The 57,671-nt window shown below is 43.9% G+C and carries 49 protein-coding genes and 9 tRNA genes (1 of these 58 cut by a window edge); 50 read left to right on the top strand and 8 right to left on the bottom strand.

Going from position 1 to position 57,671, the window contains the following annotated elements; genetic code table 11:
- Positions 1–109 precede the first annotated feature (109 nt).
- The 13 genes from Vgang_RS09300 to luxS all read left to right on the top strand — a co-directional run bounded on the left by Vgang_RS09300 (position 110) and on the right by luxS (position 8,489).
- Positions 110–202: transfer RNA gene (locus tag Vgang_RS09300), tRNA-Ser, on the top strand.
- A gap of 83 nt (positions 203–285) precedes the next feature.
- Positions 286–362 (top strand) — tRNA-Arg (locus Vgang_RS09295).
- A gap of 24 nt (positions 363–386) precedes the next feature.
- Positions 387–479 (top strand) — tRNA-Ser (locus tag Vgang_RS09290).
- A 79-nt stretch (positions 480–558) separates the two neighbouring features.
- Positions 559–635, top strand: a tRNA-Arg gene (locus Vgang_RS09285).
- Between the two features lie 42 nt (positions 636–677).
- A tRNA-Arg gene (locus tag Vgang_RS09280) sits at positions 678–754 on the top strand.
- Positions 755–795: 41 nt separating this feature from the next.
- A tRNA-Arg gene (locus Vgang_RS09275) sits at positions 796–872 on the top strand.
- 34 nt (positions 873–906) lie between these two features.
- A tRNA-Arg gene (locus tag Vgang_RS09270) sits at positions 907–983 on the top strand.
- Positions 984–1,336: 353 nt separating this feature from the next.
- Positions 1,337–2,290, top strand: coding sequence for an NADP-dependent oxidoreductase (locus Vgang_RS09265; RefSeq protein ID WP_105900900.1), 954 nt, complete (start codon positions 1,337–1,339; stop codon positions 2,288–2,290).
- A 9-nt stretch (positions 2,291–2,299) separates the two neighbouring features.
- Positions 2,300–2,749, top strand: coding sequence for a YqaA family protein (locus tag Vgang_RS09260; RefSeq protein WP_105900901.1), 450 nt, complete (start codon positions 2,300–2,302; stop codon positions 2,747–2,749).
- Complete coding sequence (locus Vgang_RS09255; RefSeq protein ID WP_105900902.1) at positions 2,750–5,599, top strand: M16 family metallopeptidase; 2,850 nt, start codon at positions 2,750–2,752, stop codon at positions 5,597–5,599.
- A gap of 152 nt (positions 5,600–5,751) precedes the next feature.
- Complete coding sequence (gene gshA / locus Vgang_RS09250) at positions 5,752–7,323, top strand: glutamate--cysteine ligase (protein WP_105900903.1); 1,572 nt, start codon at positions 5,752–5,754, stop codon at positions 7,321–7,323.
- Position 7,324: 1 nt separating this feature from the next.
- Entirely contained in the window at positions 7,325–7,936 is a 612-nt protein-coding gene (locus tag Vgang_RS09245) for a transglycosylase SLT domain-containing protein (protein ID WP_105900904.1), read from the top strand.
- A 34-nt stretch (positions 7,937–7,970) separates the two neighbouring features.
- Positions 7,971–8,489, top strand: coding sequence for an S-ribosylhomocysteine lyase (gene luxS / locus Vgang_RS09240; protein ID WP_105900905.1), 519 nt, complete (start codon positions 7,971–7,973; stop codon positions 8,487–8,489).
- 273 nt (positions 8,490–8,762) lie between these two features.
- Here luxS and Vgang_RS09235 read toward each other — a convergent pair whose 3' ends face one another.
- Positions 8,763–10,046, bottom strand: coding sequence for an HlyC/CorC family transporter (locus tag Vgang_RS09235; RefSeq protein ID WP_105900906.1), 1,284 nt, complete (start codon positions 10,044–10,046; stop codon positions 8,763–8,765).
- A gap of 182 nt (positions 10,047–10,228) precedes the next feature.
- Positions 10,229–11,023: a cytochrome C assembly family protein gene (locus tag Vgang_RS09230; protein ID WP_105900907.1), complete on the bottom strand. Its 795-nt coding sequence runs from the start codon at positions 11,021–11,023 to the stop codon at positions 10,229–10,231.
- 418 nt (positions 11,024–11,441) lie between these two features.
- On the opposite strand from Vgang_RS09230, the gene ffh reads away from it, so the two are divergent.
- From ffh to carB, 8 genes are all read left to right on the top strand, one after another.
- Positions 11,442–12,821: a signal recognition particle protein gene (ffh, locus tag Vgang_RS09225; RefSeq protein WP_105900908.1), complete on the top strand. Its 1,380-nt coding sequence runs from the start codon at positions 11,442–11,444 to the stop codon at positions 12,819–12,821.
- Between the two features lie 258 nt (positions 12,822–13,079).
- Positions 13,080–13,328: a 30S ribosomal protein S16 gene (gene rpsP, locus Vgang_RS09220; protein WP_105900934.1), complete on the top strand. Its 249-nt coding sequence runs from the start codon at positions 13,080–13,082 to the stop codon at positions 13,326–13,328.
- 42 nt (positions 13,329–13,370) lie between these two features.
- The gene (gene rimM, locus Vgang_RS09215; protein WP_105900909.1) at positions 13,371–13,901 is read left to right on the top strand and encodes a ribosome maturation factor RimM; all 531 of its coding nucleotides are present in this window, start codon (positions 13,371–13,373) and stop codon (positions 13,899–13,901) included.
- A 28-nt stretch (positions 13,902–13,929) separates the two neighbouring features.
- The gene (trmD, locus tag Vgang_RS09210; protein ID WP_105900910.1) at positions 13,930–14,694 is read left to right on the top strand and encodes a tRNA (guanosine(37)-N1)-methyltransferase TrmD; all 765 of its coding nucleotides are present in this window, start codon (positions 13,930–13,932) and stop codon (positions 14,692–14,694) included.
- Positions 14,695–14,735: 41 nt separating this feature from the next.
- Positions 14,736–15,089: a 50S ribosomal protein L19 gene (gene rplS, locus Vgang_RS09205; protein ID WP_027697614.1), complete on the top strand. Its 354-nt coding sequence runs from the start codon at positions 14,736–14,738 to the stop codon at positions 15,087–15,089.
- A 524-nt stretch (positions 15,090–15,613) separates the two neighbouring features.
- Entirely contained in the window at positions 15,614–16,423 is an 810-nt protein-coding gene (dapB, locus tag Vgang_RS09200; RefSeq protein ID WP_105900911.1) for a 4-hydroxy-tetrahydrodipicolinate reductase, read from the top strand.
- 561 nt (positions 16,424–16,984) lie between these two features.
- Positions 16,985–18,124: a glutamine-hydrolyzing carbamoyl-phosphate synthase small subunit gene (gene carA, locus Vgang_RS09195; RefSeq protein ID WP_105900912.1), complete on the top strand. Its 1,140-nt coding sequence runs from the start codon at positions 16,985–16,987 to the stop codon at positions 18,122–18,124.
- Positions 18,125–18,139: 15 nt separating this feature from the next.
- Positions 18,140–21,370, top strand: coding sequence for a carbamoyl-phosphate synthase large subunit (gene carB / locus Vgang_RS09190; protein ID WP_105900913.1), 3,231 nt, complete (start codon positions 18,140–18,142; stop codon positions 21,368–21,370).
- A gap of 426 nt (positions 21,371–21,796) precedes the next feature.
- Here carB and dacB read toward each other — a convergent pair whose 3' ends face one another.
- Together dacB and Vgang_RS09180 are read right to left on the bottom strand one after the other, a co-directional pair.
- Positions 21,797–23,203 carry a serine-type D-Ala-D-Ala carboxypeptidase gene (dacB, locus tag Vgang_RS09185; protein ID WP_105900914.1) on the bottom strand — a complete coding sequence of 469 codons (1,407 nt, stop codon included), beginning with the start codon at positions 23,201–23,203 and terminating at the stop codon, positions 21,797–21,799.
- Positions 23,204–23,312: 109 nt separating this feature from the next.
- On the bottom strand, positions 23,313–24,365 hold the full coding sequence (locus Vgang_RS09180) for a porin (RefSeq protein WP_105900915.1): 1,053 nt from the start codon (positions 24,363–24,365) through the stop codon (positions 23,313–23,315).
- Between the two features lie 554 nt (positions 24,366–24,919).
- Between Vgang_RS09180 and greA the strand changes: the two genes are divergently transcribed.
- Positions 24,920–25,393, top strand: coding sequence for a transcription elongation factor GreA (gene greA / locus Vgang_RS09175; protein ID WP_105900916.1), 474 nt, complete (start codon positions 24,920–24,922; stop codon positions 25,391–25,393).
- Positions 25,394–25,620: 227 nt separating this feature from the next.
- Here the strand turns inward: greA and yhbY are convergent, their stop codons facing one another.
- Positions 25,621–25,917 (bottom strand): ribosome assembly RNA-binding protein YhbY, encoded by a 297-nt coding sequence (gene yhbY / locus Vgang_RS09170; RefSeq protein ID WP_105900917.1) that lies wholly within the window; start codon positions 25,915–25,917, stop codon positions 25,621–25,623.
- 122 nt (positions 25,918–26,039) lie between these two features.
- Here yhbY and rlmE point away from each other — a divergent pair, with 122 nt between their 5' ends.
- The 15 genes from rlmE (at position 26,040) to nlpI (ending at position 42,663) form a co-directional block, all read left to right on the top strand.
- A complete protein-coding gene (gene rlmE / locus Vgang_RS09165; RefSeq protein ID WP_105900918.1) occupies positions 26,040–26,669 on the top strand; it encodes a 23S rRNA (uridine(2552)-2'-O)-methyltransferase RlmE in 630 nt (209 codons plus the stop codon).
- A 49-nt stretch (positions 26,670–26,718) separates the two neighbouring features.
- Positions 26,719–28,650: an ATP-dependent zinc metalloprotease FtsH gene (gene ftsH / locus Vgang_RS09160; protein ID WP_105900919.1), complete on the top strand. Its 1,932-nt coding sequence runs from the start codon at positions 26,719–26,721 to the stop codon at positions 28,648–28,650.
- Positions 28,651–28,768: 118 nt separating this feature from the next.
- Positions 28,769–29,599 carry a dihydropteroate synthase gene (gene folP / locus Vgang_RS09155; RefSeq protein WP_105900920.1) on the top strand — a complete coding sequence of 277 codons (831 nt, stop codon included), beginning with the start codon at positions 28,769–28,771 and terminating at the stop codon, positions 29,597–29,599.
- A gap of 138 nt (positions 29,600–29,737) precedes the next feature.
- On the top strand, positions 29,738–31,075 hold the full coding sequence (gene glmM, locus Vgang_RS09150; RefSeq protein ID WP_105900921.1) for a phosphoglucosamine mutase: 1,338 nt from the start codon (positions 29,738–29,740) through the stop codon (positions 31,073–31,075).
- A 245-nt stretch (positions 31,076–31,320) separates the two neighbouring features.
- On the top strand, positions 31,321–31,668 hold the full coding sequence (gene secG / locus Vgang_RS09145; protein ID WP_105900922.1) for a preprotein translocase subunit SecG: 348 nt from the start codon (positions 31,321–31,323) through the stop codon (positions 31,666–31,668).
- A 30-nt stretch (positions 31,669–31,698) separates the two neighbouring features.
- Positions 31,699–31,783 (top strand) — tRNA-Leu (locus tag Vgang_RS09140).
- 71 nt (positions 31,784–31,854) lie between these two features.
- A tRNA-Met gene (locus Vgang_RS09135) sits at positions 31,855–31,931 on the top strand.
- A 323-nt stretch (positions 31,932–32,254) separates the two neighbouring features.
- Positions 32,255–32,710, top strand: coding sequence for a ribosome maturation factor RimP (gene rimP / locus Vgang_RS09130; RefSeq protein WP_105903257.1), 456 nt, complete (start codon positions 32,255–32,257; stop codon positions 32,708–32,710).
- Between the two features lie 18 nt (positions 32,711–32,728).
- Positions 32,729–34,216: a transcription termination factor NusA gene (gene nusA, locus Vgang_RS09125; protein ID WP_105903256.1), complete on the top strand. Its 1,488-nt coding sequence runs from the start codon at positions 32,729–32,731 to the stop codon at positions 34,214–34,216.
- Between the two features lie 22 nt (positions 34,217–34,238).
- Positions 34,239–36,929: a translation initiation factor IF-2 gene (gene infB / locus Vgang_RS09120; RefSeq protein WP_105903255.1), complete on the top strand. Its 2,691-nt coding sequence runs from the start codon at positions 34,239–34,241 to the stop codon at positions 36,927–36,929.
- A gap of 129 nt (positions 36,930–37,058) precedes the next feature.
- Positions 37,059–37,460, top strand: a complete 402-nt coding sequence (rbfA, locus tag Vgang_RS09115; RefSeq protein WP_105903266.1) for a 30S ribosome-binding factor RbfA — start codon at positions 37,059–37,061, stop codon at positions 37,458–37,460.
- Entirely contained in the window at positions 37,460–38,395 is a 936-nt protein-coding gene (truB, locus tag Vgang_RS09110; RefSeq protein WP_105903254.1) for a tRNA pseudouridine(55) synthase TruB, read from the top strand. The genes rbfA and truB overlap by 1 nt, the downstream gene beginning before the upstream one ends.
- Before the next feature lie 237 nt (positions 38,396–38,632).
- On the top strand, positions 38,633–38,902 hold the full coding sequence (gene rpsO, locus Vgang_RS09105; RefSeq protein ID WP_105903253.1) for a 30S ribosomal protein S15: 270 nt from the start codon (positions 38,633–38,635) through the stop codon (positions 38,900–38,902).
- A gap of 394 nt (positions 38,903–39,296) precedes the next feature.
- Positions 39,297–41,414 (top strand): polyribonucleotide nucleotidyltransferase, encoded by a 2,118-nt coding sequence (gene pnp / locus Vgang_RS09100; RefSeq protein ID WP_406708266.1) that lies wholly within the window; start codon positions 39,297–39,299, stop codon positions 41,412–41,414.
- A gap of 268 nt (positions 41,415–41,682) precedes the next feature.
- A complete protein-coding gene (gene nlpI / locus Vgang_RS09095) occupies positions 41,683–42,663 on the top strand; it encodes a lipoprotein NlpI (protein WP_105903252.1) in 981 nt (326 codons plus the stop codon).
- A gap of 341 nt (positions 42,664–43,004) precedes the next feature.
- Here nlpI and Vgang_RS09090 read toward each other — a convergent pair whose 3' ends face one another.
- Positions 43,005–43,895, bottom strand: a complete 891-nt coding sequence (locus Vgang_RS09090) for a U32 family peptidase (RefSeq protein ID WP_105903251.1) — start codon at positions 43,893–43,895, stop codon at positions 43,005–43,007.
- 13 nt (positions 43,896–43,908) lie between these two features.
- The gene (gene ubiU, locus Vgang_RS09085; protein WP_105903250.1) at positions 43,909–44,922 is read right to left on the bottom strand and encodes a ubiquinone anaerobic biosynthesis protein UbiU; all 1,014 of its coding nucleotides are present in this window, start codon (positions 44,920–44,922) and stop codon (positions 43,909–43,911) included.
- A gap of 217 nt (positions 44,923–45,139) precedes the next feature.
- On the opposite strand from ubiU, the gene ubiT reads away from it, so the two are divergent.
- The 12 genes from ubiT (at position 45,140) to deoD (ending at position 56,515) form a co-directional block, all read left to right on the top strand.
- The gene (ubiT, locus tag Vgang_RS09080) at positions 45,140–45,649 is read left to right on the top strand and encodes a ubiquinone anaerobic biosynthesis accessory factor UbiT (protein ID WP_105903264.1); all 510 of its coding nucleotides are present in this window, start codon (positions 45,140–45,142) and stop codon (positions 45,647–45,649) included.
- Positions 45,650–45,848: 199 nt separating this feature from the next.
- The gene (locus Vgang_RS09075; protein ID WP_105903249.1) at positions 45,849–46,358 is read left to right on the top strand and encodes a GNAT family N-acetyltransferase; all 510 of its coding nucleotides are present in this window, start codon (positions 45,849–45,851) and stop codon (positions 46,356–46,358) included.
- A 3-nt stretch (positions 46,359–46,361) separates the two neighbouring features.
- Positions 46,362–46,802, top strand: coding sequence for a DNA polymerase III subunit psi (locus Vgang_RS09070; RefSeq protein ID WP_245879964.1), 441 nt, complete (start codon positions 46,362–46,364; stop codon positions 46,800–46,802).
- Complete coding sequence (rimI, locus tag Vgang_RS09065; protein ID WP_105903248.1) at positions 46,795–47,286, top strand: ribosomal protein S18-alanine N-acetyltransferase; 492 nt, start codon at positions 46,795–46,797, stop codon at positions 47,284–47,286. The genes Vgang_RS09070 and rimI overlap by 8 nt, the downstream gene beginning before the upstream one ends.
- A gap of 187 nt (positions 47,287–47,473) precedes the next feature.
- A complete protein-coding gene (gene prfC, locus Vgang_RS09060) occupies positions 47,474–49,054 on the top strand; it encodes a peptide chain release factor 3 (RefSeq protein ID WP_105903247.1) in 1,581 nt (526 codons plus the stop codon).
- Between the two features lie 142 nt (positions 49,055–49,196).
- The gene (locus Vgang_RS09055; protein ID WP_170066855.1) at positions 49,197–49,355 is read left to right on the top strand and encodes a hypothetical protein; all 159 of its coding nucleotides are present in this window, start codon (positions 49,197–49,199) and stop codon (positions 49,353–49,355) included.
- 2 nt (positions 49,356–49,357) lie between these two features.
- Positions 49,358–50,155: a TatD family hydrolase gene (locus Vgang_RS09050; RefSeq protein WP_105903246.1), complete on the top strand. Its 798-nt coding sequence runs from the start codon at positions 49,358–49,360 to the stop codon at positions 50,153–50,155.
- A gap of 221 nt (positions 50,156–50,376) precedes the next feature.
- Entirely contained in the window at positions 50,377–51,630 is a 1,254-nt protein-coding gene (locus tag Vgang_RS09045) for a NupC/NupG family nucleoside CNT transporter (RefSeq protein WP_105903245.1), read from the top strand.
- Between the two features lie 549 nt (positions 51,631–52,179).
- Complete coding sequence (gene deoC, locus Vgang_RS09040) at positions 52,180–52,953, top strand: deoxyribose-phosphate aldolase (protein ID WP_105903244.1); 774 nt, start codon at positions 52,180–52,182, stop codon at positions 52,951–52,953.
- Positions 52,954–53,026: 73 nt separating this feature from the next.
- Entirely contained in the window at positions 53,027–54,379 is a 1,353-nt protein-coding gene (gene deoA, locus Vgang_RS09035; protein WP_105903243.1) for a thymidine phosphorylase, read from the top strand.
- A gap of 27 nt (positions 54,380–54,406) precedes the next feature.
- Positions 54,407–55,627: a phosphopentomutase gene (deoB, locus tag Vgang_RS09030; RefSeq protein ID WP_105903242.1), complete on the top strand. Its 1,221-nt coding sequence runs from the start codon at positions 54,407–54,409 to the stop codon at positions 55,625–55,627.
- A gap of 171 nt (positions 55,628–55,798) precedes the next feature.
- Positions 55,799–56,515 carry a purine-nucleoside phosphorylase gene (gene deoD / locus Vgang_RS09025; RefSeq protein WP_105903241.1) on the top strand — a complete coding sequence of 239 codons (717 nt, stop codon included), beginning with the start codon at positions 55,799–55,801 and terminating at the stop codon, positions 56,513–56,515.
- A gap of 286 nt (positions 56,516–56,801) precedes the next feature.
- Here the strand turns inward: deoD and Vgang_RS09020 are convergent, their stop codons facing one another.
- Positions 56,802–57,407, bottom strand: coding sequence for a YtjB family periplasmic protein (locus Vgang_RS09020; RefSeq protein ID WP_105903240.1), 606 nt, complete (start codon positions 57,405–57,407; stop codon positions 56,802–56,804).
- A 263-nt stretch (positions 57,408–57,670) separates the two neighbouring features.
- Here Vgang_RS09020 and serB point away from each other — a divergent pair, with 263 nt between their 5' ends.
- Position 57,671 carries a 1-nt sliver of a phosphoserine phosphatase gene (gene serB, locus Vgang_RS09015; RefSeq protein WP_105903239.1) on the top strand. It continues 983 nt past the right edge of the window, so only 1 of the gene's 984 nt is visible here; the start codon is cut by the window's right edge — 1 of its three bases falls inside, at position 57,671; its stop codon lies beyond the right edge, outside the window.

Raw genomic sequence — 57,671 nt, 5'->3', positions numbered from 1 at the left:
TTTTAACGAATTTGATTGAATACTATCCTGTTGAACGTTTTTTCCTAAATTTTGCCAAGAAAGTGTTTGACATATTTTGGGTAAAACGTAATATGTGCCTCCGCAAGACGGTGAGGTGGCCGAGAGGCCGAAGGCGCTCCCCTGCTAAGGGAGTATGCGGTTTGTAGCCGCATCGAGGGTTCGAATCCCTCCCTCACCGCCATTCTTGCATTGTTTCTTTTGAATAGGGTTTAGCAGCCATATTGAACTAAAGAAATGCTCTAATATAGAGAATCAGATTATTGCGCGCTCGTAGCTCAGCTGGATAGAGTACCTGGCTACGAACCAGGCGGTCGAAGGTTCGAATCCTTCCGAGCGCGCCATCTCTGAAACAGAACAAAATACGTGGTGAGGTGGCCGAGAGGCCGAAGGCGCTCCCCTGCTAAGGGAGTATGCGGTTTGTAGCCGCATCGAGGGTTCGAATCCCTCCCTCACCGCCATTTGTTTGGTAATGATATTGTTGGATTTGCACCTGACAATCACTCGCTACTGTTTCTATACTAGAGGTCAAATTATTGCGCGCTCGTAGCTCAGCTGGATAGAGTACCTGGCTACGAACCAGGCGGTCGAAGGTTCGAATCCTTCCGAGCGCGCCATCATTTGATACAACTGCCTTAGGGTAGAAAAGAATTCATTGCGCGCTCGTAGCTCAGCTGGATAGAGTACCTGGCTACGAACCAGGCGGTCGAAGGTTCGAATCCTTCCGAGCGCGCCATCATTCAAAATATTGAATGTTGTGAATATTGAAAATACTGCGCGCTCGTAGCTCAGCTGGATAGAGTACCTGGCTACGAACCAGGCGGTCGAAGGTTCGAATCCTTCCGAGCGCGCCATTTCAATCACAATGTTGAATATATAAAAATTTGCGCGCTCGTAGCTCAGCTGGATAGAGTACCTGGCTACGAACCAGGCGGTCGAAGGTTCGAATCCTTCCGAGCGCGCCATATTTTGAAGCCCTGCACAATTGTGTAGGGCTTTTTGCATTTTGTGGCCAGCGACGAATATGTTGCTTTTAGTCTGAGCCATTGTGCGATATTTTACTTCTTATACTAATCACACAGATTAGATGGTCAGAGGTTTCATAGGAAAAAGGCTTGATAACAAGGAAAAAATTTTCGATATGTAGTTATCCTACATTCAAAATTGTTAACGAAGTTATCGAGCCTTTTAACAAGCAAGAATGATCAGATAATTAGTACGATTGGTATTAAAATATTTACGTCTGTTTTTCATCTATTTTTATGACGTGATAGGAACAGTCAAATGCCTCAATGGCATAACGGAAAGGACAACATCTATGCCTTCTAATGCAAAAATTGTTATCTCTCAATTTGGAGAGGCTGAGTTACTTGAAATCTTAGACGCCGATATTCCAAGCCCGCAGTCGGGTGAGGTTTTGATTAAAGTATCTTATGCCGGTATTAACCCCATTGATGTTAAGACTCGAGCTGGTTTAGGTTGGGCTGCACAACATAATAAGAATAACCTACCTTGGACACCTGGCTATGACGTTTCCGGTGTGGTTGTTAAGCAAGGTGAAGGCAGCAAAAAATTCAACCTCAATGATATGGTTGCCGGTTTTATTGGTTTCCCGCTACGTGGTGGCGGTTACAGCCAATACGTTTGTGTTCCAGAAAATGAGCTAGCCTTAGTTCCTGAAGACATTTCTCTTAAACCAGCGGCAGCGATTCCATTAGCGGGCCAAACGGCGGCGCAAGCATTAGAAAAAGCGCAAATTCAATCTGGTGAAACGGTATTGATCTTAGCGGGTGCCGGTGGTGTCGGTCATATTGCAGTCCAAATAGCCGTAGCGGCAAAAACCAAAGTATTTGCCTCGTGTAGCGAAAGTAATCTGAGTTATGTCGAATCTTTAGGTGCGACAGCGCTGGATTATTCAAAACCAGATTACCTACAGCAATTGGGCTCAGTCGATGTGCTTATCGATCTCGTCGGTGGCCAAACCGCTATTGATGCGATGGCGTGTTTGCATCCAGGGAGTCGGCTAGTTACCGTTCCAACGATTACGGCTTCTCAAGTTTGTGAAGAAGCCTCTAAGCGCGGCATTATTGGTATGGGAATGCTGGTTGAGCCTGATGTTACTCAAATGGAAGAGTTATTGGGTTTGATTAGCTCAGGTATGATCAAGGTGCAAATTGAACAAGTTGTGTCATACCAAAATGTGGTTGATGCGCATAAGAAAGTCGAAACGGGCCGTGCTCGCGGGAAGATTTTACTTGATATGCAAGGATAAGCGCTCGTCTTGTCTGAATTCTATCTTGCTCTGCAATCTACCTTTGCAGGGCATCCCCTCTGGTTTTTATTCTTCTCAGGCTTTTTGAGCGCCACATTACTGCCGGGCAGCTCTGAGTTGAGCCTTTATGCCGCCTTAGGTTTGCCGGCCATTTCCGTATTTTGGGTGATCGTGGTAGCGACCTTAGGCAATACACTGGGCGGTATGACGAACTACTGGTTAGGTCAACTTCTGCCAAATCGAACCTTGCGTGAAAAACGTGGTCAACAATTGGAACGATGGATTGGTCGTTACGGTTATTGGGCATTGTTAATGAGTTGGATGCCGGTGATTGGTGATCCACTTTGCTTGGCCGCAGGATGGTTACGAATGAATCCGTGGGTTTGTACATTTATGATTATGCTGGGAAAAGGGTTAAGATACCTGTTTCTTGCAATGGTATTTAAAGGATTGATGTAGATGAAAAAATGGTTAGTGACACTCGGTGTCGTTATCTTGTCAGGCTGTTCGCTGTGGCAAGGCAAAAACGTTCAATCAAATCTCCCTGAGGGCGTCCATTTCATTGAGTCGCAAGATGCTAACCCGGATATTGCTTCCATTCCTTATTCCAAATATCAACTAGATAATGGCTTGACCGTTATTTTATCGCCCGATCATTCCGACCCGCTGGTGCACGTGGATGTGACTTATCACGTCGGGTCGGCGCGTGAAAAAGTTGGACGCTCTGGGTTTGCTCACTTTTTTGAACACATGATGTTTCAAGGCTCAGAGCATGTCGGCGATCAGCAGCATTTCAAAATTGTCACAGAAGCCGGTGGTACGCTCAATGGCACCACTAACCGTGATAGAACCAATTACTTTGAAACTGTGCCATCAAATCAGCTTGAAAAGATGTTATGGCTTGAGTCAGACCGTATGGGCTTTTTAGTGAATGCGGTTTCGCAACGCAAATTTGAAATACAACGTGATACCGTGAAAAATGAGCGTGGTCAAAACTACGATAACCGTCCTTACGGCTTAGTATACGAGAAAATTGGTGAAGCCCTGTATCCCAAAAATCATCCTTACTCATGGCAAACCATCGGGTATGTTGAAGATTTAGACCGTGTGGATGTGAATGATCTAAAAGCATTTTTCTTACGTTGGTATGGCCCAAATAATGCGGTGTTAACCATTGGTGGGGATATCGATACTGAGCAAACATTAGCTTGGGTGGCAAAATATTTCGGCTCGATTCCCAAAGGACCAGACGTTGATAATGCGCCTAAGCAACCGGTAACTTTGCCAGAAGATCGTTTCATCACACTGCAGGATCGTATTCGTCAACCTATGGTGATGATGGCATTTCCAACTGAATATCGTGGTGCTCAATCTGAAGCGTCTGTGGATGCACTAGCGGCTATTCTAGGGGATGGAAAAAATAGCCTTCTGTATCAGAACCTAGTGAAAACACAAAAGGCGATTGATGCCGGTGCCTTCCAAGATTGTGCTGAATTGTCTTGTACCTTGTATGTGTACGCGATGGGAGATGCGGGTGATAAAGGCAATTTAAAACCGATTTATCAAGCCGTAGTGGAAACGTTAGATCAGGTTAAAAAGGAAGGCGTTAAGCAAGAGCGATTGGATGCCATTACTGGACAAGCTGAAGCTGGTACAATTTACGCCTTACAAAGCGTGAGTGGTAAGGTTTCCCAATTGGCTGCCAATCAGACTTTTTATGGACAACCGGATCGCCTGCAATCTGAGTTGGAACAAATTCGAAATGTGACCCCACAAAGTGTGCAGCAAGCCTTCTCTGAGTTTGTCGATGGTAAGCACAAAGTCGTGTTGAGTGTGGTGCCGAAAAATCAAACGCAGCTTGCGGTCCAAAAAGCGAATTTTACGGCACCTAAACGCGATTTACCGCAATACCCTAAGATCAAAGATGAGCAACTGGATATTCGCGAGCCGCAAGATAACTTCGACCGTTCAGTTATGCCGCCAATTGGGGAGCCTGTTTCCGGCACTATGCCTGAGTTATATCGTTTTAATTTGGATAATGGCATCCAAGTGTTAGGTACTGAAACGACGGAGACGCCGACTGTCGCGATTCAAATTTCTTTCCCTGCTGGTAATCGTTATGTTCCTGCCGGTAAAGAAGGGTTGGCAGGGTTAACCGCGGATATGTTAGAAGAAGGCACACAGCTGCATTCGAGTGAAGAAGTTCAACAAGCATTAGATAAACTGGGTAGCAGCGTGAGCTTTTCTGCAGGAGGTTATCAATCGAGTTTAGTGATCACGTCGTTGACTAAAAATCTTGACGCCACATTAGCCTTAGCCGATGAAATGCTGTTTAAACCTGCATTCAATCAACAAGATTTTGAGCGAATTAAGAATCAAAGTATTCAAGGTTTGATTTATTCGCATCAACAACCGTCTTGGCTAGCTTCACAAGCAACCAAACAAGTGTTGTTCAAGAATAGCTTATTTAGCCGAGATAGTGACGGAAGTGTTGATTCATTGCAGGCGCTGACTTTGCAAGATGTGAAAGATTTTTATCAATCTCATTATACGCCTCAAGGTGCGAAGGCGGTGATCGTGGGAGCGATTGAGCAAACACAAGCTGAGCAAGCATTGAGTTTCTTACATAAGTGGCAAGGGCCATCCGTCATTATCCCAGATGCGGGACAATACCAAGCACCAACTAAGCAAAGCATTTATTTGGTAGATAAACCGAACTCACCGCAAAGTGTGGTTCGTTTAGCGCGTATTGCCATGCCGTACGATGCAACGGGAGAGATGTTTAAAACCCAATTAGCTAACTATAATTTAGGCGGTAACTTCAACAGTCGTATTAACCAAAATCTGCGAGAAGATAAAGGCTTTACCTATGGTGCAGGTGGCAGTGTGTTTGGCACCAAAGAAACGGGCATGGTGCTTTATAGCGCCCAAGTAAGAGCGGATGCCACCGCAGCTTCCATTCAAGAGTTAATCAATGAATTGCAGCGTTACAGTCAGCAAGGTATGACCGATGAAGAATTAGCTTTCATGCGTCAAGCGGTTGGGCAGCAAGATGCTTTAAAATATGAAACCCCGGGACAAAAAGCCGGGTTGTTGTATTCCATCTTAGATTACAACTTGAGTGATGATTTTATCGCTCAGAAAGCGCAGATTGTGAAAACGATTGATAAAGCGACATTAAATCAATTGGCTAGCAAATGGTTTAAGCCGCAAGATTATCAAATTATTGTTGTGGGTGACGCGACACGTTTAATGCCGGAATTGAAAAAATTGGGAATTCAAGTTCAGCCCCTTGAAGTTAAGCGTTAATGCCCATAAGTTAACAGAAGGTTAGCCTCGTAAGGGGCTAGCTTTGTTGCCAATTACTAGTTTGTTCGATTCATAATGAGATTCTTGATAGTAATTGTTGTCTAGAATGACTATCCTACCCGGATCGCCAACCACCATAAGTGAGTGCTATTTTGACCGACTTTTCTGCACGCCTTCAGCAAGTTGCTCGCAACCCTGAGACCTTTAAGCAATTTGGACGTGGAATCGAGCGTGAAGCGTTACGCTATGACGCAAATGATCAGCTAGCTTTGACACCGCACCCTCAAGCGCTTGGCTCTGCTTTAACCAATAAATGGATAACCACAGATTTCTCTGAATCTTTATTAGAATTCATTACTCCAGTATCGAACGATGTCGATGAGTTGTTGCAACAATTGAAAGATGTGCATCATTTCACCATGACCAAAATGGGTGAAGAAAAACTGTGGCCAATGTCTATGCCATGTTTTGTCAGTGATGAAACTCAGATCCCACTTGCTGAATATGGCACATCAAACTCGGGTCGTATGAAGAACTTGTACCGCCAAGGTTTGAAGCACCGCTATGGCAGCTTGATGCAAATTATCTCTGGCGTACATTTTAACTTTTCCTTTCCAGAGAGTTATTGGGATAGTCTGTACGGTGAACAAGATGAAGCGCAGCGAGCAGAAACCAAATCAGAAGGCTACTTTGCACTGATTCGTAATTATTATCGCTACGGTTGGATCATTCCATACTTATTCGGCGCTTCACCGGCGTTGTGCCCATCATTTGTCAAAGGCCGTGAGACAGGGCTACCATTCGAAAAGATTGGTAAAACCTTGTATTTACCTTATGCCACGGCATTACGCTTAAGTGATCTAGGTTATACCAACAGTGCGCAAAGCGATTTGCATATCGGATTTAACAGCCTGCCGGAATACTTGCAAGGCTTGAAAGCGGCTATGCATAAACCATCAGAACGTTTCGCGAAACTTGGCGTGAAAGTGGATGGTGAACATCGTCAATTAAATAGCAATGTGCTGCAAATTGAGAACGAACTGTACGCACCTATTCGTCCTAAGCGCGTAGCCAAAAATGGTGAAAAACCATCGGAAGCCTTAAAGCGCGGTGGGGTGGAGTACATTGAAGTCCGTTCGCTGGATGTGAATCCATTCAGCCCGATTGGCGTCTCCAAAGAGCAAGTGTTGTTTTTAGATTTATTTGTGACTTGGTGCGGCTTAAAAGATTCAGCACCAATGAAACCAGGTGACTTAGATTGCTGGCGCTCAAATTGGAACAATGTGATTTTAGAAGGTCGTAAGCCAGGTTTATCTTTTAAATTATGCTGCGATCAAGAGCCGAATTCTTTGGTGCATTGGGGTAAGTTGATTTTTGAGCAATTGACTGAAATTGCAATTGAAATGGATAAAGCCCACGGTGGTAATGAGTACCAAAGCGTTTGCCAAACATTAACCTCTTGGATTGATGATCCTGAGCTTACTATGTCAGGGCGTTTATTGAATGCAATTCGCGAAGCGGGTGGCATCGGTAAAGTTGGCTGTCAATTGGGTGAGCAATACCGTGCTGAATTGCTTGCGCATCAATACCAGATCTATAATCAATCCATGATGGAAGAAGAAGTGGTGCATTCGCGCCAACAACAGCAGCAGATTGAACAAGCGGATACATTGAGCTTTGATGATTTTCTCGCGGATTACTTTTCTTATCTCGTGAAAGAATAATATGGTGACATTACGGTTAATAACAGGATGGTTAGTCTTAGCATCAAGCCTGCTATTAGTCGGATGTGCAACGCCACCCCCAAGCAATCAGAGTAATTTGTGTGATATTTTCCGCCAATACCCTGATTGGTATGAAGATGCCTTAGATATGAATGATGAATACGGTGTACCGATTCAAATATCGATGGCATTTATGAAACAAGAAAGTGCGTTTGTCGGTGATGCTAAACCGCCTCGTTATTATTTTCTTGGTTTTATTCCTTGGGGACGAGTCAGTAGCGCTTATGGTTATGCTCAGGCGCAAGATCCAGTATGGTCTGAATATCAAGACGAAGTCAGCTCTTGGTCTTCACGTGATGATTTTGGTGATTCCATCATGTTTATCGGTTGGTATATTGATGGTTCACAAAAAGCGCTCGGTATTTCTAAGTGGGATACCTATAGCCAATATCTTGCCTACCACGATGGTCGTGGCGGATTTAAACGAAAAACGTATGCTCAAAAGCCGGCACTAATCAAAGTGGCGAGGCGTGTTGAGCAAACCGCAAAAGATTATGGTTGGCAACTCAAACAGTGCCAAGCCGAATTAGAAGATAACCGCAGTTGGTTTTAAGCCAGTTGCTCGAATAGATTTAGGAGAAACAGCAATGCCTCTATTAGATAGTTTTACCGTTGACCATACTCGTATGAATGCGCCAGCGGTGCGTGTTGCGAAAACAATGCAAACACCAAAAGGGGACACAATTACTGTTTTCGATTTACGTTTTTGTATTCCAAACAAAGATATTCTGTCAGAAAAAGGCATCCATACGCTTGAGCACCTGTATGCTGGCTTTATGCGTGCTCACCTTAATGGCTCAGATGTCGAAATCATTGATATCTCACCAATGGGTTGCCGCACGGGTTTTTACATGAGCTTAATTGGTACGCCAAGCGAGCAACAAGTGGCTGATGCATGGTTAGCGGCAATGGAAGATGTGCTAAAAGTTGAAGATCAGAACAAGATCCCTGAACTGAACGAATACCAATGTGGTACATATTCCATGCACTCACTCAATGAAGCGCAAGAGATCGCAAAGCAAATCATTGCAGCGGGTATTAGTGTGAACAAAAATGACGAGCTAGCGTTGCCGGAAACGATGCTGCAAGAGCTAAAAGTAGATTAAGAACTCGGTTTTCGAGGGACGGGCGCTACGCTGCTCGTTTCTAGAATAAGCATTTAAAAACAAAGGGCCCTCAGCTTATAACAAGCTAAGGGCCCTTTTTGATAAGATTACTTTCTGGTTAAGACCGAGCTACGATCAGCAGCGCGACTGAGACACGAGATCCATTAATCTTGCTTAAATAAAACAGCCCTCAGCTAAGGCAGTTGAGGGCTGTTTGTTGAAAGGCTTTTAATTCGAGCTACGAGCAGCGAAGCGCCCGAGTACCGAGAAACGTTAATGCACCTTCTTCGGCTTCTTCTTGGCTGGGTACACTTTCACTAACTTGATCTTATTCTCTGCAATCTCAATCAGCTCCATCTTGTGGTTAGCAATTTCGATGCTGAGGTAGCTTTCTGGGATGTCTTCTAAATGTTCAAGCACCAAACCATTTAAGGTGCGTGGGCCATCAGTAGGCAGTTTCCAGTTTAAGCCTTTGTTAATATCACGAATGTTGGCACTGCCTTCAATGAGGTAGCTACCGTCACTTTGTGGCGTGATTTCATCGGCCAAACTCGGTGACATTGAGGTAGTAAATTCACCGACGATTTCTTCCAGAATATCTTCAAGGGTGATGAGACCAATAATGTCGCCATATTCGTCTACGATCATGCCAATTCGTTCTTTATTGCGTTGGAACTTTAATAGCTGAACGTTGAGTGGTGTGGCTTCTGGAATGAAATACACTTCATCCGCTGCACGCAGTAGTGTCTCTTTATTAAATTCGTTTTTCTCTAACATTAATCGGTAGGCTTTACGCAGACGCAGCATGCCGACCACTTCATCGATTTGATCTCGGTATAACACAACACGACCATGCGCAGAGTGAGTTAATTGACGAACAATCGACTTCCAATCATCGTTGATATCAATGCCGGTAATCTCATTGCGCGGCACCATGATGTCATTCACGGTCACATGCTCAAGATCGAGGATAGAAATCAGCATGTCTTGGTGACGACGAGGGATCAGGCTGCCCGCTTCATTTACTACGGTACGTAACTCTTCTGAGCTTAGTGGATCGCCCGCAGAATCATTGGCTCGGACACCGAGTAAACGCAATAATCCGTTCGTGATTAAGTTCACCAAGAAGACTAATGGTGCCAGTAACTTCATTAGAATGCGCAGCAAAATACTGCTGGTGTACGACACTCGCTCAGGGTAAAGCGCGGCTAAGGTTTTTGGTGTGATTTCAGCAAAAACGAGAATCACCAGTGTCAATACACCTGTTGCAATGGCGACACCATAATCGCCATAAAGGCGCATACCAATGATGGTCGCAATAGCAGACGCTAAAATATTGACGAGGTTATTACCGATTAGGATCAAACCAATTAAGCGATCCGGGCGCTCTAATAAAGACTCAACGCGTTTAGCCCCCTTATGACCTTGGTTGGCTAAGTGTCGTAAACGATAGCGGTTTAGCGCCATCATGCCTGTTTCCGAACTGGAGAAATAGGCGGAAATGAGGATCAGAATTGCAAGTAGGGCAAACAGCAGCCCCGTTGATATTTCACCCAAACTTAGGTTTTCCTTCGATTATTATGTAATTAGTGTTGTTGGTATTCAGAGTTAGATTCAACAACCTTCAGTGATTTGAAGATATGCAGTTATGACGAAATCTGAGTACCCTGTCAATAGATAGGGGAATTCCAGCATAACTATTTCGTTTAAAATTATGTCTTAAATTAAAAAATTCTTTCTTAGCTTAAAATGATTTCGCGCACAAAGCGGCTACCAAAGTAGGCTAACGTCAGTAGCGTGGTTCCACTGATTGATAGCCATAGCACTCTTTTCCCTCGCCAACCTTGACGATAATGTCCCCACAGCAATATGCAGTATAGAACCCAAGCGATAAATGTTAAGACACTTTTATGTGCATTTTGCGTTGAGAACATACCTTCGGTATAGATAACGCCTGTAATTAATGTTGCGGTTAATAAGACTGTGCCAACCAAGATGATCTTGAAAAGGTGTCGCTCCACCATCATTAATGGAGGGAGGTTCGGGTTAATCACTAAGGACTTCTTACGCTTAAGTTGATGATCGAGCCAAGCCAATTGCAGTGCAAATAATGCGCCTATTGTCAGCGTTGAATAGGAGAATAGTGCAATTGTAATATGGGCTAATAATTCAATTTTTCCTTCAAAGTGAGTAATGAAGGTACTCGGTAAGAAGGTGGCCGCACATAAGTTGATGGCAGCAAAGCTGTAAACGACTGGAAGCAGAAACCAAAGTCGGGTTTTCCACATCGAAACCGTGAGCACAAAACAAATGATAAACCCAATTAAAGAGGCAACATTAAGAATACTCATATTTTGCCCATTTGGGTTTAATATGAGATCGCTGATTAACCAGCCATGAGTGGCCAGAGCTAAGGCTGCAAATGTAAAGACGAGTTTGATGCTAATGCCCGAGCGTTGAACCAAGCCCGGAACAATCGTGCATGTAGCAGCAAAATATAAAATGACGGCAATAATTGAGAGAATATTTTCCATATCAGCGATTGAATAAATCCATAGAGTGCAACAGTATAACTCGCAGCGAGCAAGCTATCTAAGGTTTTCTGCTTTAGCTAACCTCAGCTGTAGTGAGTGAGGTTAGGCTATTTTTAACGAGCTAAGGTTATCATACTAGCATTGAGTTGGAATGAATTGGCAGCGATCACAGAAGAAAAAATAGCCAAAGTTAGGAAAGTCAGTGAAACCAAGCGCCAGCATCGGTATACTGTGGCGCAATTGTATGCCAATAGGCTAACTCATCCCTACCTACTTGAAGCGGTTGCTTAATTGACGAGGTTCATTCGTCGGCGGCAACGTCAAATATTAGGGCTGTATAATTTATGTAAAGCTGAAATATCTTGAGTCTCAATACGGTTCAGCTTTCGATTTGATTTACTGTTATTTAGGCAAAATCATGTTTGATAATTTAACTGAAAGACTGTCCCAGACACTGAAAAACATCAGTGGTAAAGGGCGACTAACTGAAGACAACATCAAAGATACCCTGCGTGAAGTGCGCATGGCATTACTTGAAGCGGATGTTGCATTGCCAGTAGTACGCGACTTCGTTAAGCAAGTGAAAGAGCGTGCGGTTGGGATTGAAGTTTCAAAATCTTTAACGCCAGGGCAAGAATTTATTAAGATCGTTCAAGCTGAACTTGAATCGGTCATGGGCGAATCGAATGAAGCACTGAACCTAGCCGCTCAGCCGCCAGCCGTGATCTTAATGGCGGGTTTGCAGGGTGCAGGTAAAACCACCAGTGTCGGTAAACTGTCTAAATTATTAACCGAGCGTGATAAAAAGAAAGTTTTGGTTGTGTCTGCCGACGTATATCGTCCTGCGGCAATCAAGCAACTTGAAACGCTAGCCAATGAAGTTGGCACAGATTTCTTCCCATCAAGCGCTGATCAGAAGCCGATTGATATTGCCAATGCGGCAATTGATCATGCTAAAAAGAAATTTTATGACGTTGTAATTCTCGATACCGCGGGTCGTTTAGCGGTCGATGAAGAAATGATGGCAGAGATTCAAGCACTACACACCGCCATCAAGCCAGTTGAAACCTTGTTCGTGGTTGACGCCATGACAGGTCAAGATGCCGCCAACACAGCCAAAGCGTTTGGTGATGCACTGCCTCTCACCGGTGTGATCCTAACCAAAGTGGATGGTGATGCTCGTGGTGGTGCGGCGCTATCGGTTCGTCATATTACTGGTAAACCAATCAAATTCTTGGGTGTCGGTGAGAAAACCGATGCATTAGAAGCTTTCCACCCAGATCGCGTTGCTTCTCGTATTCTTGGTATGGGCGACGTTCTTTCTTTAATTGAAGATTTAGAACGTAACGTCGATAAAGAAAAAGCCGAGAAAATGGCGAAGAAGTTCAAGCAGAAGAAAGGGTTTGACCTTGAAGACTTCCGCGAACAACTTGGCCAAATGAAAAACATGGGCGGCATGGCAGGCATGATGAATAAGCTGCCAGGCATGGGAAATCTACCGGCTAATGTAAAAGATCAAGTGGATGACAAGATGTTCACTCAGATGGAAGCCATGATTAACTCTATGACCATGAAAGAACGTCAACACCCAGAATTAATCAAAGGTTCACGTAAGAAACGTATTGCAGCCGGTTCTGGTACTCAAGTGCAAGACGTAAACCGCATGCTAAAACAATTCACCCAAATGCAGAAAATGATGAAGAAAATGCAGAAAGGTGGCATGAAAGGCATGATGCGCAATATGCAAGGCATGATGGGTGGCATGGGCGGTGGTGGTTTTGGCGGCTTTGGTCGTTAATTCCACGAGTGTAATGACATTCAATGTGAAGTCTGTCACAATTCGCCATGAGCAAAAAATCATCATTAATTCGCTACTGTTGTAGTTGAATTGGTGACAAAAATATCTAAAGCCCTTGCATTGACTCGTAATAAGAGTAAAATTCGGGGGCTTTATTTTGGCACGAGGCCCCAAGTTAGTTTTTATCCTCATGTTTTGTGAGTGAGAAAAACCATGTTTGGGGCTAATTTAATTATTGAGAAAGCAAAAGAGGACGACATGGTAACCATTCGTTTGGCACGTCACGGCGCTAAGAAGCGTCCATTTTATCAAATCGTTGTAGCTGACAGCCGTTGTGCAGCAACTGGCCGCTACATTGAAAACGTAGGTTTCTTTAACCCTACAGCTAAAGGTCAAGAAGAAGGTCTACGTCTAGACCTAGATCGCGTTAACCACTGGGTTGGTCAAGGCGCATCTGTATCTGACCGTGTTGCTAAACTAGTTAAAGACGCTCAAAAAGCGGCTTAATTATTAGCACTTATCACGCTGTAACGGTTAAAGGTTAAAAACATGAGTGAACAAAACGAAAAAATTGTAGTAGGTAAGCTAGGTTCTTCTTACGGCATTCGTGGTTGGCTTAAAGTTTTTTCCTATACCGATAATGCTGAAAGTATTTTTGAATATGCCCCTTGGTTTATTAAACAAAAGGGTAAGCTGGTTGAATTTAAAGTTGAGAGCTGGAAACGCCATAACAATGGTTATGTTTGTAAGCTTGAAGGCGTTGATGTCCGTGAAGAAGCGCAATTATTCGCTAACGTGGAAATCTTGATTGATCCAGTCGCACTACCACCATTGTCAGAAGAAGAATTCTACTGGCGTGAATTGTTTGGTATGCAAGTTTACACAACACAGGGATATCACTTAGGTGAAGTCACTGATTTGATGGAAACAGGCTCAAATGATGTTTTGGTAGTGAAAGCAAATTTAAAAGATGCTTTTGGTCAAAAGGAACGTTTAATTCCGTTCCTTGAAGAGCAAGTGATCAAAAATGTTGATCGCCAAGCTCAACGGATCGAAGTTGACTGGGATCCTGGATTCTAATCGCACTAACAGATAAGCGAGTAACGCAATGTGGATTGGCATTATTAGCCTATTTCCCGACATGTTCCGAGCCGTATCTGAGTATGGTGTGACTGGTCAAGCGGTAAAAAAAGGTCTTTTATCATTAGAAACATGGAATCCTCGTGATTTCACTCATGATAAACATCGCACTGTTGATGATAGACCTTATGGTGGTGGCCCTGGCATGTTAATGATGGTTCAGCCTTTGAGCGATGCCATTAATACAGCTAAACAAGCCGCACCGAATAAGGCGAAAGTGATCTACTTATCTCCTCAAGGTCGTAAACTCGACCAACAAGGAGTCGAAGAATTGGCAACAAACGAGAACTTGATTCTGATTTGTGGCCGATATGAAGGAGTAGATGAGCGCATTATTCAATCATACGTTGACGAAGAATGGTCAATTGGTGATTTTGTAATGACGGGTGGGGAAATCCCAGCCATGACGTTAATTGATTCAGTGTCTCGGTTTGTACCGGGCGTACTTGGAGATTTTGCGTCGGCAGAAGAAGATTCTTTTGCTAATGGCTTATTAGATTGCCCACACTACACACGTCCTGAAGTGTTAAACGGTAAGCAAGTGCCTAGTGTGCTTACTTCCGGAAACCATGAGGACATTCGTCGCTGGCGATTAAAACAATCGCTGGGCCGTACTTGGCTTAGAAGACCAGAGCTTCTGGAAAACCTAGCTCTGACTGACGAACAGGAACAATTGCTGGCGCAGTTCATTACCGAACAGCGGTCTTTAGATAATAAAGATAGAAGCAACTAGCCTAATAAATTTAGTATCAGTTTAATCTAGGAAATAGAAACATGAGTAATATCATCAAAGCTCTTGAAGAAGAGCAAATGAAACAAGACATCCCTGCATTTGCACCAGGTGACACTGTTGTAGTTCAGGTTAAAGTTAAAGAAGGCGACCGTGAGCGTCTACAGGCATTCGAAGGCGTAGTTATCGCTAAGCGTAACCGTGGTCTTCACTCAGCATTCACAGTTCGTAAAATCTCGAACGGTGAAGGCGTTGAGCGTGCATTCCAAACTCACTCTCCAATGGTTGATAGCATTGAAGTTAAGCGTCGTGGTGCAGTACGTCGTGCCAAATTGTACTACCTACGTGAGCGTTCTGGTAAGTCAGCTCGTATCAAAGAGAAGTTGGCTAAAAAGTAACGCACGCTGCGTTCTCATAGATAAAACGGGTCCCATTGGGGCCCGTTTTTTTGTGTGTTTAAGAGCGGGGCGCTGCGCAGCTAGGCTCGCTTCGCTTCTCGTCACTCGTTGCTAGGAAAAGGTTATCAGCGATCGCTGTGTTTTTGTATGCACCTGATACGAGATCCGAGAGCGCTTCGCTTCGTGTTGCGAGTAAAAAGCACCACGTTGTGCATTATTTATAAAAAACAATAATTTTAATTTGTTGTCAGTTGCTTCAGCTAGTAATAATTTTCTTCACGCAACACGCAACACGCAACACGCAACACGCAACACGCAACACGCAACACGCAACACGCAACATTATTCTCGGCTCTCGAGCGCAGCGTCCTCGTAACCCCGCTCCGCTTTTACTGCTTTTGCTTTTCCGAGCCACGAGAAGCGAGGCGCTCTAGACACGAGCCACGAAAACGCTTTTCTCCTTCCCATTCTTTTCCAAAAAAGCTACATTCCTTGTAATAAAATCATCAAAGGAGAGAGACGCAATGGTACGTATTGCGATTGCAGGCGCAGCTGGCCGCATGGGCCGAAATCTAGTGAAAGCCGCTGACTTAAATTCAGACGCTCAAGTGGGCGCGGGGTCAGAAAGACCACAATCTTCATTAGTGGGTGTGGATCTCGGTGAATTAGTAGGTGAAGGGAAGTTTGACGTTACTCTGGTGGATGATTTAGCAAAAGTTATCGATCAATTTGACGTGATTGTCGATTTCACAGCACCAGTGAGCACGCTTGCCAATATTGAACTGTGTAAACAGTACGGTAAGAAAATCGTGATTGGTACCACGGGATTCTCTGAGCAAGAAAAGCAAATCATTGAGCAAGCAGCAACAGAAATTGCGATTGTCATGGCGCCGAATTATAGCGTAGGTGTGAACCTGATGTTCAAGCTGTTAGAGAAAGCAGCCAAAGTGATGGGGGACTATTGTGATATCGAAATCGTTGAAGCCCACCACCGTCATAAAGTGGATGCACCATCAGGCACGGCTTTAGGTATGGGGGAAGCGATCGCCGGTGCGATGGGCAATAAGCTCAGTGATGTTGCTGTCTATGCTCGCGAAGGTATTACCGGTGAGCGTACTAAGGATGAGATTGGTTTTGCGACCATTCGTGCTGGTGACATTATTGGTGAACATACCGCTATGTTTGCCGATATTGGTGAGCGTGTTGAGATTACTCATAAAGCCACGGATCGTATGACATTTGCCAATGGTGCAATCAAAGCAGCAGTATGGTTAAACGTCCAGCAAAGTGGCTTTTTTACTATGCAGGATGTGCTCGGTCTGAATGATTTATAACAATGAAGAACTTAACTGTGCTTATGCTTAGAAGAACTTAACTGTGCTTATGCTTAAAGTGCAGGAATATTCATTATCTCTGTTTTAGATAAACATTCAAAAAGATAAGTTCACTAAAGCTGCTCATATAATGAGCGGCTTTTTTGTTGTTTTTAACTTTTAAAAGAAACGATTACGTCAAAATTAAAAGTTGTTATTTTGTTTTCTTGGGGTTGGTTTTTGGGTTTGATGGTTAAAAGTGAGGTTTATCTCTGTTGTTTTTGGCTAAATGCTCTTATTTAATTTGTTGTCTGGTCAAAAAACTGTCTAAAGTGATGTGGTTAAGTAAACTTTATCTAAATGTGCTTTATTAGAAAAGAAGATTGTAGTTTTCGGGGGTTACAGTCGATAATTTATTTATGTATGGTTAAAAGTTAAATTTCTTTTTTGCCGCCTATTGACACAATTATTTAGCATCTCTAGAATAACGCCAATTTACCTAAATTCCATACTTATGGCGATTTAGTATGATGAGAGCGAGAGCTTATACGTTTATTTTGCATATTTATTCTGGAGGTTATCTTGAGTAATTCCGCACTGTTAGTCCTAGAAGATGGGACAGTGTTCCGCGGTCAATCCATTGGAGCTGATGGGTCCGCCGTTGGAGAAGTTGTTTTTAATACCTCGATGACGGGGTATCAAGAAATCCTCACTGATCCTTCTTATTCACAGCAAATCGTTACTCTAACTTATCCCCACATTGGCAATACCGGTACTAACTCAGAAGATGAAGAGTCCTCTTCAATCCACGCTCAAGGCTTAGTTATCCGTGATCTTCCTCTTATTGCTTCAAACTTCCGCAGTGAACAAACCCTTTCTGAATACTTAAAGTCTCAAAATATTGTTGGCATCGCTGATATCGATACTCGCAAATTAACACGTATCTTGCGTGAAAAAGGTGCGCAAAACGGTTGTATCGTCGCGGGCAGCAATTTAGATGAAGTACTAGCGCTTACTAAGGCGAAAGAATTTCCAGGTCTAAAAGGTATGGATCTTGCCAAAGTTGTATCGACGAAAGAGTCTTACGCTTGGAAACAAGGTTCTTGGACGTTAACTGGTGGCCTTCCTGAAGTGAAAGCGGATTCTGAGTTGCCATACCACGTTGTCGCTTACGACTTCGGTGCAAAACGTAACATCCTGCGTATGTTGGTTGACCGTGGCTGTCGTTTAACGGTTGTGCCTGCTGAAACCTCTGCTGAAGAAGTACTGGCGCTTAATCCGGATGGTGTTTTCCTATCCAATGGCCCAGGTGACCCAGAGCCATGTACTTATGCGATTGAGGCAACTCAAACTTTCCTTGAAAAAGGCTTACCAATTTTTGGTATCTGTTTAGGTCACCAAATTCTTGCTCTCGCGTCAGGTGCGAAAACGGTGAAAATGAAGTTTGGTCACCATGGTGCTAACCACCCAGTTAAAGATTTAGACCGCAATGTGGTGATGATTACTTCGCAAAACCATGGCTTTGCTGCGGATGAAGCGACATTACCAGACAACCTACGTGCGACACATAAGTCTCTATTTGATGGCTCGCTACAAGGTATCCACCGTACCGATAAGCCAGCATTTAGCTTCCAAGGTCACCCAGAAGCTAGCCCAGGTCCACATGATGCTGCGCCATTATTTGACCACTTCATCGAACTTATCAAACAACACAAAGCGTAACTTGGAGTAGTAAAAATGCCAAAACGTACTGACATAAAAAGCGTACTGATCCTAGGTGCAGGCCCAATTGTTATCGGCCAGGCTTGTGAGTTTGACTACTCTGGTGCTCAAGCATGTAAAGCGCTTCGTGAAGAAGGTTTCCGAGTTATTTTGGTTAACTCAAACCCAGCAACCATCATGACTGACCCTGAAATGGCCGATGCCACTTACATCGAGCCAATTCACTGGGAAGTGGTTCGCAACATCATTGCTAAAGAACGCCCAGATGCAGTATTGCCAACTATGGGTGGTCAAACCGCTCTAAACTGTGCACTTGACCTAGAAAAACACGGCGTACTTGCTGAGTTTGGCGTGGAAATGATTGGTGCAACTGCCGATGCAATTGATAAAGCGGAAGACCGTTCTCGCTTCGATAAAGCAATGAAATCTATCGGCCTTGAGTGTCCGCGTGCTGATACCGCTAAATCGATGGAAGAAGCTTACAAAGTTCTCGATATGGTTGGCTTCCCTTGTATAATCCGCCCTTCATTTACTATGGGTGGTACTGGTGGTGGCATCGCGTATAACAAAGAAGAGTTTGAAGAAATCTGTCGCCGTGGCTTAGATCTTTCTCCAACGAATGAACTACTGATTGATGAATCTTTGATCGGTTGGAAAGAATACGAAATGGAAGTGGTACGCGATAAAGCGGATAACTGTATCATCGTATGTTCTATCGAAAACTTTGACGCCATGGGTATTCACACTGGTGACTCAATCACAGTTGCGCCAGCTCAAACTCTAACGGATAAAGAATATCAATTGATGCGTAACGCTTCTCTAGCAGTATTGCGTGAGATTGGTGTAGAAACCGGTGGTTCAAACGTACAATTTGGTATCAACCCGAAAGATGGCCGTATGGTTATCATCGAAATGAACCCACGTGTATCTCGCTCTTCTGCATTGGCTTCTAAAGCAACAGGTTTCCCAATTGCGAAAATCGCAGCGAAACTGGCAGTAGGTTACACCCTTGATGAGTTGATGAACGACATTACTGGCGGCGCGACTCCAGCATCATTCGAACCAACTATCGACTACGTTGTGACTAAAATTCCTCGTTTTAACTTCGAAAAATTTGCCGGTGCGAATGACCGCCTAACCACGCAAATGAAGTCAGTGGGTGAGGTGATGGCAATTGGCCGTAACCAACAAGAATCATTGCAAAAAGCGCTTCGTGGCTTAGAAGTTGGCCGTAACGGTTTTGATGAAATGGTGGATTTGGATGCACCTGATGCACTCACTAAAATCCGCCAAGAATTAAAAGACGCTGGCTGTGACCGTATTTGGTACATCGCGGATGCATTCCGCGCAGGTATGTCTGTAGACGGCGTATTTAACCTAACTAACATTGACCGCTGGTTCTTGGTTCAAATTGAAGAAATCGTCAAACTTGAACAAGAAGTGAAAGCGGGAGGTTACGCTGGCCTTAACGAAGAAGTATTGCGCAAGATGAAGCGTAAAGGTTTCGGTGATGCACGTCTGGCGAAATTGTTAGGTGTAGCGGAAAGCGAAATTCGCCGCGCTCGTGAGCAATACAACATTCACCCAGTTTACAAGCGTGTTGATACTTGTGCTGCTGAGTTCTCATCGGATACGGCTTACATGTACTCATCTTATGATGAAGAGTGTGAAGCGAATCCTTCTGACAAAGATAAGATCATGGTATTGGGCGGTGGTCCAAACCGTATTGGTCAAGGTATCGAATTCGATTACTGTTGTGTTCATGCATCACTTGCACTGCGTGAAGACGGTTACGAAACTATCATGGTCAACTGTAACCCAGAAACAGTATCGACCGATTACGATACTTCAGACCGTTTATATTTCGAGCCAGTTACGCTTGAAGACGTATTAGAAATCGTTCGTATCGAAAAACCAAAAGGTGTGATTGTACAGTACGGTGGTCAAACTCCGCTTAAACTGGCTCGTGCATTAGAAGCCGCTGGTGTGCCAATTATCGGTACTAGCCCAGATGCAATCGACCGCGCTGAAGACCGTGAGCGCTTCCAAGCAGCGGTTGAGCGTTTAGGTTTGCTACAACCACAAAACGCAACCGTAACAACACTAGAGCAAGCGGTAGAAAAAGCACGTGAAATTGGCTACCCATTAGTGGTTCGTCCGTCTTACGTTCTAGGTGGTCGTGCGATGGAAATCGTATACGACGAACAAGATCTACGTCGCTACTTCAACGAAGCGGTGAGCGTATCAAACGAGTCTCCAGTGCTTCTTGACTTGTTCTTGGATGACGCAGTAGAAGTCGATATCGATGCGATTTGTGACGGTGAGCGAGTGGTTATCGGCGGCATCATGGAGCACATCGAACAAGCGGGTGTTCACTCTGGTGACTCAGCATGTTCACTTCCAGCTTATACATTAAGTCAAGAAATCCAAGATGTGATGCGTGAGCAAGTTGAGAAGCTCGCTTTCGAACTTGGTGTTCGCGGCTTGATGAATACGCAGTTTGCCGTAAAAGATGGTCAAGTCTACCTAATCGAAGTTAACCCTCGTGCAGCACGTACCGTACCGTTTGTATCAAAAGCAACGGGTGCGCCACTAGCGAAAATCGCAGCACGCGTCATGGCGGGACAATCTCTAGAAGCGCAAGGCTTTACTAAAGAGATCATTCCACCTTATTACTCTGTGAAAGAAGTGGTTCTGCCGTTTAACAAGTTCCCAGGTGTGGATCCACTGTTAGGCCCAGAAATGCGCTCAACCGGTGAAGTGATGGGCGTAGGTAAAACATTTGCTCAAGCCTTTGCGAAAGCAGAATTAGGCATTGGCAATGTTTACCCTGAAGGTGGCCGCGCATTGTTGTCTGTTCGTGAAGAAGATAAGAAGCGTGTCGCAGACCTAGCAGCACAACTGGTTAAATTAGGTTATCAGTTAGATGCAACTCATGGTACCGCAGTCATTTTGGGTGAAGCAGGCATTAACCCTCGTTTAGTGAATAAAGTGCATGAAGGTCGTCCTCATATTCTTGACCGTATCAAGAACAATGAATACACCTACATCATTAACACCGCTGCGGGTCGTCAAGCGATTGAAGACTCAAAAGTGTTACGCCGTGGTGCTCTACAAGAGAAAGTAAACTACACCACGACGATGAACGCAGCCTTTGCAACTTGTATGGCTCACTCTGAAGATAACCGTAATACCGTAACTTCAGTACAAGAGTTACACGAGCAAGTAAAAGCGTCGTTAGCCTAATAAGCAAGCGATAGTAAATCATAAAAATGAACCCACTTTAGTTGCGAAGCTAAAGTGGGTTTTTGTTTGTTTACGTTTCTCGAGATTCGGCTGCTTTGCTTCTCGTTACTCGAGGTAAAAATGGAAGTGTCGAGGAATGAAATTAAGGTCATTGATATCGACTACATTGATTTTAAAATACTCACGCAACACGCAACACGCAACACGCAACACGCAACACGCAACAAGGCTCTGCTTTATCGCTCTTGCTTTTCCGAGTAACGAGCAGCGAAGCGCCCTAGACACGAGCACCGAAACCTATTCGATACAAAAGCATATCCTTTGCTTTTCGGCTCCCGAGCGCAGCGTCCCCGCATCCCGACTCCGCTTTTACCGCTCTTGTTTTTCCGAGTGACAAGCAGCGAAGCGCCCTAGATACGAGTACCGTTATTTCTCCACCGTCGCCTTAATCAAATTCTGATAAAACGCCTGTTCAAATTGCGTAATAGGTGGAATGTTGCTTGTGTTCTTGCCCGGGAAATAATCCGTGACCAACTGAACAAACATTGTGGTGGGCACGCCTTTTTCATTAAGAACAAATCCAGCCATGTTATGTGTGGCAAATAAAGAGCCACTTTTGGCAACGATCTGGCCTTGCACTGGTGGCTTACGCATACTGGAGCGATATTCTAACGTGCCATCAATACCCGATGTCGGCATCAAGCGAATGAAATCCAGTTTATGATCGTTGGCTTTGATGAATTTAAGTAAGTCATAAATTTGATTGGGTGAAACCCGGTTGTTACGCGAAAGACCGGAGCCATCCTCTAAAATCGCATTGGATAAATCGACTTTTGCGTTCTTTTTTAAGATCGCTTTGATTGCTTGAGTGCCATTAGCAAATGAGCCCGCTTGTTTAAAGTAGTGTGCACCAATGGTTTTGGTTAGGTTGTTTGCATAAGAATTGTCAGAATCTTTTAGCATGTGATCAAGTAAAACAGGCAAAGGCTCAGATTGATGCTTTGCTAAAACTTTAGTATTAGTTAGCCCGTTTTGAGAAAGTTTTATCGTCCCTGCTAGTCTAATATTTTGATCTTTCAATAGATGTTCTAGTTTCGATGAGGCATATAGGAAAGCATTCTGCACGGCAAAGTTGAGTGGAAGTGGTTGCTCGCGTTTCACTAAACAGCCAGATAGATGATATTGATTGCTAGGGCTAGTACTTAACTCTAAATCACAATATTGCTCTTTCTGCTGCTTGCGAGATACGCTGACAGCCGAGGTAGTTAAATCGATGGGTTGGAAATCGGGAACGAAAGCGCGAGTACTTCCATCCGCATTGGTGTAAATCGAGCCCATTACGCAGTTGCCATCAATGGTAATGGCGCTAGACGGCGTACTGTAACACACCCCAAGAATATCCCAAGGCCAACCCACGCCTTTTTCATAACCAGTATAAGCACTGTTATCAATAATTAAGTTGCCTTTGATTTGGCTAATCTTGGCATTTTTTAACAGCTGAGCTATATCAGTGCTGGTTAGGCTAGGATCGCCACTAAAGCGTAGCATGATATCTTGGCCTTTTTGTTCCAATGTCGTGATATAGCGATAATCGTCACCCAGTTCTATTTTTGCTGCCAGTGCGGTGAATAATTTCAAGGTGCTGGCGGGGGGGAACAATTGATCGTTATTTTGATATAGAAGGGTTGAGCTGGGGGATTTAGCCATTAAACCAACGCGGGTTCCCGCAGGCAAAATATCACTGCTAGGAAAGTGTGGTTTTTCTAGTGCAGCTTGAACGGTAACAGAAATTAATGAAGAAAAAAAGATAATAAAAACAGTCAATAAGCGCATGAATCATCCATGAAATAGGAAGGAGTGTGAGCGCTCAGTATAAACAAAAACGCCTACTAAAATAAGTAGGCGTTTGAAGATTCTTATTTAACCTCTAAGAGGCATTAAATTAGAATGCGTAACGGAAACCAACTTGGAATTGGTCTTCAGTTTGGTTATCTGTAGCAGCATCGCCGTCAGATAGTAGGTTAAATTGGTATGCACCGTACACTGTTGCATTACCGAAGTAACGAGCGTATTCAAGGTTGATGTTATTAACATTTAGAGCATTAAACGTATCTTCATCTGCATTGTAGTAGTTATAAGTCATGTTTACGTTGTTATCACCGAAAGTGTAACCCGCGTAAGCATCAGCACCATTGAAATCAGATTCGAATGCAGAACCGTCAGCTGTAGAGATTGTACCGCCTAGGTATGTTGCTGCTAATAAGATACCATCTTTAGAGTAACGAACGGCTGCTGTGTAAGTGTTGTTGTCTCCTGTACCACCTGCGATAGCAGCATCTGAACCAGCAGCATTAGCATCAGTTTGTGCGTAACCTAGACCAAGCTCGATAGCGTCTGTGATTTTGTAAGCTGCGATAACACCAAAGCCATCAGCATTTTGAGTTACAGCAGTACCGTCTGAGTCAGAGTCACCTTGAACACTTGCTTGGATAGTTAGCTTATCCGTGTTGAATGCGTAACGTAGAACGTTGTTAGCACGGTCAGACGTTGCAACGTTGTATTCGTTGATGTAACCAGAGAACACTTCTGCCATATCGGTGAAGTTGGTTAGGTAAGTGAATGCGTTATCTTGGTGGCCGTAAGTTAGAGCACCGTAAGTTTGAGAAGATACACCCGCGTATAGGTAACGAGTATTAAATGCCGCATCATCTGTTTCTGGTTTATCACTTTCTGTAACTTCAAATTCTGTGAAACCGATGAAAGAAATATCATCGTTAAGCTTTTGCTCACCGCCAATGTTTAAACGAACACGAGATGCATCTTTGTACATGTTGTCATCTGCATCAGTCTTGTTCGCATCAGAGAAGTTAGCACGAACTTCAACACGGCCACCCATGTTTAAAGTAGAAGTGTCATCTTTGTAGATGGTTGCTGCAGAAGCGGCAGTTGATACTGAAGCAGCGGCCACTGCTAAAGCTAATAGAGTTTTTTTCATTGTATTAATCCTAACTGTTTTTACTTTCCATATAAGAAAGGAGTATTTGCTACTCTCTTTTATTAAAGCTGCTACGCAAGTTTGCGTGACAACCACTATAATTTAGTCAATATACAAAAGCTTGCATCTTGAATTTTGTGAAATTCTTTTTACGCGGAAAGTTCCCAATAGCGAAGTCAAATAATATAAAAATAGGTAAATATTCTTCATTGTCAGCGTGTTACTGGTTTTTATTGCTTTTAAGTTGTTGTTTTTTTGGTGTTAATTTGGGGTTTTTTATTTTTGTGATCTGTGTCTCTATTTTGTTTTTTTTAGATTTTGCTCGTGAAAAGTGGTAAAAAATATTGCTTTTTAGAAAAGTTTTAAATTTTCGAAAAAAGCAATAATTTCAACGAAATGTGATTTAAGTCTTACTTTTATGATGACTCTTTAATTCAGTTTAATTACACTGTTGCTACAAAAGTTATTTCAAACGTCACCCACTCAGCATATTGTTGAGTGGGGTTTTATTGTCCGAAATTCGCTCTTTGGAGTTGAGTTGGAGTGAGGTTTAAATGGATAAAGTCCCAATGACCGTACGTGGTGAACAACTGCTGCGTACAGAACTAGAAGCACTACTAAAGCGCCGCCCATTAATTTCTGCAGCGATTGCGGAGGCTCGTGAGTTAGGTGACTTAAAAGAAAATGCGGAATACCATGCCGCTCGTGAAGAGCAAGGTATTTGCGAAGCTCAAATCCGTGATATTGAATATAAGCTTTCAGTTGCTCAAGTGATTGATGTAGCGAAAATGCCCAATACAGGCAAAGTGATCTTCGGTACCACCGTGACATTACTGGATATTGATACTGACAAAGAAGTGAAATATCAGATCGTCGGTGATGATGAAGCAGACATTAAAGGCGGTAAGATCTCTGTAAGCTCGCCAATTGCTCGTGGCCTTATCGGCAAGATGGAAGGGGATGAAGTGGTTATCTCAACCCCAGGTGGCGATAAAGATTTTGAAATCACGCAAGTGGATTATATCTAATCATCCATTTTATCGTTTGATTGAAAGCCGCAGTTAATGCGGCTTTTTTGTATGTATTCATCGAATATAGGGGGTCATCTTTCGGTACTTGATCACTGAGCATTTTGAAAGGGATTTGAGTTGAAAGGGATTCGAGTTACGAGCAGCGAAGCGCTCGAGAACCGATAAACGAAAAAAGACCGCCGTAGCAGTCTTTTCTGAAATCGATATATTACGTAGGTAAGTATTTACTTACGTGGGATCTCAATCTTGCGCTGTTCACTTTGGCGGTACAATACTAAGATTTTACCGATAGTTTGCACTTTCTCTGCTTTGGTCTCACGAACAATAGCATCGATAATTAATGCTTTAGTTTCGCGATCTTCTGAAGCCACTTTGATTTTAATCAACTCGTGGTGGTCTAGTGCAAGCTCAATTTCCGCAAGAACAGCTTCAGTCAATCCATTTGCGCCCATTAGCACAACAGGTTTTAAACTGTGAGCTAGTCCTTTTAAATGCTGCTTTTGTTTGGTGCTTAGGTTCATTGTGCGGCCATTTTTATATATTATTGGGGTTGAAAACATCTATTTTAACGCCATCTATTCTGGAAGACTATATTTTCCTTAAATAGTTTTAAGCAAAGCGTTGCTGAATCATTAGGTATTAAATGAGCAAGAAAAAGCATTCGGCCAGCTCTGGTCGTTGGTTACAAGAGCATTTTGATGACAAATACGTCGCGGAAGCCCAGAAGAAAGGTTACCGTTCTCGTGCTATTTTCAAAATAGAAGAAATTCAAGAAAAAGATAAATTACTCAAACCAGGAATAACTGTCGTTGATCTGGGTGCTGCGCCTGGTGGTTGGTCACAATATGCGGCAGGTATCGTGGGCGATGAAGGCCAAGTAATAGCTTGTGACATTTTATCCATGGATTCGATCGCAGGGGTAAGTTTCCTTCAAGGTGACTTCCGTGAGGATTCCGTGTTAGAAGCCTTACTAGAACGTATTCAACCTGATATGGTAGACATTGTGATGTCAGATATGGCGCCGAATATGAGCGGAAATCTGGCTGTAGATCAACCAAGAGCAATGTATTTAGTGGAATTGGCTTTGGATATGTGTCGACAAGTTCTAGCTCCCAATGGTAGTTTTGTTGTTAAGGTATTCCAAGGCGAAGGCTTTGATCAGTACGTCAAAGATGTACGGGAAATGTTTAAAGCTGTAAAAATTCGTAAACCAGACTCTTCACGCGCACGTTCTCGTGAGGTATATATCGTAGCTACAGGATATAAACTGTAGTAACCTACTTTTAATTATTAGTGACCGAGAGGCTGACACCTTGAGTGACATGGCAAAAAATTTAATTTTATGGCTAGTAATCGCCGTAGTTTTGATGTCAGTTTTCCAGAGCTTTGGGCCTGGAGACAGTAACGGAAAAGCGATTGATTACACTTCCTTTGTAAAAGACGTTGGTCAAGGCCAAGTTCGTGAGGCGAAGTTCAAGGATAGAGAAATTACCTTTGTTCGAACTGATAATTCTCGCAATGTAACTTATATGCCAGTTTATGATGATAAGCTTCTCGACGATCTTATTAACCAGAACGTAAAAGTGTCTGGCACACCACCTGAGCAGCAAAGTCTACTAGGAACTATCTTTATTTCATGGTTCCCAATGATTTTGCTTATCGGGGTCTGGATTTTCTTTATGCGACAAATGCAAGGCGGCGGTGGCAAAGGAGCCATGTCGTTTGGTAAGAGCAAAGCACGCATGATGAGTGAAGAGCAAATCAAAACGACGTTTGCTGATGTTGCCGGTTGTGATGAAGCCAAAGAAGACGTAAAAGAGCTGGTTGATTACTTGCGTGATCCAAGTCGTTTCCAAAAGCTGGGCGGCAAAATTCCAACGGGCGTATTGATGGTAGGTCCTCCTGGTACGGGTAAAACGTTACTGGCTAAAGCGATTGCCGGTGAAGCCAAAGTGCCTTTCTTTACTATTTCAGGTTCTGACTTCGTTGAAATGTTCGTTGGTGTCGGTGCATCTCGTGTGCGTGATATGTTTGAGCAAGCGAAGAAAGCTTCACCATGTATTATCTTTATCGATGAGATTGATGCTGTAGGTCGCCAACGTGGTGCGGGTGTTGGTGGTGGTCACGATGAACGTGAGCAAACATTGAACCAAATGCTGGTTGAAATGGATGGTTTTGAAGGTAACGAAGGTATTATCGTTATTGCGGCAACTAACCGCCCAGACGTACTTGACCCTGCTTTACTACGTCCTGGACGCTTTGACCGCCAAGTTGTGGTTGGTTTGCCGGATGTACGTGGTCGTGAGCAAATCTTAAAAGTTCACATGCGTAAAGTGCCACTGGCTGAAAATGTTGAGCCGTCACTGATTGCTCGTGGTACGCCAGGTTTCTCGGGTGCTGATCTTGCCAACCTTGTGAACGAGGCTGCATTATTTGCTGCACGTGGTAACAAGCGTAACGTTTCTATGGTTGAATTTGAGCTTGCGAAAGACAAAATCATGATGGGTGCAGAGCGCCGCTCTATGGTGATGTCGGAAGAAACGAAAGCATCAACGGCTTACCATGAAGCAGGCCACGCAATTGTCGGTCGTCTCGTTCCTGAGCATGATCCTGTCTACAAGGTGTCTATCATTCCTCGTGGCCGAGCGCTTGGTGTGACGATGTACTTACCAGAGCAAGATCGCGTGAGTATGTCTCGTCAACATTTAGAATCAATGATTTCTAGCTTATACGGCGGTCGTTTAGCGGAAGAGTTAATCTATGGTGCCGATAAAGTATCGACAGGTGCGTCAAACGATATTGAGCGCGCGACAGATATTGCTCGTAAAATGGTTACCCAGTGGGGCTTCTCGGAAAAACTTGGTCCATTGCTTTATGCTGAAGATGAAGGGGAAGTATTCCTTGGTCGTAGCGTAACGCAAACTAAGCATGTATCCGATGATACTGCACGTCTGATTGACCAAGAAGTACGTAGTATTATTGATCGTAACTATGATCGCGCTAAGAAGATCTTAGAAGAGAATATGGATATCATGCATGCAATGAAGGATGCATTGATGAAGTATGAAACGATTGATGCGGGGCAGATTGATGACCTCATGAATCGCTCTGAAACAATCCGTGCGCCACAAGGTTGGACGGACAGCGAAGCTAAGCCAGCTGAACCAGCACCAAAAGCAGAAGTGAAATCCTCTGAGCCTAAAGCGGAGCAAACCACTTCAGCAGATGATGAGTCTGATAAAAAAGACTCGTAATCAAGAATAGCGGTATCAAAGCCCTGATGAGAGTCAGGGCTTTTTGCTTTTCCAAATCATATCCTTTTCACTGCATTTTCTACGCAGAGGCTGTGTTTACATTGAGAGTAAATGTTTAATGAAATTGACTTCAAACGGGAAAACCCTAGACCTTTCACGCCCACAAATTATGGGTATTTTAAATGTTACGCCGGATTCATTTTCCGATGGTGGAAAATATCAGCATTTAGAGGCAGCATTGGCGCAAGTTAATACGATGGTAGCGGCAGGCGCGACGATTATTGATATTGGTGGCGAATCAACGAGACCAGGGGCGGCAGAGGTTTCCTTAGAAGAAGAACTACGCCGTGTTATCCCTTTAGTTAAAGCGATTCGAGATGTTTCGGATGTGTGGATTTCGATTGATACCAGTAAAGCCGAAGTCATGAAACAATCGTTAGAGCATGGCGCAGATTTTATTAACGACATCCGTTCACTTTCAGAGCCAGGGGCGTTAGACGTTGTTGCTGAATATGGTGTGCCAGTGTGCATCATGCACATGCAAGGTCAGCCTAAAAATATGCAAGATAATCCAGATTACCAGGATGTGTTAAACGATGTAGATGCCTTTTTAACGCGACGAATTGAAGAGTGTGTTGCAGCAGGAATTGATCGTGAAAATATCATTATCGATCCGGGGTTTGGATTTGGAAAAACGGTTGAGCATAACTATCAACTATTAGCCCATTTAGAGCATTTTCATCATTACAAATTGCCAATTCTAGCGGGGATGTCGCGTAAATCAATGGTATCCAACGCATTGAATAAGCCGACGAAGGAGTGCGTTGTTGGTAGTGTGATTTGTGCCACGATTGCCGCACAAAAGGGAGCACAGATTTTGCGAGTGCACGATGTGGTTGAAACACAAGATGCGATGCGAATTCTTGAAATGGTCGCGAGTAACCAGTAAAGCTAGATATGAAAGGCTGATAAACTCGGTTGTTTACGTCTATCATTTTCACTTACTATTTAGTAATAACAGAACCAAGTAAGAACAAAACTCAGTAATAACAGTATTCAACGCTAAAAAGAATAAATAGGACAGCTCATGTCAGAAAGAAAATATTTTGGTACCGATGGGGTTCGCGGCAAAGTGGGTCAATACCCGATTACGCCTGATTTCGTATTAAAACTAGGTTGGGCTGCGGGCCGAGTTTTAGCTAAACAGGGAACCAAACAAGTCATTATTGGTAAAGATACGCGCATTTCGGGTTATATGTTGGAATCTGCGCTTGAAGCGGGGTTAGCTGCTGCTGGCTTAAAAGCAATTTTAACCGGTCCGATGCCAACTCCTGCTGTTGCCTACTTAACGCAAACGTTCCGTGCTGAAGCGGGCATCGTGATTTCAGCGTCGCATAATCCTTATTATGACAACGGCATCAAGTTTTTTTCGTCGGAAGGTACAAAACTGCCTGATGACATTGAGCTGGCGATTGAAGCTGAGTTAGAAAAAGACATCGAATGTGTAGAATCGGCCATGCTGGGTAAAGCAAAACGTATGGTGGATGCTGCCGGTCGTTACATTGAATTCTGTAAAAGTACCTTTCCAAATGAATTAAGCCTAAAAGGGCTAAAAATTGTCTTAGATTGTGCCCATGGAGCGACATATCACATTGCACCAAGTGTCTTTACTGAACTGGGGGCCGATGTGATTGCAATTGGCTGTGAACCGAATGGCACTAACATCAACGCAGAAGTGGGTGCGACAGATGTTCGAGCACTACAGGCAAAAGTGATAGAAGAAAAAGCGGACTTAGGTTTAGCTTTCGATGGTGATGGTGATCGTATCATCATGGTTGATGAGCTTGGCAATAAAGTTGATGGTGACCAAATCGCTTATATCATTGCACGCGACGCACTGCGTCGAGGTGAATTGAAAGGTGGGGTAGTAGGTACACTAATGACTAACCTAGGCATGGAAAATGGTTTAAAACAGCTCGGTATTCCATTTGTTCGAGCCAAAGTCGGTGACCGTTATGTGATGGAACAGTTGCTAGAAAAAGGCTGGAAAATTGGTGCAGAAAACTCTGGTCATGTGATTTTATTAGATAAAGTGACTACAGGGGATGCGATTGTTGCTGCTTTACAAGTTCTGGCATCTGTCGTGGGGAGCAAGTTGTCTCTTAACGCTTTAGCATCCGGTATGACTTTATACCCTCAAGTGCTCGTAAATGTACGTTTCTCTGGCGATATCGATCCTTTACAAAACCCTGCAGTACTGGATTCTGTTGCTCAAGTTGAATCTGAATTAGGTAATAAAGGACGTGTGCTATTACGCAAATCAGGAACCGAGCCTTTGATTCGTGTCATGGTCGAAGGTGAAGACGCGCAATTAGTTGAAAGCTCAGCGCATGCGATCGCTGATAAAGTAAAAGAGAACTGTTAGGGCAATAGTAAGTGGATTGATGTGGCTTTGGTTATAATAACAATCGCCACATTTATCGCACTTTTGCACCTTTTTTAATCGTTTGAACATCAAGATGGATATTTTTGCCATTTTTCACTTGTCAGTCTCGATTGGTTTGGTTAGTATCTCTCCGCCTCATTAGGGAGGTGCGTTATTCGTGTTTTTTAGTTGTGAAAATAGCTTTTAAGTACGATAACTCAGAAATTTAGAACATAGGTGGAAAAATGTTAACAGTTCTACTTGTGATTTATCTACTGGCTGCGCTTGGTGTAATTGGCCTAGTGTTGATTCAGCAAGGTAAAGGCGCAGACATGGGAGCTTCGTTCGGGGCTGGAGCATCAAACACAGTTTTTGGTTCTAGCGGCTCAGGTAATTTCCTAACCCGTTCAACTGCAATTTTCGCAACAGTATTTTTTATCATTAGCTTGGTTCTTGGTCATATGTCAACGGCTAAGCACGAATCTAAATTTGCTGCACCAAGTTTGAGTGTTGAGCAAAAAACAGATAAAAACGACAGTGTTGCTACTGATGAAATTCCGGCTCCTAAGAGCAACGACGAAATTCCTCAGTAAGGTCTTTTAAAAAAGACGAAGAATAATCTTGCCGAGATGGTGAAATTGGTAGACACGCTAGCATGAGGTGCTAGTGCCTTATGGTGTGGGGGTTCAAGTCCCCCTCTCGGCACCATTATTGTGTAAAACTTGTAAAGTTTATCTCAGAGCGTATAATGCCGCTCAGAAATAGAAAGCAAAATCGGACGCGGGATGGAGCAGCTTGGTAGCTCGTCGGGCTCATAACCCGAAGGTCGTCGGTTCAAATCCGGCTCCCGCAACCAATCCTAACTAGGATATGCTGTTGCAAGTTTTTATGTTGAAAGGCTGACTTTCAGCATAGCTAGGCTAAAATAATAGCTTAGTAATATCAGGGTCCAGCAATAAAAAACCCCGACATTTCGGGGTTTTTTATTATCTGTTTTACTTGTGGATTAAATGATCAGCAAGTGAAGTTCAGATAAGGCATGGTGTTTGAATTGGGCTTTAAGCCCTTTTTTTGTTTCTGGACGATCGGCTTTAAGCTTAACTTCTTAGTTTTGTTGCCTGTGATGTACATCAGCAAGGTGCAGAAAATGTGGAGCAAGCTTTATTTCCGGAGAGAAGTATGACTGGTTTAGAAAAACAATTAACCGAATTATTAGAAGCACCTGTTGCGGCTTCTGGTTATGAATTGGTTGGCTTGGAATTTATCCGAGCGGGTGAGCACTCTACATTACGTATTTTCATCGATCATGAAAATGGCATCACAGTGGATGACTGTGCAGAAGTAAGCCGCCAAGTGAGTGCGGTAATGGACGTAGAAGATCCGATCACGGTTGCATATAACTTAGAAGTTTCATCACCAGGTTTAGAGCGTCCCTTGTTCAAACCTGCTCATTATGAACAATTTATTGGTCATGATGTGAATGTGGTATTGAAAATGGCGATGAATAACCGCCGTAAGTGGAAAGGCATTATTACTGCTGTGGACGGAGAAATCATTACGATTACTGTCGATGGCCAAGAAGAACAATTTGCTTTAAGTAATATTTCTAAAGCTAACTTGATACCAAAATTTTAAGTCTGAAGAGGCGATAACATGAACAGAGAAATTTTAGCGGTTGTTGAAGCAGTTTCGAATGAGAAGGCTGTTCCCCGTGAGCGTATTTTTGAAGCATTAGAAATTGCTTTAGCTACGGCAACTAAAAAGAAAAGCGAGCACGAAATTGAAGTTCGCGTAGAAATTGACCGTAAGACCGGTGATTTTGAAACATTTCGTCGTTGGTTAGTGGTTGAAGAAGTTGAGTTTCCAACGAAAGAAATTTCACTAGAAGCTGCGAAGTTTGATGATGAATCTATCGAGCTTGGTGATTACGTTGAGGATGATATTGAGTCAGTCACTTTTGACCGTATTACCACTCAAACGGCAAAACAAGTTATTGTACAAAAAGTACGTGAAGCAGAGCGCGCTCAAATTGTTGAGCAATTCATCGATAACGAAGGCGAACTCGTTACAGGTGTTGTAAAGAAAGCAACACGTGATGCCGTTATTGTTGATCTTGGTAACAACGCTGAATCTGTGATTTTACGTGAAGACCAACTTCCACGTGAAAATTTACGTCCAGGCGATCGTATTCGTGGCCTACTTTACGCTGTTAAGCCAGAAGCTCGTGGCTTCCAACTGTTCTTAACACGTTCTAAGCCTGACATGCTAATTGAACTGTTCCGCATTGAAGTGCCAGAAATTGGTGAAGAACTGATTGAGCTAAAAGCAGCCGCTCGTGATCCAGGCTCTCGCGCTAAGATCGCAGTGAAAACCAATGACCGTCGTATTGACCCTGTTGGTGCCTGTGTCGGTATGCGTGGCGCACGTGTACAAGCGGTTTCTGGCGAACTGGGTGGTGAGCGTATTGATATCGTACTTTGGGATGACAACCCAGCGCAGTTTGTTATCAACGCAATGGCGCCAGCTGATGTTGCATCGATTATCGTTGATGAAGATTCTCACTCAATGGATATCGCGGTTGAAGCTGATAACCTAGCACAAGCGATTGGCCGTAGTGGTCAAAACGTACGTCTAGCCTCTCAACTAACTGGTTGGGAACTGAACGTCATGACAGTGGAAGATCTGAAGAAGAAACACCAAGAAGAATCAGGTGCGGCAATCGAAAACTTCATGAAGCACTTAGACATCGAGCAAGATTTTGCTGAATTGCTTGTAGAAGAAGGCTTCTCAACATTAGAAGAGATCGCTTACGTTCCAGTAAACGAACTTCTAGAAATCGATGGTCTTGATGAAGACATCGTTGAAGAATTACGTTCTCGTGCGAAAGATGCGTTAACCACGCTTGCACTTGCACAAGAAGAATCATTTGAAGGTTTAGAGCCTGCTGAAGACCTACTTGCTTTAGAAGGCTTAGAGCGCGAAATGGCGTTCAAATTAGCCGCTAAGGGTGTAGTGACTTTAGAAGATTTAGCCGACCAAGGTACTGATGACCTAGAAGGTATTGAAGGCCTAAGTGAGCAACGTGCCGGTGAATTAATTATGGCCGCTCGTAACATTTGCTGGTTCGGCGACGAAGAATAATTTTCAGCAAGGAGAAAGCAGTATGACAGAACTGACAGTGAAACAGCTAAGTGACGAAATTGGTACGCCAGTTGATCACTTAGTAGAACAACTTGCTGATGCTGGTATTAAAAAAACCAGTACAGACAGTGTGACTGATGCCGAGAAGCAACAGCTTCTTGCGCACCTTAAAAAAGGTAACGGCTCAGCCGATGCGGAGCCAACACGCCTGACTTTACAACGCAAAACCAAAAGCACATTAAGTGTGTCTGCTGGTGGTGGTAAAAGCAAAGAAGTTCAAGTTGAAGTGCGTAAAAAACGTACTTACGTGAAACGTTCAGCTATCGAAGAAGAAGCGAAGCGCGAAGCGGAAGAGCAAGCAGCCCGTGAAGCGGAAGAAGCCGCAAAACGTGCAGCCGAAGAAAAAGCGAAGCAAGAAGCTGAAGCGAAAGCAAAAGCGGAAGCCGAGGCAAAAGCAAAGCGTGAAGCTGAAGAAAAAGCGAAACGTGAAGCTGATAAAGCCAAAGCTGAAGAAGCGAAAGCCGCTTCACAACGTTCTCCTGAAGAAAAAGCAAAACATGAAGCTGCGAAGAAAGAAGCAGAAGCATTGAAGCGTCGTCAGGAAGAAGAAGCACAACGCAAAGCAGAACAAGAAGCACAAAAATTGGTAGAAGAAGCACGCAAACTTGCGGAAGAAAACGCAGCTCGTTGGTCTGAAGAAGAGCAAAAGAGCAAAGAGTCTGAAGATTCAGATTACCACGTAACAACGAATAAGCACGCACAAGACGCTGAAGATGAAGCGGACCGTCGTAGCGAAGCGAATCGTCGTAAAAAGAAAAAACCAGCTAAGAAAGATAAAGCAGAAGAAGAGCGTTTTGGTGGCAATGGCCGCAACGCGCGTGGTCGTAACAACCGTAAAGGTAAATTAGCGAAACCAACTTCAATGCAGCAAGGTTTTGATAAAAACGCGACAGTCGCAAAAGCAGACGTTGTGATCGGCGAAACTATCGTTGTTTCTGAACTGGCAAACAAAATGTCAGTAAAAGGCACGGAAGTCATCAAAACGATGATGAAGATGGGCGCAATGGCAACCATCAACCAAGTGATCGACCAAGAAACAGCACAATTAGTGGCTGAAGAAATGGGTCACAAAGTTATCTTGCGTAAAGAAAACGAATTAGAAGAAGCGGTATTGTCAGATCGTGACAACACTTCTGAAGCTGTGCCACGTGCGCCAGTTGTGACCATCATGGGTCACGTTGACCACGGTAAAACGTCAACGCTTGATTACATTCGTCGTAGCCGCGTAGCGTCTGGCGAAGCGGGTGGTATTACTCAGCACATCGGTGCATACCACGTTGAAACAGACAACGGCATGATCACTTTCTTGGATACTCCTGGACACGCAGCGTTTACTTCAATGCGTGCTCGTGGTGCTCAAGCGACAGATATCGTTGTACTTGTGGTGGCAGCAGATGATGGCGTAATGCCTCAAACTATCGAAGCAATTCAGCATGCGAAAGCTGCAGAAGTCCCTTTGATTGTTGCGGTAAACAAAATCGATAAAGAAGATGCAAACCCTGATAACGTGAAGAATGAGCTTGCTCAATACGACGTTATTCCAGAGGAGTGGGGCGGCGAAAACATGTTCGTTCACATCTCTGCGAAACAAGGTACTAACATCGATGGTCTACTAGAAGCTATCTTGCTACAAGCAGAAGTACTTGAGCTTAAAGCAGTAACAGACGGTATGGCTTCAGGTGTTGTGGTTGAATCACGTCTTGATAAAGGCCGTGGTCCAGTAGCAACCGTGCTTGTACAAGCGGGTACATTGCGTAAAGGTGATATCGTACTTTGTGGTCAAGAATACGGTCGTATCCGTGCAATGCGTGATGAAAATGGTCAAGACATCACAGAAGCCGGTCCTTCTATCCCAGTTGAGATTTTAGGTCTTTCTGGTGTACCAACGTCAGGTGATGAAGCGACTGTAGTACGTGATGAGCGTAAAGCACGTGAAGTAGCGAACTACCGTCAAGGTAAATTCCGTGACGTGAAACTGGCTCGTCAGCAAAAATCGAAACTTGAAAACATGTTCTCTAACATGGAAGCAGGTGAAGTGGCTGAGCTTAACGTTGTGCTTAAAGCTGACGTACAAGGTTCTGTTGAAGCGATAGCGGACTCACTACGTAAACTGTCTACTGACGAAGTGAAAGTGAACATCGTTGGTTCAGGTGTAGGTGGTATCACTGAAACGGATGCGGTACTGGCTGCAGCATCTAACGCTATCATTCTTGGCTTTAACGTTCGTGCCGATGCTTCTGCTCGTCGTACGGTTGAGAACGAGAACCTAGATTTACGTTACTACTCAATCATCTACCAATTGATTGACGAAGTGAAACAAGCGATGGGCGGTATGCTAGCACCTGAGTTTAAACAAGAAATCATCGGTCTTGCAGAAGTTCGTGATGTGTTTAAATCGCCTAAACTGGGTGCAATCGCAGGTTGTATGGTAACGGAAGGTGTTATCAAGCGTAATAACCCGATTCGTGTTCTACGTGATAACGTGGTTATCTACGAAGGTGAGCTAGAATCACTACGTCGCTTTAAAGATGACGTTCAAGAAGTACGTAACGGCTACGAATGTGGTATCGGCGTTAAGAACTACAATGATGTTCGCGCTGGTGACCAAATCGAAGTATTCGAAATCGTTGAAGTTAAGCGTACACTTGATTAATCAACACATGATCTTCGCTAGAATATCTAGCTGACGAACGGTTGTTAAATACACCATGGGGAGCCAATCGTGCTCCCCATTCTTTCTGTAAAGGGATTCAAAATGGAATCCGCAGATGTGAGAAAAGATATGTCAAAAGAATTCAGTCGTGCACAACGTGTTGCACAACAATTACAAAAAGAGCTAGCCTCAATCCTCCAACGTGACGTACGTGATTCACGTATCGGCATGGTGACTATTTCTGATGTGGAAGTATCACGCGATCTTGCTTACGCCAAAGTGTTTGTGACTTTTTTGTGTGTGGGTGACCAAACGCCAGAATCTAGCTTGGCAGCACTGAAAGAGCACGAAGTCGCGGTACGTATGGCGCTAGGTAAACGCATTCGTCTACGCTTAACACCAGAAGTTCGCTTTACTTACGACAATACGCTAGTAGAAGGCATGCGAATGTCTAACCTAGTGAGCGAAGTCGTCAGCAAAGACAACCAACGCAAAAAAGATGCAGGTCGTGAGGACGAAGGAGAAGAGTAATGGCTCGTAGACGTCGTGGTCGTCCAATTGATGGCGTTTTATTATTAGATAAACCGACCAGCATCAGCTCGAATGATGCGTTGCAGAAAGTCAAACGCATCTATTTTGCGGAGAAAGCAGGCCATACTGGCGCGCTTGATCCTTTGGCGACGGGCATGTTGCCGATTTGCTTAGGTGAAGCCACTAAGTTTTCACAATTTTTATTAGATTCTGATAAGCGTTATCGTGTCATCGCCAAGCTGGGTGAACGTACCGATACTTCAGATTCTGATGGCGAAGTGGTGCAAACACGAGAAGTGAAAGTGGATCGTGGCTTGCTTGAGCGTTGCATAGCTAAATTCCGTGGTACCACAGATCAAATACCATCAATGTTCTCTGCGTTGAAATACCAAGGTAAGCCTTTGTATGAATACGCACGTCAAGGTATTGAAGTGCCGCGTGAATCGCGCAAAATCACCGTGTTTGAAATCAATCTGATTCGCTTTGAAGGTCACGAAGTAGAAATGGAAGTGCACTGCTCAAAAGGCACCTACATTCGTACTATCGTCGATGACTTAGGCGAAATGCTCGGTTGTGGTGCGCATGTAACTTATCTTCGCCGTATTGGTGTATCGCATTATCCATACGAGAAAATGGTCACATTAGAGCAGCTTGAAGCATTGTTAGAGCAAGCTCGTGAGCAAGAAATTGAACCTCGTGAACTGTTGGACCCATTACTACTTCCTATGGATACCGCGGTACAAGACTTGCCTGAAGTCAATATGATCCCAAGTGTGGCAGACTTTGTTCAACATGGTCAACCGGTGCAAATTGCCGGCGCTCCATCAGAAGGTGTGGTTCGCATGACGATGGGAGAAGAGCGCACTTTCATTGGTGTCGCGAACATTGATGATGATGGAAAAGTTGCGCCAAAGCGTTTAGTGGTATTTAGGTAAGAGCGGAAGTTATTTCTAGTTCCTAGGATATCGACTCTCGTGGCTCGGGCGCTTCGCTACTCGTATATCGAGTCGAGTCACGAGCAGCGTAGCGACCGAAAATCGAGTTTCGATATATTTAAAAGCATTACCCCTTGCGCTAGGTTGGGGAATTCCCTATAATCCGCGCTTCGCGTGTTGGCTGAATCAGAGATTGGCTGGCACATTTTATAAACTACTCTTAATTAGGAGAGCATTATGTCTCTGAATGCAGAAACTAAAGCAGCAATCGTTGCAGAATACGCACAATCTGAAGGCGACACTGGTTCACCAGAAGTACAAGTAGCACTACTAACTGCTTCTATCAACCACCTACAAGGTCACTTTGCTAACCACAAACAAGACCACCACAGCCGTCGCGGTCTTCTACGTATGGTTTCTCGTCGTCGTAAACTTCTAGATTACCTAAAAGGTAAAGATCTAGAGCGTTACTTCGCACTAATCCAACGTCTAGGTCTACGTCGTTAATTCGTCGTTGGTTTAGTACCAAGGTTAGAAGTATTGGTTTATGCATGATGGCTGTTCACAGCCGAAATAAGTAAACAGATACCTAAAAGGGAGCTTCGGCTCCTTTTTTGTTTTTCAAATTGCAGCTTTATCCCACCTTATTGCTTCGCAAAATAAGACTTTTTTACTCACGTAGTTTATACTATGCCTCGTTTGATTTGTTCTTCGCTTAAATGTGAAGAGGGGATCAAGCCTCTGTTGCTTTACAGTCACCGATGTCGACCATGAAGGTCGCGGCTAATAACAGGTTTTTCTTTCAACGATATTCATACGAAAGTCTGAAAATTCTGCTATTAGTCGCGATTGGTAAAGCAAGCCAGAGTTAATGTTAAAACTCAAAATTAAGGAAATTTACGTGAATCCAATCGTAAAGAAATTTCAATACGGTAACCATACCGTTACTCTTGAAACTGGCGTAATTGCACGTCAAGCAACTGCTGCTGTAATGGCAAGCATGGATGACACTTCTGTTTTCGTATCTGTTGTTGCGAAAAAAGAAGCGGTTGAAGGTCAAGACTTCTTCCCACTCACCGTAAACTACCAAGAGCGTACTTACGCAGCCGGTAAAATCCCTGGTGGTTTCTTCAAGCGTGAAGGTCGCCCTTCTGAAAGCGAAACATTGATTGCACGTCTTATCGACCGTCCAATCCGTCCGCTTTTCCCTGACGCGTTCAAAAACGAAGTACAAGTTATTGCTACGGTTGTTTCTGCCAACCCTAACATTTCTCCAGACATCATCACTATGATCGGTACTTCTGCTGCTCTAGCGATCTCTGGCGTACCATTTAACGGTCCAATCGGCGCAGCTCGTGTTGGTCACATTGATGGTCAACTAGTGCTTAACCCAAGTGAAAAAGAGCTTGAGGCTTCTCGTCTTGACCTTGTTGTTGCGGGTACAGAAAGCGCAGTATTGATGGTTGAATCTGAAGCTGACAACCTAACTGAAGAAGAAATGCTAGCAGCGGTTGTTTACGGTCACGACCAACAACAAACTGTTATCTCAGCAATCAATGAATTTGCTGCTGAAGTTGCCACTCCTGCTTGGGATTGGGTTGCTCCAGCTGAAAACACTGAGCTAAAAGACAAGATCGCAGCACTGGCTGAAGCGAAATTGGTTGAAGCTTACCAAATCACAGAGAAGATGGCTCGTTACGACCGTATTCACGCTATCGCAGCGGAAGTCAACGAAGCGCTATTGGCTGAAAACGAAGAGTTGAACCTAAAAGAAGTTCACACCATCTTCCACGATCTAGAAAAAACAGTAGTACGTAGCCGCATCATCGCGGGTAACCCACGTATCGATGGCCGTGAAAAAGACATGGTTCGCGCACTAGACGTTCGCACTGGTGTTCTTCCTCGTACACACGGTTCTGCACTATTTACTCGTGGTGAAACTCAGGCGCTAGTCACAGCGACGCTTGGTACACAACGTGATGCGCAAATCATCGATAGCCTACTTGGTGAGAAGAAAGATCACTTCCTTCTACACTACAACTTCCCTCCATACTGTGTAGGTGAGACTGGTTTCGTTGGTTCTCCTAAGCGTCGTGAAATCGGTCACGGTAAACTGGCTAAACGTGGTATCCAAGCGGTGATGCCATCAGTTGAAGAATTCCCATACACAGTACGTGTTGTATCGGAAATCACAGAATCTAACGGTTCTTCTTCAATGGCTTCGGTATGTGGTACGTCACTGGCTCTTATGGATGCAGGTGTGCCAATTAAATCTTCTGTTGCAGGTATCGCAATGGGTCTTGTGAAAGAAGGCGACGATTTCGTTGTTCTTTCTGACATCTTGGGTGACGAAGACCACCTTGGTGACATGGACTTTAAAGTAGCAGGTACTAATGAAGGTATCACTGCGCTACAAATGGATATCAAAATCGAAGGTATCACGAAAGAAATCATGCAAATTGCGCTTAACCAAGCTCAAGGTGCACGTAAGCACATCCTAAGCGTGATGGATGAAGCGATTTCTGGTGCTCGTGAAGAGATTTCTGAATTTGCTCCACGTATTCACACTATGAAAATCTCTGCTGAGAAAATCAAAGATGTGATCGGTAAAGGTGGTGCGGTAATTCGTGCGCTAACTGAAGAAACGGGCACAACGATTGAAATCGAAGACGATGGCACAATCAAAATTGCCGCGACTGAAGGTGAAGCGGCGAAAGAAGCGATCCGTCGTATCGAAGAAATCACTGCTGAAGTTGAAGTGGGCCGTATCTACACTGGTAAAGTGGCACGTCTTGCAGACTTCGGTGCATTCGTAACGATCCTTCCTGGTAAAGATGGCTTAGTACACATTTCTCAAATCGCTGACAAGCGTATCGAGAAAGTGTCTGACTACCTATCTGAAGGCCAAGAAGTTCAAGTTAAAGTACTTGAAATCGACCGCCAAGGCCGTGTACGTCTAAGTATGAAAGAAGCAGTAGAAACAACAGAAGAAGCGCCAGCTGAACCATCAGCTGAGTAAGTTGTCTTATTGTTAGATGCTGTTTAAGAGAGGGGCTTCGGCTCCTCTTTTTTATGCCCATATCACTTGGTAAAGACAGTCAGAAAATCTTTATCTTTCTTTAGGTTGGAAATAGTGGCGTATTACTCTACCTTAGATAATGTGTGGTGAGGAAAACCAACAAGGTGTATATTGGGTTCTTATCTGTATGTACTTAACCCCTGCTGAGGTGACTTAGTGGTTCGTCAACATACACAATATTGCAAGACTGCAAAGGAGCACGGAATTCGTGAAATATCTTAAATGGTTAAGCCTAGTGAGCGCCTTCTTTTTATTAGGATGTGCTAATCAAGGGAACTCAACTAACTCATTTGTTTACCCGCCGTTAGCAATTCCCCTGCAGCCTTCGATTCAGCAAGAAGTGCAAATAGCGCGATTAAATCAGTTACTCACTCGTAAAGATGTTAGCCAAAACGTGCGAGCACAAATGTTTGCCGAGCGTGGTCGCTTCCTAGATAGCGTAGGTATGGCGGATTTGGCGCGTTTAGATTACGAATCATCACTAAAACTAAATCCAGCTCAATCGGAAGTCTTTAATGTACTTGGTGTGTACTTCACCCAAACGAGCGATTTTGATTCTGCATTCGATGCGTTTGATTCCAGTTTGGAGTTAGACCCTAACAACGAATACGCAGAACGCAACCGTGCCATTGCCTTGTACTATGCAGACCGAATTCCTCTTGCCTTGCAGGATATGCAAAGCAACTATGATAAAGATCCATCCGATCCGTATCGCGCATTGTGGCTGTATTACATTCAACGTGAAAGTGATGTGCAAAAAGCGACCGCCGATCTAGAGCAAAGCTATCAAAATAAAGATGACCAATGGGGATGGGAATTAGTTGGCATGACACTTGGCCATCTAGATCAAAATGACATTCTTGAGTCAGTGGCGATGGGGACTAAGAATAATGTCGACTTGGCGCAAAAGTTGACAGAACTGTACTTCTATTTGGCAAAGGAATATCAATATAAAGGCGATTATTCCAATGCAATTGCTTTGTATAAATTAGCGATTTCGATGAACGTGTATGAGTTTTCGGAACACCGTTATGCCTTCTTAGAATTAACCCGTATTTTTAAAGCGATTCAAGCTGAGCGTGCACAAGAGGATAATTCTCAAGCGCCAGCAACCACAAAACCTGATGAGCAGCAAGAATCAAAAAATCATCCGCCTCAGGTGTATCGTGCCCCTAAACTCAGCGCATAAAAACATATACCCAAGTAACCTCAATATGCGAGTTTCAGCAAGATTAAAACAAGTTTTAGGCAAGGCAAATTGAAGATGATCATAGTTATTCTATCTCTGTTCAATTTAACGCAGCTTAAAGCTTGTTTTAACTTCCCCTTTGGGAGCTTCATCCAAGCCCTTAGCCTATGTCAGATTTAATTGAAAGGTGTCTACATTCCGCATAAATCTTCCTTGTCTAAAGACTTGGATGATAGCTCTGAATCCTGCATCTTGAGGTCACTTGGGTATAGATGTGACAACATAAAATTAAGGCCTCAACGATTGAGGCCTTAATTGTATTTATGATTTCTAATTCAATCTCATTGCTGAACTAAGCCCGCCAGTTGATGCCAGTAACCATTGCATTGTTTGCTGTCCGTGATAATACGATTTTGGTTACTTTCATTGGCTTTAAAGTCGGCCAGTGTACAAAGCGTATCGACACCAAGTGGGCTTAAACGCACTACGTCAACCAATCCTTTCATGCTCTCTAAGTCGTTACCTAGGTTGTAGCAGTAACCAGACTGAGTTTGGATGCCATTGAGGTTAAAGACTTCCTGTCCTTCTTGGCTGCTGACTTGAATACCGGTTGGGTATTTAATGCAGCAAGTTTCACAATCATCTTTGGCTTTGTTTTCAGCTCGTGCAGTAAAACAGCGGGCAGAGTAGGCCAGAGGTAGGTAGCCGTAGCTAAACACTTCCACTTCAAATTGTTCGCGAATGCCGAGTTCATCGCATTGGTCGAGCGTTTGCATTAACCAATCTCGTGATAGCTCAACCGGCATGCACCAGCGGATCATGCCTTGTTTTACGAACAGTCTAAGGGTATGAGCATTGTAAGTATTGACCGCTGCACCCACCACAAACGGGACTTTGGCGTCATAAGCCAATTGAATACCAGACACGTCATTGGCTTCAATCGCAAAGTCACCATTGTCGATGTACTTTTTCATCACGTTGACTTCGCTTGGCGCTTCTAATAATGCCATAGTAGAGAGCACCACTTGCTTACCGGATTGGGCGAGATCTTTGGCGATCTCAAACCATTGTGCTGGTTTCATTTCACGGCGCTTTGAGCACACGGCTTCACCGAGGTAGATGATGTCGGCTTGGCTATGTTTGGCTTGTTGATAAAAATCTTCGACGTTTTGCTTTGGCCAAAAATACAGAATTGGGCCTAATGAATATTGAAAAGTTGAATCTTGATTCATGAGAATGCCTCTATTATTGCCATTTGCGGTGATAAGCACCGAGTGTGGTTTGCGTACCTTCAGACACATTCGCTAAGGTGGCATTCCATTGCGGTTCAACGGCGTAATTTTCAGGATTGGCAAGATAACGATCGAGCGCTGCGCGCCAGGTTCGAGTGACTTGTTCGACATAGGCTGGGCTGCGTTGGCGACCTTCAATTTTTACCGAGGCGACATTGGCGGCAAAAAGCTCAGGCAGCACTGAAAGGGTATTCAAGCTGGTGGGTTCTTCAAGCACATGGTAACGCTGGTCTTCACCAGTAATGTTAATATCAAAGCGACCTTTGCACAGCGTCGGGTAGCCGGCGTTTTCGCCTTCACCATAACGGTCAATTAATATCTCATTTAAGCGCGATTCCAAACCTTGATCGGTTTCTTGCCAACGAACGTATTTAGCGGGAGAACAAGCGCCGACGGTATTTGGGGATTCACCAGTGAGATAAGAAGACAGGTAACAACGCCCTTCCGACATGATGCACAAGCTACCAAAGGCAAACACTTCTAGCTCCACGCCTTGAGGAATATTACGTGACAATTGCTTCACTTGATGCATCGATAACACACGTGGCAGTACCACGCGTTTTACATTGAAATTATTGGCGTAATATTGAATGGCTGCGGTATTGGTGGCCGATGCTTGTACTGAAAGGTGCAATTCCATCTCAGGGTATTTGGTGGCGGCGTAATCAAGTAGGGCGATATCAGCAATGATTAATGCATCGACTCCTAAATCTACCGCTTTATCGACCGAGTTTGTCCAACGTTCAAATCCATTAGGATGGGCAAAGGTATTCAGAGCAATATGAATTTTTTTATTGTGGTCATGCACATATTGCACCGCTTTATTGAGTTTTTTGCCATTAAAGTTGAGGCCGGCAAAGTGACGCGCATTGGTCTCGTCTTTGAATCCAATATAAACCGCGTCAGCGCCACAATCGATGGCGGTTTTCAACGCAGGCAAATTACCCGCAGGGCAAAGTAGTTCCATCCTTACTTACCTTATTAATTTTTACAGTGTTCGACATTTTAGGAGATTCATCGTCTAGGGAATTGATATAAGGCAGGTTTGAGGCGGTTAGATCTACCTATAAAGTGGTTTTTTGTTTGAATTGAGACATTTTTTGATTCAACACAGAGATATCGCCATTGAACTCGGTAAAGTAGGTTGTTTTACATTGCGTGAGTCGATTGATGTTGGAGGTAGTATGCTCGCAAGTTTTCGTTCTAAAGTGGTGATGAATGCCGCGTCACTGATCTCTATTCCAGCCAAGCTGATCCCTCAGCGTGTTCATAACAAAGTGCTATTGGAAGGTTTGAAGCGCGTTTTTCATGAAGCACTAGAAGATGGCGATTTTGAATTTTTACAAGATCGCTGGTTAAAAGTGTCTATTTCAGATGTGAATGTAAGCTGGATGATCAGCTACCAAGATGATAAGTTAACCGTGGGTGATGCCAGCGAGCAACATCATGTCAGCTTTTCTGGTTGTTTAAATGATCTCGTGCTGATTGCTGGGCGTAAAGAAGATCCTGATACCTTGTTCTTCCAACGTCGCCTAAAAATTGAAGGCGATACCGAGCTCGGATTAGAAGTGAAAAACTTAATGGATAGCCTTGATCTTGATTCTTTGCCTAAGCCACTCACTCAAACGATGGAACAGCTGGCCAACTTTGTACAACAAGGGATGCAAGAGCCGCTTACTCAAGCAACCGCTTAACTATGATCGGAATCGTTATCGCGAATATGTGAAATTCTGCTTGGATCTCGGTTTCAAAATTTAACTCATAGAAAATGACATAGAAGAGCCAATTCGGTATAGAATCGGCTCTTCTTTTTTATCGCTGCTTATTGGTAATCTAAGTATTCTAAGCTAAGCATCCGTAACTTAAGCGATTCATAACTTAAGCGAGAAAACCATGCAAATTCGTACCGAAGCCCCTGCTGACATTCTGACGATTGATGCGCTATTAAAATCTGCATTTCCTAGTTCTGCTGAAGCTAAATTAGTACGTTCACTACGTGAGAACAGCCGTTTTACGTTATCTTTAGTGGCGTGCAGCGATGAAGGGGAAGTGATTGGTCATGTTTTGTTTACGCCAGTAACGCTCAACGGTGAAGATCTAGGCTGGCAAGGTCTAGCGCCGGTTGCCGTCAAAGAAGAATACCGACAGCAAGGTATTGCCGAAGCACTGATCCGCTCCGGTTTAGATTCGTTACTTGAATTTGGTTACTCAACGTGTGTCGTGCTTGGTGAACCTAACTATTACGCTCGTTTTGGCTTTAAAGATGCTGAGCCACTAGGGTTTGTTTCGGTTTACAATGACCATCCAGAATTTACGCCAGGCGCTTTTCAAATCATGTCTCTGGAAGAGGATGGTTCTTTCGAAGGACTATCGGGTTTGGTAGAATACAGCCCAGAATTTTAGTTCATGACTCCAAATTTTGAAGGCGCTATGCTCGATTCTCAACAACAGCAATATTTAAAAGAAATGGGCATTTCCGTATGGGAACTGGCTCATCCAGATAAGCTGCAAGGCTATCAAGCGCCTGGTATACAATTACCGCAAACTTGTACTTTGTTGCTGGTGGCGGATTCTTGCCCGCAAGGCGACGATGCGACTTTGTTTATTAAAGTGCTGGCAAGTATGAAATTAAGCGCTGACCAAGCACTGCATTTAACGCCTGCACAAGCAGCGCAACTCGATAAACACGCATTGAAATGGGTGTGGTTTGCCGGTTGTGAAGCGTTAGAACAAGCCTCACTGCAAGGTGTCAATATTTTGACTTCACCTGCCATTACGCAAATTCACGGTAATACTCAAAATCGCCGCGAGTTGTGGCAGCAAATTTGTTCTTATAATAATGAATAATTGTCAATTTTTACCTTTACGCTTAGATCATCTTGATGCGGTGTGGGCAATTGAAAAAGTCGCCCATTCTCATCCTTGGTCTGAAACCATGATCCGCGATTTATCTCATCAAAATTCTGCCAATTCGAGCAAATACCAATTTGGGTTGTGGGTGGATAATCAATTGGTTGGCTACGTTTATAGTCAAAATATTGTTGGAGAAGTCACCCTATTAACCATTGCGGTTGATCCAACTCAGCAAGGTAAAGGTTACGGACGCAAACTGTTGGAACATTTGATCGAGCACAGTGAAGATGCTCAAGCTGAAAGTATTTGGCTGGAAGTGCGAGACAGTAATCGCGGTGCGTATCATTTGTATGAATCACTGGGCTTTAATGAAATGGATCGCCGAGTGAATTATTACCCTTCTGCAAAAACGGCCAGCGGCAAAGAAGACGCCATCATTATGAATTTGATGTTGGACAGTTATAATCCCTTCGCTTAGCTCGATTAAACCCTAAATAGTTTGATGAATCAGTAAATAGCTTGATCATGAAATAGATAGGCCCTGAAACTGCAATCAGTTTGGGCTTTCAACTAGAGTTATCGTGAATTTTGCGTATAATTCGTCCATCTTATTTTTGTTGCCATTTGAGAGCAGCAATCGAACACAGTTTATTAAGGTTTCCTTCATGTCATTCCTTACCGAAGTTGGCAAGCGTCGTACGTTTGCGATCATTTCTCACCCGGATGCGGGTAAAACCACCATTACCGAAAAAGTATTGTTATTCGGAAACGCGATTCAAACCGCCGGTTCGGTAAAAGGCCGTGGTGCCAGCCAACACGCAAAATCGGACTGGATGGAAATGGAAAAAGAACGTGGTATCTCGGTAACCACCTCTGTGATGCAATTTCCATACAATGAGTGCTTGGTAAACTTACTGGATACCCCAGGACACGAAGACTTCTCCGAAGATACATACCGTACCTTAACGGCAGTGGATTCATGTCTAATGGTGATCGATGCGGCAAAAGGCGTCGAGGACCGTACCCGTAAATTGATGGAAGTAACCCGTCTGCGTGATACGCCGATCGTTACCTTTATGAACAAATGTGACCGCGATATACGTGACCCGATGGAACTGCTGGATGAAGTCGAAAACGAATTGAATATCGCCTGTGCGCCAGTCTCTTGGCCGATTGGTTGCGGTAAAGAGTTTAAAGGTGTGTACCACATTCACCGTGATGAAACCATCTTGTATTCAACCGGTCATGGTCACACCATTCAAGAAGTACGCATTGTGAAAGGGCTAGATAACCCAGAACTCAATGCAGAAATTGGTGATGAACTGGCTGAGCAATTGCGTGCAGAGTTAGAGCTTGTGATCGGTGCTTCGCACGAATTTGATCAAGAGTTATTTCTTAAAGGTGAATTAACGCCAGTATTCTTTGGTACGGCATTGGGTAACTTTGGTGTTGACCACATGCTAGACGGCTTAACGGAGTGGGCCCCTGCGCCAATGCCTCGTGAAGCCAACGAACGTACCGTTGAAGCAACCGAAGATAAATTCTCTGGTTTCGTGTTTAAGATTCAAGCCAATATGGATCCAAAACACCGTGACCGCATTGCCTTTATGCGCATTGTGTCTGGTACTTATAAGCAAGGCATGAAGATGAACCATGTGCGTACTGGCAAAATGGTCAACATTTCGGATGCGGTAACTTTCATGGCGGGCGACCGTGCTCGTGCGGAAAATGCCTATGCGGGTGACATCATTGGTTTACATAACCATGGCACCATTCAGATCGGTGATACTTTTACTCAAGGTGAAGCGTTGAAGTTTGCGGGTATTCCAAACTTTGCGCCAGAATTGTTCCGTCGCATTCGTCTGCGCGATCCTCTGAAGCAAAAACAATTGCTTAAAGGCTTGGTGCAGCTTTCTGAAGAAGGTGCGGTGCAGGTTTTCCGCCCATTACAAAACAACGATTTGATCGTTGGTGCGGTTGGTGTGCTTCAGTTTGATGTAGTTGTGGCGCGTTTGAAATCGGAATACAACGTGGAAGCGATTTACGAAAGCGTGAACGTTGCGACTGCCCGTTGGGTAGAGTGTGATGACGTTAAGAAATTTGAAGAGTTTAAGCGTAAGAACCAAGCGAATCTTGCATTGGATGGCGGTGACAACCTATCTTACATTGCCCCAACTATGGTGAACTTGAACCTTGCTAAAGAGCGTTTCCCTGAGGTTGATTTCCGAGCAACACGCGAACACTAATCTGTGAGCGTAAATAGATAATCTTGTTAAAGGGTTGGCGTAATGTCAGCCCTTTTGCTTTAATCAGTTTCGAGTTTCGAGTTTCGAGTTTCGAGTTTCGAGTTTCGAGTTTCGAGTTTCGAGTTAAATAAGGACAGGGAAGATGCTTTTAGCAAAGTTGAAATATTGGCTGGCGCGTTATGATGCTTGGTGTGAAGAGTTAGGTTTGAAACCAGAGTATAAGCGCAGTTGTTGTGCCTACCGCCCCGATCCTGCTCATCAGACATCAGAGCCCGCTAACACTACATCCATTGATGCTTAGTCATGGCCAATCCGCATTCATTTATTGATACCCACTGCCATTTTGATTTTCCTGAATTTTCAGATGTTGAAACCCAATTGATGAAAGCGCAGCAAGCCGGAGTGAAAAGAATTGTCATTCCAGCAATAGGAACCAAGAACTGGTCATCGCTGCAGCAGCTTTCTAAACAATATCCTTCTTTATATTATTCTCTAGGTTTTCATCCTTACTTTCTCAATCAACACCCTAATGACATTTATGATGTTCTGAATCACACCTTATTGCAGCGAGATAAACATTGTGTGGCAGTAGGAGAGTGCGGCTTAGATTTCATGCTCCATGAGGCGCTGTTGACGCCAGGGAATATCACCAAGCAATACACATTATTTGAGTCTCAAGTCGAGCTTGCCGCTCAACATCACCTACCTTTGATTATTCATTCGCGTAAAGCGCACGACAAAACTGTGGCTCGATTAAAGCAAGTTAAACTAGAAAAAGGTGGTGTGATTCACGCTTTTTCAGGGAGTTACCAGCAGGCGTTGGAATATGTCAAATTGGGCTTCTATATTGGAGTGGGCGGCGTGATTACCTACCCAAGAGCAAACAAAACACGACAAGCGATAGCCAAATTGCCACTTGAATCTTTGGTGCTTGAAACCGATGCACCTGATATGCCGGTGTCTGGTTTTCAAGGACAAGCGAATCATCCTGCACATTTAGCGTCGATTTTTTCAGCGCTTTGTGAGCTTAGAAGTGAGAATGAAATGAAAATTGAACAGCAGATTTGGCATAACAGTTGCATTTTATTCGGTTGGGATTGATAAATTTTATGAACAACATGCAAACGTTTGCTTGTGAGTCAATATGAAAAAAGCAAACGTTTGGTGATATAGATCACATGAACTTATGTTTTTCATCTATTTTTCATGAATAAGTGTGAGGTTAGTATTACTTTGTTACCAATTGTCAGAGTATAATCGCCAGCGCTTTTTTAGAGCCCTGAACTTTTTTTTAACCAATTTAAATAAGGAAGCCATATACCATGAGCCTGGTTATGAGCATTGTTGGTATGATTTTTCTGCTTGCAATAGCAGTACTATTTTCCGACAACCGCAAAGCAATTAATTTCAGAACGGTTGGTGGCGCTTTTGCTATCCAATTCTTCCTAGGTGCGTTTGTACTTTATGTACCTTGGGGACGTGACATGTTAGCCGCTATGACTAACGGCGTTCAGCATGTGTATGATTTCGGTAATGAGGGTATTGGGTTCCTATTTGGTAACCTAGTAAACTTCTCAGTTGAAGGCGTTGGTTTCATCTTCGCGTTTAAAGTATTGCCTACCATTATCTTTTTCTCTGCATTGATCTCTGTTCTTTACAACATCGGTGTGATGCAGATTGTTATCAAAGTTTTAGGCGGTGGTTTACAGAAAGCGCTGGGTACTTCTCGTGCGGAATCTATGTCTGCAACAGCGAACATCTTCGTTGGTCAAACTGAAGCGCCTCTAGTGGTTCGTCCATTCGTACCAAAAATGACTCAATCTGAGTTGTTCGCAGTAATGTGTGGTGGTTTAGCCTCTGTTGCTGGTGGTGTAATGGCGGGTTACGCAGCGATGGGTGTACCTCTGTCTTACCTAATCGCGGCTTCTTTCATGGCGGCACCAGGCGGCTTATTGTTCGCAAAAATCATCAAGCCAGAAACGGATGAGCCAATCGAGCAACTTGCTGATGCGGTTGATGATGATGCAGACAAACCTGCAAACGTTATCGATGCAGCGGCAGTAGGTGCTTCTTCAGGTCTTCAACTTGCGCTTAACGTTGGTGCAATGCTTCTTGCATTCATCGGTTTGATTGCTCTACTTAACGGCATCTTAGGTGGTGTTGGTGGTTGGTTCGGTATGCCTGAGCTAACTCTTGAGCTAATCCTAGGTTACATCTTTGCTCCTATCGCTTGGTTGATCGGTGTGCCTTGGAGTGAAGCAACTCTAGCGGGTTCTTTCATTGGTCAAAAGACTATCTTGAATGAATTTGTGGCTTACTCTAACTTTGCCCCATACCTAGCTGATGGTGCGACAGTGGTTCTTTCTGAGAAAACGAAAGCTATCATTTCATTTGCTCTATGTGGTTTTGCGAACCTTTCTTCTATCGCAATTCTATTGGGCGGCCTTGGTGGTCTAGCACCAGCACGTCGTTCTGACATTGCACAAATGGGTATGAAAGCCATTCTTGCAGGTACATTATCTAACCTAATGGCTGCAACTATCGCTGGTTTCTTCATTACACTACAAGCAATGTAATCGAGTCTGAATATATAGACGCCAGTATATAACCATTAAAGCCGTAGCATAGTTTGCTGCGGCTTTTTGCGTCTTTAGCCGTAATGACTTGAATATAGACTTACAGTTAAAAAGGCTATTGCGGAGGCAAGTCCTTGATTTATGCAAGCTCTCACTTTTTTATGAGATACAAACCGTTTGCGTATAGGATAGTGACTGATCTCACGGAATAAATCAGTATAATTACCCGTAAATTCAAGCTAGCACATGACGCGCTAGGGCGATAAGACACATGATGTGTTTGCAGCCAATAACCGGCTTACGGGTAGATTGGTTGTGCGGTGACAAGGATTGCAATTAACTCGTTTGGTAACACCGAGTTAAGTCTTCAAGGAACCAAGTCCGTTCATTTCAGACAACTTGGGTATTCACGTTATTTCTACAAATAGCGTAATGAATAGCACTACACTTTAACTAGGGTAAGTAAACCTAGATGCGATAACCCAGTTGTCATAATAATCTTTTGAAAACTAATTTTTAAAAGACGAATTTTTGAAATCGGAGAGAGAAATGAGCGATTTACAAGCAGCAGCTTTACGTGCACTAAAATTAATGGATCTGACGACGTTGAATGACGACGACACAGATGAGAAAGTCATTGCCCTATGTAAAGATGCAAAATCACCTGTTGGCAATACCGCTGCCATTTGTATTTACCCGCGCTTTATTCCTATTGCGAAGAAGACACTGCGTGAGCAAGACACGCCAGACATTCGCATCGCGACCGTTACTAACTTCCCACACGGTAACGACGATATTGACATTGCAGTGGCAGAAACGAAAGCGGCTGTGGCTTACGGGGCTGACGAAGTGGACGTGGTTTTCCCATACCGCACTTTGATTGCTGGTGATGAAAAAACTGGCTTTGAATTAGTGAAGCAATGTAAAGAAGCGTGTGGCGACATTCTACTTAAAGTGATCATCGAAACTGGTGAGCTAAAAGAAGAAGCGTTAATCAAGCGTGCTTCTCAAATCTCAATCGAAGCAGGCGCAGATTTCATCAAAACCTCAACCGGTAAAGTGCCAGTTAACGCAACGCCAGAATCAGCAGAAATCATGTTGAATGTCATTAAAGATATGGGCGTGGCGGACAAAGTCGGCTTCAAACCAGCCGGTGGTGTTCGTACTGCAGAAGACGCACAAGCTTATCTCGCCATGGCGGATCGTATTTTAGGTGCAGATTGGGCAGATAACATGCACTACCGTTTTGGTGCATCAAGCCTACTAGCAAACCTACTCAACACCCTAGGTAAAGGCGAAAAAGCGGAAGAAGGCGGCTACTAATTCGCAGGTTCAGGAATACTGACAAGAGTGGGTATTCCTGACAATTGAATACGGCTTACTAGGTGGGTTTGTTATGTATCTTCCTCAAGAAATTATTCGTAAAAAGCGTGATGGTGAAGTGCTCACTAATGAAGAGATCAATTTCTTCATTCAAGGTGTAGCAAAAGATACCATTTCAGAAGGTCAAATTGCGGCTTTCGCCATGACCATCTTTTTTAACGAAATGAACATGCAAGAGCGTATCGCTTTAACCTGCGCAATGCGTGATTCAGGTATGGTGCTAGATTGGTCACACATGAATTTTGGTGGCCCAATTGTTGATAAACATTCTACTGGCGGTGTCGGGGATGTGACCTCATTAATGCTGGGCGCTATGGTAGCCGCATGTGGTGGTTTTGTTCCTATGATTTCAGGTCGTGGCCTTGGTCATACTGGTGGCACGCTGGATAAATTAGAGTCCATCCCTGGTTACAACATCATGCCAACCAATGATGTGTTTGGCGCTGTGACCAAAGGTGCTGGTGTCGCGATTATTGGTCAAACCGGTGATCTAGCGCCTGCGGATAAACGCGTTTATGCCACTCGCGATATTACGGCGACGGTGGATAATATCACTTTGATCACCGCGTCTATCTTGTCGAAGAAATTGGCCGCGGGCCTTGAATCACTCGTGATGGATGTGAAAGTCGGCTCTGGTGCGTTTATGCCAACTTATGAAGCATCAGAAGAACTGGCTCAATCGATTGTGGCGGTAGCCAATGGTGCGGGTACGAAAACCACCGCCATTTTAACCGACATGAACCAAGTATTGGCTTCTTCTGCGGGTAACGCGTTGGAAGTGAAAGAAGCGGTGCAATTTTTAACCGGTGAGAAAAACTCTCGCGGTGAAGTGCGTAATCCTCGCTTATTTGAAGTGACTATGGCGCTGTGTGCTGAAATGTTGGTATTGGCTCACCTTGCAGACAATACCGATCAAGCTCGTGAGCAATTGCAAGCGGTTCTTGATAACGGCAAAGCTGCAGCTTGTTTTGGCAAAATGGTAGCAGGCTTAGGCGGCCCGCAAGATTTTGTTCAAAACTATGATGCGTATTTACCTAAAGCAGAAGTGATTAAGCCTGTTTTTGCTAAGCAAGTAGGCACTGTGACTGCGATGGATACCCGTGCAATTGGCATGGCGGTCGTGGCGATGGGCGGTGGACGTAAAGTCGCGTCTGACCAAATTGATTATGCGGTTGGCTTTGACCAGTTCATTCGTTTAGGTGAACAGGCTGATGCTAACACACCACTTGCAATGATCCATGCTCGTAGTGAAGAGCAATGGCAGCAAGCGGCAGAGCAACTACAACAAGCGATTACGGTGTCTGATGAGGCTTATCAACCGACACCAGAGATTTATAGTCAAATCCGAGCGGAAGATCTGTCATAGAGACTTAGCTTGGGAGGAGAATGAACCATGAAACGTGCGATTATTTTAGTACTGGATTCTTTCGGTATTGGTGCGACACAAGATGCCGATAAATTCGGTGATGTAGGCGCAGACACATTAGGTCATATTGCAGAGCAGTGTGATAAAGGTTTAGCGGATAACGAACACCGTAGCGGCCCATTGCGTTTGCCAAACTTGTCTAAACTGGGTTTAGGTCTTGCGGCGAAAGAATCAACGGGATCGTTCCCAATTGGCTTGGATGAGCAAGCGGAAATTACCGGCGCTTATGGCCACGCAGCAGAGTTGTCTTCAGGTAAAGATACGCCATCAGGTCACTGGGAAATTGCCGGCGTACCCGTATTGTTCGACTGGGGCTATTTTACTGATGAGAAAAACAGCTTCCCGCAAGAATTGTTAGATAAAATCGTTGAACGCGCCAACTTACCAGGCTACCTAGGCAACTGCCATTCATCGGGTACTGTTATTTTGGACGAGCTGGGCGAAGAGCACATGAAGAGCGGTAAGCCAATCTTCTATACTTCAGCAGATTCGGTCTTCCAGATTGCGTGTCACGAAGAAACTTACGGCTTGGAAAACTTATTAGAGCTTTGCCAAATCGTGCGTGAAGAGCTTGAGCCTTACAATATTGGCCGTGTGATTGCGCGTCCATTTGTTGGCAACAAACCAGGTGAATTTGCTCGTACCGGTAACCGTCGCGATCTTTCAGTTGAGCCGCCATCTGCGACGATTTTGCAAAAGCTGGTGGATGAGAAAAACGGTGAAGTTGTTTCTATTGGTAAGATTTCTGATATTTATGCTGGCTGCGGTATCACGCAAAAAGTGAAAGCAACAGGGATTGAAGCCTTATTTGATGCCACTTTAGAGGAAGTGAAAAAAGCCGGTGATAACACTATCGTCTTCACTAATTTTGTTGATTTCGATTCTTCTTACGGTCACCGCCGTGATGTCGCCGGTTATGCAGCAGCGCTGGAGTATTTCGATGCACGCTTGCCTGAAATTCAAGCCTTACTGCAACAAGATGATGTGTTGATTTTAACCGCAGACCACGGCTGTGACCCCACTTGGCCTGGCAGCGATCATACTCGCGAGCACATCCCAGTATTGGTATCTGGCCCGAAAGTGCCAGCAGGTTCATTAGGACGCCGCGACACTTTTGCTGACATCGGCCAAAGCCTAGCGAAATACTTTGGTACATCAGATATGGAATACGGAAAGTCGTTTTTATAGACCTCTCTCGTGACTCGAATGCTCGTGACTCGATTCACTGGTATTCGGGTAAAGAATTTTAATAAACCATCGTTGGGGTGCTTTTTCGAGAAGCAAAGCGCTCAAGCCTTGTTAAGCGAAGCGCCCGAATAACGAACCATTAAATAAATTAGAATCATTAAGGACTTATACATGGCAACTCCACATATTAATGCTGAGATGGGTGATTTTGCAGACGTAGTACTGATGCCAGGTGACCCGCTACGTGCGCAATACATTGCTGAGAACTTTTTAGAAGACGCGGTTCAAGTATGTAACGTGCGTAACATGTTCGGTTACACAGGTACTTACAAAGGCCGTAAAGTATCAGTAATGGGGCACGGTATGGGTATTGCGTCTTGCTCTATCTACGTGACTGAATTGATCAAAGATTTCGGCGTGAAGAAAATCATCCGTGTGGGTAGCTGTGGCGCTGTAAGCGATCACATCAAACTGCGTGATGTGGTGATCGGCATGGGTGCATGTACGGATTCAAAAGTAAACCGTATGCGTTTCAAAGATCACGATTTCGCAGCGATTGCGGATTACGAGATGGTACGTAACGCTGAAGAAGCGGCAAAAGCACGCGGTATCAATGTTAAAGTGGGTAACCTTTTCTCTGCTGATTTGTTCTATACGCCAGATCCAGATATGTTCAAAGTGATGGACAAATACGGCATCCTAGGTGTGGAAATGGAAGCGGCTGGCATTTACGGTGTGGCGGCAGAATACGGCGCGAAATCTCTCGCGATTTGTACTGTATCTGATCACATTAAATCAGGTGAGCAAACCACATCTGATGAGCGTGCTACTACGTTCAACGATATGATTCATATTGCACTAGATTCAGTATTGCTTGGCGACAAATAACTTTTTCTCTTCGTATTTGAAGCTGCAGCTTTGTTGACTGCGTTTATTCACCCCAATCATGTAGGCAAGCTACACTCATGGGGCTTCATAAACTTGTCGCCTCACTGCAACTTCAACTACTTTGAGAAAATAATTTGTCTCTTCGAATTTGAAGCTGCAGCTTTGTTGACAGAAACTTCAACTACTTTGAGAAAATGAGCATAAAAAAACCTCTTGATGTTGGTGCATCAAGAGGTTTAATTTTTTCTCGAAACTCGAAACTCGAAACTCGAAACTCGAAACTCGTCTATATATCTTTCAGCAGAATATTCTCTACTTCATCCTGCGGCTTATACAAAATCAACAAGCAAAGCAGCACGCCACTAATAAAGCTTAAAATCAGCATGGTATACATCAGGTGATCACTATTGCGATAACGGTGATCGGAAATCGCGGTAACTTTGCCTTTTTCAAACGTGATACGAATAAAGCCAATAGTATTATCTTCTTCATTAAAGATAGGTTTAACGAGTTGTTCACGTCCAATACCGGCGGTTTTCAGTGGAGTATCTAAACCTAAAACTTCACGTACACTGAGAGCGTTATCGCTACTGACTAACTTAATCCCTTCTGCGTTATAGATAGTGACATCGTAAACCAAATCATCTGAAGCAATTTGATTCGCCATTTTCATCAGGCCTTCTTGATCATCATTGGTGATCAAATTACCAGAAGATAAAGCGGTTTGCGAAATCAGCAAGTCGGTTAAAATCGTCAATTGTTGGTTTTGGATATGTTCGTTATCACGACTGATCACAAAGCTATTAATGATGGTATAAGCAAACATACCGCCCAATAGGATTATCGCGATAAATCGCAAAAATACACGCCAAGAAAACAACGATGTTTGCATGTAATGCTTCCTTTATATCGTAATAATCAGCTATCCCTTCGTCGTTGAAGCTGCATCTTTATGGGCGGTGTTCATTCGCCTCGCTGCAAATCCAATCACTTTGGGCATAAATTCGGTGAATTGTCAGTTTGGGACTTGCGTAACTAAATTGCAATAGGGTAACTTGCTAGGTAACCGTGCAAGTATTCCCGCAGTGACAGTGCTGCTATTTTAATACTACAGCGGCATTAATTCTAACTATTTGGCTTAAAAAAGGCAGAAACA

The organism is Vibrio gangliei, assembly GCF_026001925.1.
Taxonomy (GTDB): Bacteria; Pseudomonadota; Gammaproteobacteria; order Enterobacterales; family Vibrionaceae; genus Vibrio; species Vibrio gangliei.
This window is presented reverse-complemented; position numbering and strand designations above follow the sequence as displayed.

Excerpts from the sequence above, each read along its gene's own strand:
- secG (WP_105900922.1), top strand. The coding sequence starts at position 31,321 with ATGTTAACAGTTCTACTTGTGATTTATCTACTGGCTGCGCTTGGTGTA.
- greA (WP_105900916.1), top strand. The coding sequence starts at position 24,920 with ATGGATAAAGTCCCAATGACCGTACGTGGTGAACAACTGCTGCGTACA.
- dacB (WP_105900914.1), bottom strand. The coding sequence starts at position 23,203 with ATGCGCTTATTGACTGTTTTTATTATCTTTTTTTCTTCATTAATTTCT.
- rimM (WP_105900909.1), top strand. The coding sequence starts at position 13,371 with ATGAGTGAACAAAACGAAAAAATTGTAGTAGGTAAGCTAGGTTCTTCT.
- glmM (WP_105900921.1), top strand. The coding sequence starts at position 29,738 with ATGTCAGAAAGAAAATATTTTGGTACCGATGGGGTTCGCGGCAAAGTG.
- deoA (WP_105903243.1), top strand. The coding sequence starts at position 53,027 with ATGTATCTTCCTCAAGAAATTATTCGTAAAAAGCGTGATGGTGAAGTG.
- yhbY (WP_105900917.1), bottom strand. The coding sequence starts at position 25,917 with ATGAACCTAAGCACCAAACAAAAGCAGCATTTAAAAGGACTAGCTCAC.
- deoC (WP_105903244.1), top strand. The coding sequence starts at position 52,180 with ATGAGCGATTTACAAGCAGCAGCTTTACGTGCACTAAAATTAATGGAT.
- rimI (WP_105903248.1), top strand. The coding sequence starts at position 46,795 with ATGAATAATTGTCAATTTTTACCTTTACGCTTAGATCATCTTGATGCG.
- luxS (WP_105900905.1), top strand. The coding sequence starts at position 7,971 with ATGCCTCTATTAGATAGTTTTACCGTTGACCATACTCGTATGAATGCG.
- ffh (WP_105900908.1), top strand. The coding sequence starts at position 11,442 with ATGTTTGATAATTTAACTGAAAGACTGTCCCAGACACTGAAAAACATC.
- rlmE (WP_105900918.1), top strand. The coding sequence starts at position 26,040 with ATGAGCAAGAAAAAGCATTCGGCCAGCTCTGGTCGTTGGTTACAAGAG.
- rplS (WP_027697614.1), top strand. The coding sequence starts at position 14,736 with ATGAGTAATATCATCAAAGCTCTTGAAGAAGAGCAAATGAAACAAGAC.
- carB (WP_105900913.1), top strand. The coding sequence starts at position 18,140 with ATGCCAAAACGTACTGACATAAAAAGCGTACTGATCCTAGGTGCAGGC.
- rimP (WP_105903257.1), top strand. The coding sequence starts at position 32,255 with ATGACTGGTTTAGAAAAACAATTAACCGAATTATTAGAAGCACCTGTT.
- prfC (WP_105903247.1), top strand. The coding sequence starts at position 47,474 with ATGTCATTCCTTACCGAAGTTGGCAAGCGTCGTACGTTTGCGATCATT.
- rpsO (WP_105903253.1), top strand. The coding sequence starts at position 38,633 with ATGTCTCTGAATGCAGAAACTAAAGCAGCAATCGTTGCAGAATACGCA.
- Vgang_RS09075 (WP_105903249.1), top strand. The coding sequence starts at position 45,849 with ATGCAAATTCGTACCGAAGCCCCTGCTGACATTCTGACGATTGATGCG.
- infB (WP_105903255.1), top strand. The coding sequence starts at position 34,239 with ATGACAGAACTGACAGTGAAACAGCTAAGTGACGAAATTGGTACGCCA.
- folP (WP_105900920.1), top strand. The coding sequence starts at position 28,769 with ATGAAATTGACTTCAAACGGGAAAACCCTAGACCTTTCACGCCCACAA.
- truB (WP_105903254.1), top strand. The coding sequence starts at position 37,460 with ATGGCTCGTAGACGTCGTGGTCGTCCAATTGATGGCGTTTTATTATTA.
- trmD (WP_105900910.1), top strand. The coding sequence starts at position 13,930 with ATGTGGATTGGCATTATTAGCCTATTTCCCGACATGTTCCGAGCCGTA.
- deoB (WP_105903242.1), top strand. The coding sequence starts at position 54,407 with ATGAAACGTGCGATTATTTTAGTACTGGATTCTTTCGGTATTGGTGCG.
- Vgang_RS09020 (WP_105903240.1), bottom strand. The coding sequence starts at position 57,407 with ATGCAAACATCGTTGTTTTCTTGGCGTGTATTTTTGCGATTTATCGCG.
- nusA (WP_105903256.1), top strand. The coding sequence starts at position 32,729 with ATGAACAGAGAAATTTTAGCGGTTGTTGAAGCAGTTTCGAATGAGAAG.
- Vgang_RS09055 (WP_170066855.1), top strand. The coding sequence starts at position 49,197 with ATGCTTTTAGCAAAGTTGAAATATTGGCTGGCGCGTTATGATGCTTGG.
- rpsP (WP_105900934.1), top strand. The coding sequence starts at position 13,080 with ATGGTAACCATTCGTTTGGCACGTCACGGCGCTAAGAAGCGTCCATTT.
- ftsH (WP_105900919.1), top strand. The coding sequence starts at position 26,719 with ATGGCAAAAAATTTAATTTTATGGCTAGTAATCGCCGTAGTTTTGATG.
- ubiU (WP_105903250.1), bottom strand. The coding sequence starts at position 44,922 with ATGGAACTACTTTGCCCTGCGGGTAATTTGCCTGCGTTGAAAACCGCC.
- Vgang_RS09180 (WP_105900915.1), bottom strand. The coding sequence starts at position 24,365 with ATGAAAAAAACTCTATTAGCTTTAGCAGTGGCCGCTGCTTCAGTATCA.
- Vgang_RS09045 (WP_105903245.1), top strand. The coding sequence starts at position 50,377 with ATGAGCCTGGTTATGAGCATTGTTGGTATGATTTTTCTGCTTGCAATA.
- Vgang_RS09050 (WP_105903246.1), top strand. The coding sequence starts at position 49,358 with ATGGCCAATCCGCATTCATTTATTGATACCCACTGCCATTTTGATTTT.
- Vgang_RS09090 (WP_105903251.1), bottom strand. The coding sequence starts at position 43,895 with ATGAATCAAGATTCAACTTTTCAATATTCATTAGGCCCAATTCTGTAT.
- Vgang_RS09245 (WP_105900904.1), top strand. The coding sequence starts at position 7,325 with ATGGTGACATTACGGTTAATAACAGGATGGTTAGTCTTAGCATCAAGC.
- ubiT (WP_105903264.1), top strand. The coding sequence starts at position 45,140 with ATGCTCGCAAGTTTTCGTTCTAAAGTGGTGATGAATGCCGCGTCACTG.
- Vgang_RS09070 (WP_245879964.1), top strand. The coding sequence starts at position 46,362 with ATGACTCCAAATTTTGAAGGCGCTATGCTCGATTCTCAACAACAGCAA.
- dapB (WP_105900911.1), top strand. The coding sequence starts at position 15,614 with ATGGTACGTATTGCGATTGCAGGCGCAGCTGGCCGCATGGGCCGAAAT.
- deoD (WP_105903241.1), top strand. The coding sequence starts at position 55,799 with ATGGCAACTCCACATATTAATGCTGAGATGGGTGATTTTGCAGACGTA.
- Vgang_RS09255 (WP_105900902.1), top strand. The coding sequence starts at position 2,750 with ATGAAAAAATGGTTAGTGACACTCGGTGTCGTTATCTTGTCAGGCTGT.
- Vgang_RS09265 (WP_105900900.1), top strand. The coding sequence starts at position 1,337 with ATGCCTTCTAATGCAAAAATTGTTATCTCTCAATTTGGAGAGGCTGAG.
- rbfA (WP_105903266.1), top strand. The coding sequence starts at position 37,059 with ATGTCAAAAGAATTCAGTCGTGCACAACGTGTTGCACAACAATTACAA.
- Vgang_RS09230 (WP_105900907.1), bottom strand. The coding sequence starts at position 11,023 with ATGGAAAATATTCTCTCAATTATTGCCGTCATTTTATATTTTGCTGCT.